At 37.9% G+C, this 41,385-nt stretch carries 38 protein-coding genes (1 of these 38 cut by a window edge); 17 read left to right on the plus strand and 21 right to left on the minus strand.

The window, feature by feature from the left end:
- The 8 genes from Arg41_RS00295 to Arg41_RS00330 form a co-directional block, all read left to right on the plus strand.
- Positions 1–613: the 3' portion of an RnfABCDGE type electron transport complex subunit D gene (locus Arg41_RS00295; protein ID WP_092342452.1), read on the plus strand. Its footprint begins 392 nt before the window's first position; the window shows 613 of its 1,005 coding nt (coding positions 393–1,005); its start codon lies off the left edge, out of view; the stop codon is at positions 611–613.
- Entirely contained in the window at positions 610–1,287 is a 678-nt protein-coding gene (locus tag Arg41_RS00300) for an RnfABCDGE type electron transport complex subunit G (RefSeq protein WP_242641356.1), read from the plus strand. The genes Arg41_RS00295 and Arg41_RS00300 overlap by 4 nt, the downstream gene beginning before the upstream one ends.
- The gene (rsxE, locus tag Arg41_RS00305; protein WP_092342455.1) at positions 1,256–1,888 is read left to right on the plus strand and encodes an electron transport complex subunit RsxE; all 633 of its coding nucleotides are present in this window, start codon (positions 1,256–1,258) and stop codon (positions 1,886–1,888) included. Before Arg41_RS00300 ends, rsxE begins: the two co-directional genes overlap by 32 nt.
- Complete coding sequence (gene nth, locus Arg41_RS00310; protein ID WP_092342457.1) at positions 1,885–2,520, plus strand: endonuclease III; 636 nt, start codon at positions 1,885–1,887, stop codon at positions 2,518–2,520. Before rsxE ends, nth begins: the two co-directional genes overlap by 4 nt.
- Positions 2,521–2,550: 30 nt before the next feature.
- Positions 2,551–3,318, plus strand: coding sequence for a peroxide stress protein YaaA (gene yaaA, locus Arg41_RS00315; protein ID WP_092342459.1), 768 nt, complete (start codon positions 2,551–2,553; stop codon positions 3,316–3,318).
- Positions 3,319–3,334: 16 nt separating this feature from the next.
- Positions 3,335–4,483 carry a M14 family metallopeptidase gene (locus Arg41_RS00320; protein ID WP_157722192.1) on the plus strand — a complete coding sequence of 383 codons (1,149 nt, stop codon included), beginning with the start codon at positions 3,335–3,337 and terminating at the stop codon, positions 4,481–4,483.
- A 155-nt stretch (positions 4,484–4,638) separates the two neighbouring features.
- Positions 4,639–5,184 carry a hypothetical protein gene (locus Arg41_RS00325; protein WP_092342463.1) on the plus strand — a complete coding sequence of 182 codons (546 nt, stop codon included), beginning with the start codon at positions 4,639–4,641 and terminating at the stop codon, positions 5,182–5,184.
- 137 nt (positions 5,185–5,321) lie between these two features.
- A complete protein-coding gene (locus tag Arg41_RS00330; protein WP_092342465.1) occupies positions 5,322–7,451 on the plus strand; it encodes a hypothetical protein in 2,130 nt (709 codons plus the stop codon).
- 52 nt (positions 7,452–7,503) lie between these two features.
- Here the strand turns inward: Arg41_RS00330 and Arg41_RS00335 are convergent, their stop codons facing one another.
- The 6 genes from Arg41_RS00335 to phaZ all read right to left on the minus strand — a co-directional run bounded on the left by Arg41_RS00335 (position 7,504) and on the right by phaZ (position 16,682).
- Positions 7,504–7,944 (minus strand): FKBP-type peptidyl-prolyl cis-trans isomerase, encoded by a 441-nt coding sequence (locus tag Arg41_RS00335; protein ID WP_092342467.1) that lies wholly within the window; start codon positions 7,942–7,944, stop codon positions 7,504–7,506.
- Positions 7,931–8,419, minus strand: coding sequence for a signal peptidase II (lspA, locus tag Arg41_RS00340; protein ID WP_092342469.1), 489 nt, complete (start codon positions 8,417–8,419; stop codon positions 7,931–7,933). Before lspA ends, Arg41_RS00335 begins: the two co-directional genes overlap by 14 nt.
- Positions 8,412–11,216: an isoleucine--tRNA ligase gene (ileS, locus tag Arg41_RS00345; RefSeq protein WP_092342471.1), complete on the minus strand. Its 2,805-nt coding sequence runs from the start codon at positions 11,214–11,216 to the stop codon at positions 8,412–8,414. The genes lspA and ileS overlap by 8 nt, the downstream gene beginning before the upstream one ends.
- 45 nt (positions 11,217–11,261) lie before the next feature.
- Positions 11,262–12,218 carry a bifunctional riboflavin kinase/FAD synthetase gene (locus Arg41_RS00350; protein ID WP_092342473.1) on the minus strand — a complete coding sequence of 319 codons (957 nt, stop codon included), beginning with the start codon at positions 12,216–12,218 and terminating at the stop codon, positions 11,262–11,264.
- Positions 12,219–12,347: 129 nt separating this feature from the next.
- Positions 12,348–14,957, minus strand: a complete 2,610-nt coding sequence (gene clpB, locus Arg41_RS00355) for an ATP-dependent chaperone ClpB (RefSeq protein WP_092342475.1) — start codon at positions 14,955–14,957, stop codon at positions 12,348–12,350.
- Between the two features lie 501 nt (positions 14,958–15,458).
- Positions 15,459–16,682, minus strand: coding sequence for a polyhydroxyalkanoate depolymerase (gene phaZ / locus Arg41_RS00360; RefSeq protein WP_092342477.1), 1,224 nt, complete (start codon positions 16,680–16,682; stop codon positions 15,459–15,461).
- Positions 16,683–16,927: 245 nt separating this feature from the next.
- Here phaZ and Arg41_RS00365 point away from each other — a divergent pair, with 245 nt between their 5' ends.
- Positions 16,928–17,551 (plus strand): c-type cytochrome, encoded by a 624-nt coding sequence (locus Arg41_RS00365; RefSeq protein WP_092342479.1) that lies wholly within the window; start codon positions 16,928–16,930, stop codon positions 17,549–17,551.
- A gap of 21 nt (positions 17,552–17,572) precedes the next feature.
- Positions 17,573–18,121, plus strand: coding sequence for a thioredoxin family protein (locus Arg41_RS00370; protein ID WP_092342481.1), 549 nt, complete (start codon positions 17,573–17,575; stop codon positions 18,119–18,121).
- Here the strand turns inward: Arg41_RS00370 and Arg41_RS00375 are convergent.
- Both Arg41_RS00375 and Arg41_RS00380 read right to left on the minus strand, forming a co-directional pair.
- A complete protein-coding gene (locus Arg41_RS00375) occupies positions 18,118–18,384 on the minus strand; it encodes a hypothetical protein (RefSeq protein ID WP_092342483.1) in 267 nt (88 codons plus the stop codon). The two genes, Arg41_RS00370 and Arg41_RS00375, sit on opposite strands and share 4 nt — an antisense overlap.
- A gap of 187 nt (positions 18,385–18,571) precedes the next feature.
- On the minus strand, positions 18,572–20,056 hold the full coding sequence (locus Arg41_RS00380; protein WP_092342486.1) for an FMN-binding glutamate synthase family protein: 1,485 nt from the start codon (positions 20,054–20,056) through the stop codon (positions 18,572–18,574).
- An 87-nt stretch (positions 20,057–20,143) separates the two neighbouring features.
- On the opposite strand from Arg41_RS00380, the gene Arg41_RS00385 reads away from it, so the two are divergent.
- The 3 genes from Arg41_RS00385 (at position 20,144) to ispH (ending at position 24,235) form a co-directional block, all read left to right on the plus strand.
- Positions 20,144–21,736, plus strand: a complete 1,593-nt coding sequence (locus Arg41_RS00385) for a right-handed parallel beta-helix repeat-containing protein (protein WP_157722193.1) — start codon at positions 20,144–20,146, stop codon at positions 21,734–21,736.
- An 80-nt stretch (positions 21,737–21,816) separates the two neighbouring features.
- A complete protein-coding gene (gene purB, locus Arg41_RS00390; RefSeq protein ID WP_242641357.1) occupies positions 21,817–23,214 on the plus strand; it encodes an adenylosuccinate lyase in 1,398 nt (465 codons plus the stop codon).
- Positions 23,215–23,314: 100 nt separating this feature from the next.
- Positions 23,315–24,235: a 4-hydroxy-3-methylbut-2-enyl diphosphate reductase gene (gene ispH, locus Arg41_RS00395; RefSeq protein ID WP_092342490.1), complete on the plus strand. Its 921-nt coding sequence runs from the start codon at positions 23,315–23,317 to the stop codon at positions 24,233–24,235.
- Positions 24,236–24,280: 45 nt separating this feature from the next.
- On the opposite strand, the gene Arg41_RS00400 is transcribed toward ispH, so the two are convergent.
- Positions 24,281–25,000, minus strand: coding sequence for a DsbC family protein (locus Arg41_RS00400; RefSeq protein ID WP_157722194.1), 720 nt, complete (start codon positions 24,998–25,000; stop codon positions 24,281–24,283).
- Between the two features lie 52 nt (positions 25,001–25,052).
- Positions 25,053–26,192 carry an FAD-dependent monooxygenase gene (locus Arg41_RS00405; RefSeq protein WP_092342494.1) on the minus strand — a complete coding sequence of 380 codons (1,140 nt, stop codon included), beginning with the start codon at positions 26,190–26,192 and terminating at the stop codon, positions 25,053–25,055.
- Between the two features lie 214 nt (positions 26,193–26,406).
- Between Arg41_RS00405 and Arg41_RS00410 the strand changes: the two genes are divergently transcribed.
- Positions 26,407–27,291 carry an NUDIX domain-containing protein gene (locus Arg41_RS00410; RefSeq protein ID WP_092342496.1) on the plus strand — a complete coding sequence of 295 codons (885 nt, stop codon included), beginning with the start codon at positions 26,407–26,409 and terminating at the stop codon, positions 27,289–27,291.
- Here the strand turns inward: Arg41_RS00410 and Arg41_RS00415 are convergent.
- From Arg41_RS00415 to mnmA, 10 genes are all read right to left on the minus strand, one after another.
- Positions 27,272–27,469, minus strand: coding sequence for a DNA gyrase inhibitor YacG (locus Arg41_RS00415; RefSeq protein ID WP_157722195.1), 198 nt, complete (start codon positions 27,467–27,469; stop codon positions 27,272–27,274). The genes Arg41_RS00410 and Arg41_RS00415 overlap by 20 nt on opposite strands.
- Positions 27,469–28,077 carry a dephospho-CoA kinase gene (gene coaE, locus Arg41_RS00420; protein WP_092342500.1) on the minus strand — a complete coding sequence of 203 codons (609 nt, stop codon included), beginning with the start codon at positions 28,075–28,077 and terminating at the stop codon, positions 27,469–27,471. The genes Arg41_RS00415 and coaE overlap by 1 nt, the downstream gene beginning before the upstream one ends.
- A 7-nt stretch (positions 28,078–28,084) precedes the next feature.
- Positions 28,085–28,903, minus strand: coding sequence for a type III pantothenate kinase (locus Arg41_RS00425; protein ID WP_092342502.1), 819 nt, complete (start codon positions 28,901–28,903; stop codon positions 28,085–28,087).
- Positions 28,904–28,921: 18 nt separating this feature from the next.
- Positions 28,922–29,362 (minus strand): hypothetical protein, encoded by a 441-nt coding sequence (locus tag Arg41_RS00430; protein WP_092342504.1) that lies wholly within the window; start codon positions 29,360–29,362, stop codon positions 28,922–28,924.
- Between the two features lie 173 nt (positions 29,363–29,535).
- Positions 29,536–29,784: a hypothetical protein gene (locus Arg41_RS00435; protein WP_092342506.1), complete on the minus strand. Its 249-nt coding sequence runs from the start codon at positions 29,782–29,784 to the stop codon at positions 29,536–29,538.
- Between the two features lie 689 nt (positions 29,785–30,473).
- Positions 30,474–31,445, minus strand: coding sequence for a biotin--[acetyl-CoA-carboxylase] ligase (locus Arg41_RS00440; RefSeq protein WP_157722196.1), 972 nt, complete (start codon positions 31,443–31,445; stop codon positions 30,474–30,476).
- Entirely contained in the window at positions 31,435–31,902 is a 468-nt protein-coding gene (gene rimI / locus Arg41_RS00445; RefSeq protein ID WP_092342510.1) for a ribosomal protein S18-alanine N-acetyltransferase, read from the minus strand. Before rimI ends, Arg41_RS00440 begins: the two co-directional genes overlap by 11 nt.
- Positions 31,903–32,145: 243 nt before the next feature.
- On the minus strand, positions 32,146–32,604 hold the full coding sequence (locus tag Arg41_RS00450) for a pilin (RefSeq protein ID WP_092342512.1): 459 nt from the start codon (positions 32,602–32,604) through the stop codon (positions 32,146–32,148).
- A gap of 296 nt (positions 32,605–32,900) precedes the next feature.
- Positions 32,901–33,365 carry a pilin gene (locus tag Arg41_RS00455; protein ID WP_092342514.1) on the minus strand — a complete coding sequence of 155 codons (465 nt, stop codon included), beginning with the start codon at positions 33,363–33,365 and terminating at the stop codon, positions 32,901–32,903.
- 109 nt (positions 33,366–33,474) lie between these two features.
- Positions 33,475–34,578 (minus strand): tRNA 2-thiouridine(34) synthase MnmA, encoded by a 1,104-nt coding sequence (gene mnmA / locus Arg41_RS00460; protein WP_092342516.1) that lies wholly within the window; start codon positions 34,576–34,578, stop codon positions 33,475–33,477.
- Positions 34,579–34,683: 105 nt separating this feature from the next.
- Here mnmA and Arg41_RS00465 point away from each other — a divergent pair, with 105 nt between their 5' ends.
- Positions 34,684–34,872: a zinc-finger domain-containing protein gene (locus Arg41_RS00465; RefSeq protein ID WP_092342518.1), complete on the plus strand. Its 189-nt coding sequence runs from the start codon at positions 34,684–34,686 to the stop codon at positions 34,870–34,872.
- Here the strand turns inward: Arg41_RS00465 and trhO are convergent.
- Positions 34,856–35,590 (minus strand): oxygen-dependent tRNA uridine(34) hydroxylase TrhO, encoded by a 735-nt coding sequence (gene trhO, locus Arg41_RS00470; RefSeq protein ID WP_092342520.1) that lies wholly within the window; start codon positions 35,588–35,590, stop codon positions 34,856–34,858. The genes Arg41_RS00465 and trhO overlap by 17 nt on opposite strands.
- Before the next feature lie 726 nt (positions 35,591–36,316).
- Here trhO and Arg41_RS00475 point away from each other — a divergent pair.
- Positions 36,317–38,950 (plus strand): hypothetical protein, encoded by a 2,634-nt coding sequence (locus Arg41_RS00475; RefSeq protein ID WP_092342522.1) that lies wholly within the window; start codon positions 36,317–36,319, stop codon positions 38,948–38,950.
- 334 nt (positions 38,951–39,284) lie between these two features.
- Positions 39,285–40,718 (plus strand): BAR domain-containing protein, encoded by a 1,434-nt coding sequence (locus Arg41_RS00480; RefSeq protein ID WP_092490401.1) that lies wholly within the window; start codon positions 39,285–39,287, stop codon positions 40,716–40,718.
- Positions 40,719–41,385: the final 667 nt, after the last annotated feature.

The following is a 41,385-nucleotide window of genomic DNA, read 5'->3' on the forward strand; positions in this document are numbered from 1 at the left end:
TCAATTCATGAGTCAGTGGCAATCCATTGACGCAAAACTATCGTGGTCGGAGGCTTGGTCACTTATTATTTATCAAAAACTCCCCCTAGCTGGAATCACTCAAAGCACAGTACTAGACACCATAAGAACCGGATTAACATCGAAAATGATAGCTATTGACAAGATGATAAGTCTATCGCCACATAATTTCGGCAAATGGGGAACCCCGGGATACGAATGGGTTTCTCTTTCATATCTTGTCGGCGGATCACTGCTTTTATTCCGACGTATAATAACATGGCACTCGCCAGTCACATTTCTGGCAACTATGTCGCTGTTAAGTCTCATCGGACATACTGTATTACCAAACAAATTTATAGGAATAACATCGGAACTATTGGCTGGAGGAACCATGTTAACAGCCTGGTTTATCATTACAGACCCAGTTTCAGGAGCCACAACACCGCGGGGAAAAATTTTATTCTCTATTGGAACAGCACTACTTACTTTCTTGATTCGCCATTTTGGTGGTTACCCAGATGGTATTGCTTTCGCGGTAATTTTGATGAACTCATGCGTTCCAATTATCGACAAATACACTCAACCTCCTGTTTTTGGCAGAAATACCAAATGAGTAGACTGCACAACACTATCTCAACTGTGACCAAAATGGTTGGATTCAGTATTGTATTCACCTTGATAATGGCAAGCGTGTATGAACATACAAAATCCAAAATACATAGCAACGCACAATACGAGACTAGAACTCTCCTACATGATCTAACACAAGGCATAGCCAGTGATGGCGACCCTATTCGAAACTCCTACCAAAAACCAGCAACTGAAGAGCTAGGAACGAAAATACCCCAAACTGTCTACCCCATATTTTATCATAACAAGCCTAATGCCGTTGTGTTCTCAATCAGGGCTCCTGACGGATACGGTGGCCCTATAAACGCAATGATAGCAATTGAGTACTCGGGAAAAATCATTGGAATACGAGTATTATCACATAAGGAAACACCTGGCCTGGGAGATTATATAGATGGGAAACACGGGGCTTTTTCATACCAGTGGATTCGTCAGTTTCAACAACGATCGTTTTCATCATCATCGCAACAAAATTGGAAAGTAAAAAAAGATGGTGGAACATTTGGATACATGGCAGGTGCCACCATAAGCCCAAGAGCACTCATCAAAGCAGTATCAAAGGCATTGAAATACTACAATAGTAACCGTGATAACTTCTTTTACCCTAAAAAAGGAATGCAGCACAGTGGAACCAAAACTATCAGAGATAGCTTATAAGGGATTATGGTCACATAACCCAGCAATAGTACAGCTTTTGGGAATGTGCCCCCTTTTAGCAGTATCAACAACCATTATCAATGGAGCCAGTCTTGGAATTGCAACCGTGATAGTGATGACTATATCCAGTGGCGCGGTATCAGCATTACGCGGGTTGATACCTAAGAATGTCAGAATTCCTATGTTTATGCTGATTGTTGCATCTTTAGTTACAGCCGTAGATCTGTCTTGGAACGCCTATTATCATCGCCTTTACGGCATTATAGGAATTTACGTCCCTCTTATCGTAACAAATTGCATCGTACTTGCAAGAATAGAAGGATTTGCCTACCGAAACTCCTTTTTAAAAGGAGCATTTGATGGATTCATGATGGGAATAGGAGGCGCATTAGGACTAACAATCCTAGGTGGAATAAGAGAAATTATAGGGAACGGTACCCTGGGACAGGGAATAGAATGGATAATTCCCAACTGTCATCCCCTGTCAGTACTACCTGCTAACTACCCTGGATTTATACTGGCCAAACTACCCTCCGGAGCATTTTTAGGTCTTAGTTTAATGGTAGCAGCGTACAAATGGCTTCGCCGAGAACAATCATGAATCCCACCCAAAGAACTAAAATTTTCGATCGTTTCCAAAAGTCCAACCCTAATCCCACAACAGAATTATCGTATAACGGTGCCTACCAACTCATGGTAGCAGTAATTTTGTCCGCTCAAGCAACAGACAAAAGTGTAAATAAAGCCACAACAAAGCTTTTCGAAATAGCTCCTTCTCCTCATGACATGGTGGCTCTTGGGGAAGAAGCACTGTCGGAACTTATTCACTCCATTGGACTCTACAAGAACAAAGCGAAAAATATTATTAAAACTTCGGAAAAAATTATCGAATACTACGGAGAAAATGTACCAGACAAATACGATGACCTGATAAATCTTCCTGGAATAGGAAGAAAAACAGCATTAGTAATTCTAAATACCCTCTTTGACCATCCTGTTATCCCTGTAGATACCCACGTGTTTAGGGTATCTACAAGAACCGGAATAGCTTCTGGAAAAACGGTTATGGAGGTTGATCGAAATTTGCACAAACTAGTACCGCAAAGGTACAGAAAAAATGCCCATCACTGGCTCGTACTTCATGGAAGATACACTTGTATGGCCAAAAAACCCTTGTGCCGGGAGTGCATCATACAAGATTTATGTGAACACCAGTGTAAAAACTTCGGTTAATATACCTCTATAGATTCAACGGATTTTCTTATGTTAATTATTCTGTCTACGTCCAAAACATTAAATTTGGATGAACCATACAATAAAGTAGAAGAATCACTGCCGCGCCATTTAGATGCCTCGCTCAAGCTAGTAAAGATGATATCGACCCTATCCGTAAATAAATTTCAGGAAATAATGTCGCTATCTGAAAAATTGACCGACCTCAACTATAAACGATACAAAGAGTGGGATATTAATCATTCAGTTGAAAATAGCCGCCCTGCAATTTTCACGTATTCTGGAGACGTGTATGAAGGATTTGATGTATACGGCATTCCGCATGAAAACTACGACTGGATGCAAAAAAGTGTTCGTCTTTTGTCTGGGCTTTACGGAGTTTTAAGGCCACTGGATTGTATCCGTCCATATCGCCTCGAAATGAAAACCAAATTTCCGCAACCACCGTATGATCTGTATAGTTTCTGGGGAGATCTAGCTGAATCTGACATTAAGGATGATTTATCCGCAATATCATCAAAAGTTGTGATAAACCTTGCCTCAAATGAGTATTCACGCTTAATTAGCTCTCGTAACATAAAAATGATTAGCCCCATTTTTCAGGATTGGTCAAAAGGAACATACAAAGTAATTAGTTTTTATGCTAAAAAAGCACGGGGGATGATGGCCAGTTACGCGGTAAAAAATAGGATCACACGTCCATGTACCCTAAAACTGTTCAATGAGGATGGCTACCAATTCTGTCCTGATGAATCAGACGATACAAGATGGATATTTCGCAGACACATATCAGTTTAGACTAAGGGATACATTAATGATAAAAGTTGAAAGTAATTTTGATTCAGGAGCAATTGAAGTTCTTGAAATTTCTGAACCACTTAATATGAGATTAAATATTCGTTGCGACACAGCATCGGAATTTCGTCAGTGGTTTTGTTTCAAGGTTGTAGGAAAAAGAAATCAAAACTATCTAATTCGATTATGCAATTATCTGGAAACTACTTATACCGATGGCTTTCATGATTACAATGTTTTTGTATCAACAGACTTCAAAAATTGGACAAGAGTAAAATGTCACACTGATGAAGATGATTTTTGCATTCCATACACTTCACAAACAGATTTCTTTTACGTAAGTTACTTCGAACCTTACACCTGGGACAGACACTTAGAGCTTATTAATCTAGCCTCTACCTCTGGAATTGCTCGTGTTGAAACATGGGGAACTACTAAAGAAAATAGGCCTATTTCTGCCATAATTGTAGATGATACAAATAACAGCGGGAAAAAAAAGATGTGGTTAATAGCACGCCAGCATCCAGGAGAAACCATGGCAGAATTCTTCATGGAGGGATTTATTCAGAGACTATTAGATCCAACTGATGGATCATCTTCCGAGTTGTGTAAGTTATGTTCTTTTTATCTAGTACCTAATATGAACCCAGATGGAAGCGTTAATGGAAATCTTCGCACTAATTCAGCAGGTAAAAATCTTAACCGTGAGTGGCTAAATCCCAGTTCTGATGGTTCTCCAGAAGTACTGTGCGTAAGAAATCACATGCATGAAATAGGCGTAGACTGTTTTTTTGATGTACACGGTGATGAATCCATTCCCTATGTATTCACTGATCCTTGCTTAGAAAATTCAGAAGGAAACAATGCAACAGAAATAATGACTGAAAGGGAACATCATCTACTGAAGAGCTTGGAAAAACAATGTACTGATTTTCAGTATAGTGTTGGTTATGCTCCAGGACACTATCCTAAAGAAGAGATAATGTCTATGGCTCGTGGCTACGTACAAGAAACATTTTCTTGCCCGGCAATAACTCTTGAAATGCCGTTTAAGTATCACACCCCTAATAGAAATGATCAAACTGGATGGACTGCGAAAAAAAGCATTGGTCTGGGTAAAGAGTGGATTGATGGGCTACTAGCCTACTTAAAAAATCCACTTAAATAATGATAAACCTGCTGGAATAAGTTTTACTTGTTGGTGTTAACATATGTACTGTACTTGATAGTTATTATATTGGAAATACTTTTTAACCAACGCACTATGAAAAATGACCTGTAATCACATGCTACCGAACTTATAGGATACGGTAAAACAAATTTATGTGTTTAATTCCTAAAACCATCTGTGTAGACCTTGATGGCACACTGATAGCCGAAGATTTAGGCAAAATTGCACTTTCCAGGTTGATGTATCTACCATGGAAAGAACAGGCTCTCATCTCACTTAACATTATTCATGGATATACTTCATTTAAGTATAAATTATCCAATTCAGTGACCATAGATCCTTCAGGTTTAAGGTATAACGAGGAATTGATTAGCTGGCTAGTAAAAAAAAAAATTGATGGACATAAGCTAATTTTAGCCAGTGCATCACAAAGCAACTACGTAGAAAAAATTTTTAATCACATAAAAATATTTGATGATTACCACGCCTCCAATGAAAAAATACACTTAATCGGATCAAAAAAAGGAAAATATTTGGCCGAAAAATATGGCAACAACCAATTTATATATTGCGGCAATAGCTGGTTTGACTTAGGTGTTTGGAAATACTCCAGATATGCAGTAGCGGTAAATGTACCGCCAGTTCTGAAAATAATTATTAAAAAAAAATTTAACATCATTAAAACATTCGACATGTGATAAATATAGAGATATGCTCACGCAGTGTATCTAAGTTAACGTGTCATAAAAAAATTATATTTTTGCAAAAAAAATTATCAAAAATATAGCTTACATATAATGTAACATCACAAGAATATGGGTTTTGGGAGCGGCATATGAGTCATAGTAATATCTACCTAGGACTAGGAAATCAGATATTTAACGCGCAACTATTAAATGAAGAATTGCAAATAGATAATCAGCAAAACTGTGACCAAAATTATGCAAATCAAGATATTATATCAGAGGACGTTAGTGCGCTAAAAAATATAGATGAGACTTATTTGTGGGGAAATGTAACATATGATGACGAATGCTCACATGACAAAGAAACAGGGCCATGCCAATTAGAACAACAAAAACAACAGGAACCATGTGCTGGTACACTTGAAAACAGCGCTCGTATCAAAGATCTCAGTGAAATCTTCAATGATGATAATGGAGGATCAGCAGAATTTATCAGTACAGAAAAATATACAGATTTTGATACAGATCAAACTAACAACCACCCATGGGAAAACATGCTTTGTGAAAGTTACGAACTACAAGAACAAGGAGTTGCAATAAAACAGCATAAACAAGATCAACAAAAAATAAATTGCGATATTTGTATAATAAAAAATAAAGCAAAACCAGATTCATCTCCTCAGGAAGATAAACTGAACTATAATAAAATTAGTAATACTATTAGTGTCGTAAATTTTCCAGAAATACAATACGATGAAATAACCTCTGAAGATAGTTCAACAAATTCTGAAGTCACTTTTCATACCTACTACGGTGCTAAAATTGATAGCAATACTGCAGAAAAAATCAATTTTTTTAGAAAAAAATTGCTTACAGAATTACAAGAAAGCATAAAAGAGGCTACATATAGATTAAAAAATCACTTCTCAAAAAATTGTACGAAATCTTCCCCTACAAAAAACATGCTCTCTATGGTAGACCTAGGATCAGATGAGGTTTTTTTAGATCATCTATCAAATTTTTCAAATAATTATTCCAATAATATCAAGGAAACACTGGGAAAAGCTAAAATTTTCGATGGCAAATCAGAAAGATCAATGCTGCCAGAGGAAAAGTATTTGATTTTTTGTTGTTTCAGGAGAGAAAATGCCATAAACACAAAAAAAGAAATAAAAAGAAAGATGGCATCTGGGTTTCCTGAGTTATCAGAGCATGCCAATGAGAGTACATCTTCAACAATTAGTTCAAAAAAAAGATCGCATGAAAAATATTTATGCACAAATGTACCTAGCAATACAACTGAAACCGATTCAAATTTACAACCATCGGTACCCAAAGAGGACTACATCTTTTCTAACGAGATGTTATCAACTTCCTGTATCAATGCAGTAATAAATATTACTGACAATATAGAAAAATATGAAATTGATTACTCGATCATTAGCTCTTCTACTAATGTACTAACAGAAGAAGAAATGGTAACAGTTGTTGGAAAATGTATTAGTGCTTCCCTAGAATCGTATTTAGATGACATAAACGTGTCTATAAACACCAATGCATTATGTAAAATAGATAAAGCAGATTCCTTCTTGATAAAAATGCTAAGTACATATAAAAAATCAAAGTTAATAAAACAAAATGGAATATGGGGCAAAATTTTTACCCCTCAGGTATATGATCAACTAGAAGCAATTTTATGCTCATCTCTAGAAAAGTACGATATATTCACTAATAATGATGTTTGCAACAAAATCATAAAATTGTATGTAGAAATATTAACTAAAAATCCTAAAATAATTGTTGAAGAGTTAGTCGATGTAGTAAAGCAAAACATACACACAGTAAGAAAATTATTCTTTACTGAGTTATGTGATGATTTTTTCATATCCAGAATATCTGCACATAAAGTAAAAATTGCCAAGGATAAGATAGGAGAGATGGTCCTTAGTGATAAAAATTTGAATTATTTATTCGAAGTAATGCTAGACGAAGTAACGCTAGAATCCTGCTGCGGTGAGGATAACATCGAAGCTGCCATCAATAAATTCAGTAAGGACTTTTTTTATCTTCTTGAGATAATATGCTCTCAATACACCGGCAGAATATATTTAATTCTGAGAGACTCACCCGTAATTGCTGGAAACAACTTAGTCTGGCTTGACTCCAAACAGTGTATGGATACATCCAAAAAGTTCATTGCAAACATCATCAACCTCAGGTGGTTGAAAATAAAAGAACTGTGCAAAAAACAACTACTGAAAACCCAACTAAGCCAGTAAATACTGTGGTAATACACATACCCTCGACCAGGGTACCACCAACCAAGTTAGCTTAGGTGCTGATTTTTCCCATAACCTCTACTATGTGAACCGAGAACCTAATATCTTCCCCCGCCAAGGGATGATTAAAGTCAACCAAAACACTATCATCAGACACAGATCTAACAATACCAGCAAACGACATTCCATTATTCTCAAAATGCACACATTGTCCGTTACAAATATTACCATTATCAATTAAGTTTCTATTTATAGTTTTCAGCAAATCATCCCGGCGATGCCCAAATGATTCAGCGGGAGAAAGCAAAAATTCCCTCTTATCTCCAGCAAAAAGACCAAATAAGCAATTCTCAAAAAAATAATTCAATGTACCTCCACCGACCAGCAATGTAGCCGGAGTCAAAGAAAAAGTATCAAAAATCACCTCTGATGTTCTGTCAACCCTAATTTGATAAAAAAGAGTAACAAAACTTCCTTCCTCAATTGCGATCACAAGATCCCCACTGATTGTAGGAAATTAGCAAAATAACCCCAAGCGTAATAGCAGCATCAGCTAAGTTGAAAGAGGGCCATGCCCACTGATGAAAATGCCACTGCACGAAATCTAATACAGCTCCTCTATACATGCGATCAACAGCATTACTTAAACCACCAGCGATAATTAAAAAAGCAGCATCAGCCCCCCAACTACGCAAATAACCACGGTAGATAAGAATGCAAAAAAACGTGCTTATTAAAAATGTAATAGCAACAAACAGATAGCTTTGCCACCCATTCTGATGATTCATGAAACCAAATGCAGCACCATAGTTAAACACCAAATTCCAATTCATATATTTATTAACATAAATAGGGTGATAAAACATAAGAGATCTGATAGCCCAAAGCTTAGACAACTGATCTAAGCTAATAACGGAAGAAAAAATCAACACCCAACGAATATATGCATTAATTCTTAATCTATGCATAACTACGTCCCTCTTCCTTGCCCTTTATATTACCCAAACATCGTTCGCAAATACCCGGAAACTCCTCAGAAACATTAACTTCTTCACATACATGCCAACACCGAATACACTTCTCACCAACAGCAGATTCAACCTCAATATTACTAATGCCATCAACCTCTGATTGAAAAATCTTCACTGAAGCCACCATCAGCACAAAACGAAGATCATTACCTATCAATAATAGTTGATCATAGCTATACCCACCTGCAGTAATGACAACACTAGATTCCCAAGATGATCCAAGCTTATCCCGTTCACGCACAACTTCTAGTGCTCTCATAATTTCGGCGCGAATATCTCTAACCATATCCCACCTCATACGGAGTACATCCGCATCGGGTACAGAAGGAACATCGCACCAACCATGTAAAAGAACATAGTCCGAATCATCATTGTTAAGATACTGCCAAGCCTCATCAGCCGTAAAACAAATAATCGGAGCACAAACGGACAACAAAGAACGAATAATATGATGCAATACCGTTTGTGCAGACCGACGAGCAGATGAAGTCAAAGCAGATGAATATAGCCTATCTTTCAAGACATCAAGATAAAACGCACCCAAATCCTCGCTACATAATTGATAAATCGCCCTTACTACAGCAGAAAAATCATAGCGTTCATAAGAATCACGGATACCGCAAACGGCATCCCTTAGTACAAGCAGCATATACCGGTCCAACTCTAACAACTGACCAATAGGAAGTACATCTTTGCTGTAATCACAATCTCTAGTATTTGCTAACAAAAATCTTACGGTATTCCTAATACGACGATACACATCAACAACATTGCCAATAATAGTTTCTGATAGAGACATCTCTCGAGTATAGTCAGTAGAGGCAATCCATAAGCGCAAAATATCAGCTCCCTTGTCCTCTACAATAGAATGCGGAGAAATAACGTTACCACGAGATTTAGACATTTTGTAACCAGAAGCATCTACTACGAAACCGTGTGTAATCAACTGACGATATGGACTTTTTCCGTCCAAAGCACAGGATGTCAAAAGAGCAGAATGAAACCAACCCCTGTGCTGATCCGATCCTTCCAAATATACATCAGCTGGATATCTCAATAAATCACGATGAGATCCCCTGAGCACAGTGCTATGGGTAACACCAGAATCGAACCAAACATCAACAGTATCTGTCAATTTGTAGTAAAACTGCACCTCATCACCATCCAGCCACTCATCTGGAGAAATGCTGGACCAAGCTTCAATACCATTTTTTTCTATGATATCGGCAATTCTCTCAATAAATTCTTTAGTACGAGGATGTGGTTCTCCAGTGGCACGATGCAAAAAAAATGGCAGCGGTACACCCCAGCGCCTTTGGCGAGATAGACACCAATCTGGTCTGGTAGAAATCATGCTCCTCAATCGTGATCTTCCGCGGGCAGGAAAAAATTCAACCTTATCTATTTCACGTAGAGACAAGGAGCGAATAGTATCATCTGTACCCGGCAAAGAATCATCCAAGCATATAAACCACTGTGGAGTTGCCCTAAAAATAGTAGCAGTTCTATGGCGCCAACAATGTGGATAGCTGTGTTCAATTGAATGACAAGAAAGTAAAGCTTTACTTTTTTCAAGAACAGCCAAAACCAGCGGATCAGCATCGCGAACGTTCACACCAGAAAAAATTTCAACCGACGGGTCAAAACAACCATCATCATTAACTATAATCTGCGGATCTATTCCTTCATCAAGACAAATCTGATAATCGTGAAGACCATGCGCTGGAGCAGTATGAACCAACCCTGTACCAGAATCAGAAGTAACATGATTACCCATCAAAATTGGAACTTCACGTTCGTAAAATGGGTGTCTAAGTAGCATACCTTTCAAGTCTGAACCAGAAAACCTCATCTCAACCAAAACATCATCATCAGACCAACCACAACGCAAAACAAACTGACGGTACAACTCATCAGCTACGATCACAAATCCATCAGGTGCTCTCAATACCACGTAACACATATCTGGATGCACACAAACTGCCTGATTTGAAGGTAAGGTCCAAGGAGTAGTTGTCCAAATTACAACCCTAGCTTGATTGAATTTTGCACAAATATCCTTGATTGCATCTGGCCACACAGTAACATCAAAAGCAACATCTATCGATTGTGAGATCTTATCTTCATACTCAACCTCAGCCTCTGCCAAAGCAGACATACAATCCAAACACCAATGTACTGGTTTTAATCCCCTTTTTAATAAACCATTCTCGTATAACTCTCCAATAAGTCGAACTTCATTAGCCTCCACACGAGAATCCATAGTTAAGTACGGATTATCCCAATCAGCCAAAATGGCCAAGCGCATAAAACCATTTTTCTGAATATTGATCTGATCCTTAGCATAATCCCTACTCAACGAGAACAACTTATCCGTTGGCAAGTGCCGTCCATGAATCTTTTCAATTTGAACTTCTATGGGCATACCATGACAATCCCATCCCGGAGTTAAAACAGCATTGAACCCAGTCAAAACTTTGTACCGAACTATAATATCCTTCAGGATTTTGTTTACTGCGTGCCCCATGTGTATATCGCCATTGGCGTAGGGCGGACCATCATGCAAAACAAATGAAGGAAAATTCTTGGTTTTATCCCGTAATCGTGAAAAAAATTTGTTCTTTTTTTGAAGATCTATCCAGATAACCTCATTTTTTGCCAAATTGGCCCGCATAGGAAAAGGCGTATCGGGCAAATTCAGAGTGTGGCGATACTTATCAGTCTTCTTAGTCATACTAAAAACCTTAGAAAAAAATCTAACATCTAACTTTTAAAAAATCTAACTTTTGTTAAAATAAGACCTAGCAGCGGCACAGTCATCCCTAATTCCGAGAGCTAGCTCATTATGAGAAGCATAACGGCGTTCTTCATGCAAGTGTGCCAAAAATTCAACGAAAACACGTCGACCATATATATTTTCAGAAAAATCAAGCAGGTGAACCTCCAACCAATCAACATTGTCAGTAGATGACAAAGTTGGGCGTCTCCCGATGTTTCCCACTCCGGGAAAAGGAGAGTCTCCCAATCCATGAACTTTAACCACAAAAGTACCCTGTAAAACTGAATTAACTGAGGGGCGCAAATTTATCGTTGGAAAACCAAGCTGACGACCCAATTGGCGACCATATCGAACACGGTCGAAAATATGATAAGGAAACCCAAGTAAACTGTGTACTCGATCAAACTCATGAGCTGACAAAGCAGTCCTCAACATGGTACTAGAAAGACGCTTGCCATCATCAAAAATATCAGGGACAATCTCGAAATTGAATGATCCAAGGTCAGAATACTCGCGCAAGAGAGATGTTTCGCCACAACGATTAGCACCGAACAAGAAATCTTTACCTACTACTAAGTATTTCACATGAAGAGACTTAATCATAATCTCTTCAACAAAAAATCTGGCACTATAATTGGAAAACACCTCATTGAACCTGGCGATGTAGACGTGCTCTATTCCCAAACGGGCCAAGTTAATGATCTTATCACGCAGCGTCCACACCTCTCTAAAAGTAGTGGGCTGGAAAAAAAAACGCGGATGAGGGTAAAACAGCATAACTGCCGTCTGAAGTCCCTTTTCCCGCGATCGCTCCCTCAGCCTAGCTAGCATAGACTGATGACCTAAGTGAATTCCATCAAAATTACCAATAGTCAAGGCCAAAGGCTGAGATAGGTCGGAATTAAGACAGCGGTGAACCTTAATTTTGTGTCTGCCATCAACATAAACAAGCAACATATCCTCCAATTTCGTGAAAAATGTACGCCCAATGATTACTCCCACGAAAAGGAAGTATAAGTAAGGTTACCTCAAAAACCAACCTAATTAAACAGACCTACTTTAAGCAGCCTCAGCTAAACCTACCCCTTAAGCAACTTCAACTTCAGCCTCAGGTTTATTTTCGCAATCAAATTTAAACTCCTCATCATAGTAATCAATAGTCAATGAACTATTGGGAACAATCTCCCCTTTTATAAGTAGGAGAGACAATGGATTCTCTATCCACTGCTGGATAGCCCTCTTTAAGGGACGAGCACCATATACAGAATCAAATCCAAATTGCATTATCTTGGCTACTGCCCGATCAGTTATTTTAGCTAAAATCTGCTGACGTTCTAGCCTCTCTATAACCCGCCGCAACTGTAGTTGTGCAATTGGACGCATATCTTTTTCCGTCAAACCCTCAAAAAGTATAATTTCATCTATACGATTCAAAAACTCAGGACGAAAATTACTCCGCACCAAATCCATTACTTGACTGCGAATACCAGCCACGGAAGATCCTTGTTGATTCCAGAAATCACTGCCTATATTTGAAGTCATCACTATAACCGTATGCCTAAAATCAACAACCCTGCCCTGCCTATCTGTCAAATGACCCTCATCCAGAACTTGCAGCAATAAATTAAAAACATCAGAATGAGCTTTTTCTATTTCATCAAACAGAACCACAGAATAAGGCTTACGCCGAACAGCCTCTGTTAAATCTCCTCCATCTTCATAGCCAACGTACCCAGGTGGAGCACCAATGAGAAGAGACACGGCGTGCTTCTCCATAAACTCACTCATATCCAGCCTAATTAGCTGCTCTCGGTCGTCAAACAAAAATTCAGCTAACTGCTTGGTTAATTCGGTCTTTCCAACACCAGTTGGGCCTAAAAACAAGAAAGAACCATATGGTCTATTGGGATCAGATAAACCAGCACGTGACCGACGAATAGCAGAAGAAATCTTAGATACTGCCTCATCTTGACCTACAAACTGCCGATGAATAACATCCTCCATATGAGATAATTTTTCTCTTTCCCCCTTCATCATTCGTGATATAGGAATACCTGTCATACGGGAAACAACTTCAGCAATTTCCTCGGCACCGACCTGAGTTCTAACCAAAGTCAATGTATCATCAGCGTTAGATTGATTATCATCAAGAGTTTTTAGCTGACGCTCCAACTCTGGGAGACGTCCATATTGAATCTCAGAAGCCTTCTGCCACTGCCCTTGCCTCTTTGCTTGATCAATATCGGAACGCAGCTGCTCAATTTGCTCACGAATACTGTGAGCACCAGCCACAGTTAGTTTCTCTCTCTTCCAAATCTCTTCGTAATCAGCATACTCTAGCTCCAAACGTGATATCTCTTCCTCTATGTTATGGAACCGTTTCTGTGAAGCTTCGTCTTTTTCACGTCTCACCGATTCACGCTCAATTTTTAACTGAATTAGTCTACGGTCAAGTTTATCCATAACTTCTGGTTTAGAATCAATTTCCATCTTGATACGCGATGCTGCTTCATCAATTAAATCTATGGCCTTGTCAGGTAAAAAACGATCACCTATATACCGATGTGACAGCTCAGCAGCAGCAACAATTGCTGGATCTGTAATTTCAACTGCGTGGTGAACTTCGTATTTTTCTTGCAAACCACGTAAAATGGCAATGGTATCCTCAACACTGGGTTCTTGAACCAAAACTTTTTGGAAACGTCGTTCAAGAGCCGTATCTTTTTCAATATAGCGCCGATATTCCTCCAAAGTTGTTGCTCCAATACAATGAAGTTCTCCACGAGCCAACATGGGCTTCAAAATATTGCCGGCATCCATAGATCCTTCCGTTTTTCCTGCCCCAACCAGGGTATGAATCTCATCGATAAAAACAATAGTCTGCCCATTATCCTTCTTAATTTCATTAAGAACATTCTTTAACCGCTCTTCAAATTCACCACGGTATTTAGCCCCTGCTAAGAGAGAAGCCAAATCAAGGCACAACAATCTTTTATGCTTTAGTCCATCAGGAACCTCAGCATTAACAATACGCTGAGCAAGTCCCTCAACAATAGCTGTTTTACCAACACCAGGTTCACCTATCAAAACTGGATTATTTTTTGTTCGTCGCTGTAGAACTTGGATCGTACGCCTAATTTCATCATCACGACCAATAACCGGATCAAGTTTTCCTAAACGAGCAGACTCAGTTAAATCAATTGAATACTTTGATAATGCACCTCTCTGAGATTCTGCATCCTGAGTAGAAACAGAACCTGGTTGAGAAATCTCTTGAATAAACTTCTCTAATTTTTGTCTTGAAACACCATTCTTAGCGAGCAACTCACCCGTTGGACCTTTATCTTCGGTCAAAGCCAAAATAAACATCTCGGATGATATGTACTCATCACCTCTCTTATGTGCTTCCTTCTCACAAATATTAAGAAGACCTAATAAAGATTTTGATACATTAATTTGTCCCTGTAGTCCAGTTACTATAGGCAAATTATCCACCAACTTACATACTTGCTGCTGCCAGTCACTCAAAGATAAAGAAAAACGCTGCAACAAAACAGCAACAGAGCTTTGAGGATTAGATAAAAAAACACTAAGCAAATGCTGTGGTTCTATATAAGAATGATCCTTGCTAACAGCAAGACTCTCAGAAGCGGATAAAGCATCACGGAATTGTGAAGTTAAAAGTTCAGCTCGCATTTTATACCTCTCTAATCATATGGAAAATAATCTACACATCTATAGACATAATATTATTTTCCCAAAAATCAATTCTTTTTTATTAGCAAATCGAGTTGAATCACATTTTGTTTAAAATAAGTTAAATCGTCAACAACATGACCGTAATTTGAAACCACTAGAATCTGAAAAATTTAATCACAACTATTCCAAGTTTAAAAACCATCAATCTATTATTTACAAAGCTGGTCTTAAGTTACATGCAACTAAACATTTATTTGATGAAATTAATTATTAAAAATAGACTATTATAGATTTTCCTACAAATTAGGATCGTCCATATTATACATGAGACAAAAATAAGAAAAAGAAATATAAATATGACATAGAAATAGAATAATATGCCACAAAAAGAAAAATAGAGAATAAACTTGAGTAGAAAGTGCTAGAAAATAATATTAATATAAGGCAGAAAAACTACTTTACAACCTGGTTGAATTAATAATCATCGATAGTAACTAATTAATCAAATTTACTTGTAAAAGCTTTTAGCTTGTAGTAGGTATCATTTTCCCAACGTTTACCACTAAACACACCATAATGACCAGCTTTTTCAACAAATAAATACCCTTTGTATTTGTCAGGTAATTTTTTACAAAGATCAAAAGCAGCTTTCGTTTGACCAGGAGCACATATATCATCAAACTCCGCCTCAATAACCATAATAGGAACATCAGTAATAGCAGAAAAATCAATCTTATTACCCTTGAATACCACTTTACCAGTAGCCAAATGATGCTCTTTGAAAACTATTTGCAGAGTCTCCAAAAAAAATTTAGCTGTCATATCCATTACAGCATGATAGGTATCATAAAAATTTACATGCCGCTTAACAATTTCTTTATCATTATCAAGTAGTGCTTTATAAAAAGCAAAATGTTCACCCACGTGCTTGTCAGGATGCATGTTAATAAAGGCTTCATGCTGAATATACCCAGGATAAACTCGACGAAAAGCCCCAGGATAACGCGCAGGAACATACTCAATTACATTGGCATCAAACCACGACAACGAGTTACTGTCTGCAAACCTACAAACATCAGTAGGATTACATCTAACATCAACGGGACCGCCCATAAGAATTAGGCTCTTGGCTTGAGCTGCTGCACCAGACATTGCTAAGTGACAGACTGAAACCATAGCCGGGGCTGTAGGCTGACAAATGGCAACTACATGAGGAGGACGATCAATCGCATTAATTGTACTAATAAAGTCACAAATATATTGCACAAAATCATAAAATCCAAAATCACCCTTAGAAGAATCTATGTACCTAGGATTTAACCAATCCGTAATATAAACATCATATCCACGAAAAAACATCGCTATACTACGACGCAATAACGAAGCGTAATGACCGGACAATGGAGCTATAACCATAATAGGAGGAGCATCCTGTGAATGACTTTTTCTGAAGTGAAGCAACCTACAAAAGGTGTTCTCACAAACAACCTCTTCATTGATCTCCACATCACAACCATCAATGGACATTTCCTTAATACCAAAAGGGGCACGAGGGTAATGCTTAGCCAGCCTAGAAATAAAGCTCAAAGGCGCAGTAATACTTCTAAGGGGAGAAGATAAGTGCGACTCCATATCACCAAAAAAAGATGCCCAGTCGCGTGTACGCTCACTCAACTCATGGAGGACTGTTGCCTGATAATCACGCGTACTATAAAAGAACATAAACTACTCCATAAGAATACTACCCTAAAGCCGTCAGACCAACATCGAATGACGTTGGACAAAGATTGAAAGCACATAGTTCCGTGATAAAATCACTTGTCGATATCATAAAAATACTACAAGCAGGAGGGATTAAATAATAAAAACACATAAAAAGCAAAATCTAATATGATTATTAGCGCTATCATTAACATTACGGTAGAATCTGACCCTTATACGATACGTACCCTACAGGAGTGCTGTTCATGAAGTTTTGGAGATCGCTCGCAATGCTTGTTTTTTTCTGCGCCGCTCCCTTATTGTCACAATCGGCTGGCGATACCCGGGCAGGATACGTGAAAAGCCAGATGTGCCAAGGGTGCCATAACGTGACCGGCTATCACTATACATTCCCGCAAAGGTACAGTGTGCCTTATCTTGGGGGACAGTTTTCTAAGTACATTGAATCTGCACTAAAATCTTATGCCTCCAAACAGAGACCAACTAAATCAATGATTGCTGCTGCTGCTTCGTTAAGCGAGCAAGACATGGCAGACCTAGCCGCCTACTACCAGTCGCAGGAACGCATACGTATGATGCCAGCCGACCATGGAATTTCATCGAAAGATATTTCAAAAGGATATGAAATATATAAGAAAAAAGCTTGTGCAGCCTGCCATGGAGAATCTGGAATACCGGCAACAAACGATTACCCCATTTTGGCACACCAACACGAAGATTATCTCGAATCCGCCTTGAAAGATTATCGTTCAAAGGAGCGCAAAAATGTTATTATGCAGGCTTTGGTAACTGATCTAACAGACGATGATATACATTGCTTATCTCTATTTTTATCAAATGAGCCTGCTGGGGTATTTAACCCTAACTGAAGTGGAAAAGGAAATTACTAAATGGCAATGAAATCACCTGTTTGCGAATTTGGGTGGTCTGGTCCTGATTTCTCCTTACCGGGAACAGACGGTAAAGTTTGGTCTCGATCTGAGATTGTGGGTACCAATGGACAGCTAATCATGTTTATATGCAACCATTGCCCGTACGTTATGTCTATTTTAAACCAGTTGCTGGAAGATATATCAATAATAGAATCTCACGGCATAAAGGTAGTTGCCATTTGTTCCAATGACGCAAAATATTATCCTGAGGATTCGTTCGAAAATATGAAGAAAATGGCTATCGAAAAAAAGTTTTCTTTTCCCTATCTGCATGATGAATCCCAAGAGGTAGCACACGCCTACGATGCCGTGTGCACTCCTGATTTCTTTGGGTTTAATAAAAATAACGAACTTCAGTATCGAGGCCGTCACAGCTCAAGCGGTAAAAATGTCACCACAAACTCAAGGCGTGAACTCCAGGAAGCAATGATACTCATTGCTGAAACAGGTACCGGCCCCAAAGAACAAAACCCAAGCATGGGTTGTTCTATAAAGTGGAAAAATTAAATACGCCTAACCATCCGTCTGAAACGTTTGCGGTTAGTAACAAAGTCAGGGGAGGGCTCGTGTGCGATTTTGTTTTGGTTATGTGTGTACAGATAAAACTCCACAGACAAATTGCCTGCATTTGATCTTCCGTTATCATCACCATCACCTTGGTTACCACCTCCTCGGTTACCTCTTTCGTCTTCGTCATCAATTCCCGGCAACATTGGAGAAACGGGTATAAAATCAACCCTGCGAACTCTTTCAACGAGAATATCATCCACAGAAAACCTCTCATCCTAATTTATCAAAGGGCAAGAGAATTCTATTTATTTATACATAATTAATCTCGTTAAAAGTTGCTGTTTTTTATGGTTAAATTTTGCAATTAGTTATTAAAAATATTACAAAAATACCAAATAACCACTAGTTAATTACACTAATAGCTAACGTTTACCCTATAAGTACTCGTCAATTTTTTATCGATTCAGGAAACAAATCTGCATAGGATATGGATGACTGATTTCTTACTAACCGCACATGGTTTCTTCTCAACATCCGCGGATGAACAACACCGCAAGAATGAGCTATTTGTTCCACCTCCTTATTCAAATTCCTAACATACTGGGCAACACGCAGGTATTTTTCCTCGACCACTAATCCTCTCTGCAACCTAACATTATGAGTTGTAATTCCAGTAGGACAGCAATTAGTGTGACACCTCATAGCTTGTATACAACCTAAAGAGAACAAAAAACCTCTAGCACTATTCACAAAATCCGCACCCATACACAAAGCCCAAGCCACATCAGCGGGTGTGGCTAATTTACCAGAAGCTATCAATACTATCCGCTTCTTCAAATCAAATTTATTCATTAAATCAACAGTTATGGGCAAAATCTCCCGTATCGATAAACCCATGAAATCCATCAAAGATTGTGGAGCCGCACCAGTGCCACCTTCACCCCCATCAATGACCAAAAAATCAGGAGCATCTTGCAATCCTCGCCGTTGAATTGTGGTAAAAAGATCTTGCAAGAAACCATAACCACCTAATGCAGTTTTTATTCCAACTGGCTTCCGAGTTATCTCTCTGATCTTCACCACCCAATCAAGTAGAGTATCAACTGAATTAATCAAGCGATGACAATTTGGACTCACAGAATCTTTATAAGCTTGTATACAACGAATTTTTGCAATCTCATCTGTAACCTTTAGTGCCGGTAACAAACCACCTTTGCCTGGTTTAGCTCCTTGAGATAACTTGATTTCAAAGGCTTTTACCGAAGGATTACTAGATACTTCCTCCAACCTCGTCCAAGAAAAATTCCCCTCCTGATCCCTAAATCCATACAGAGCAGTGCCTATCTGAGCAATCAGGTCTGCATTTCCCTCCAAATGATAAGGACTAACTCCTCCCTCCCCAGTGTTAAGCCAACACCCTGATTCAGCCGCACCTCGCGATAAAGCTTGAACTGCCGGCTTTGATAATGCCCCATAACTCATGCCACTAATATTTATAAGGGATTTAGTCTCAAATGGTGAATCGCAATATCCCTCACCAATAGAAATAGACGGTACAGGGACGACATCTTGCATACGCACGGAAAAAACGGCATTTGAAAAAATAATAGCACCTTCTTTTTTAATGTCATACGTAGAGCCAAAAGCAATTACTTTATCCTCATCCTTTGCCATACGATATATCCATGAACGTGTTGATCTATCAAATGGCATTTCTTCTCTATCACCGGAAAAAAAATACTGTCTAAGATAGTCTCCTTGTTTCTCAAGTAGGTATCTAAAGTGACCAATAACGGGAAAATTTCTGAGAACAGTATGCTTTTTCTGCAATACATCATATAAATATACGATTAAAATCAACAATATAATAACAAAAAATGGTGCGCTAACGATGAAAGTAGCAATGTGCTCTAGGATGTCAATCAAACTCATGTCAAAATCACCTAAAATGTACCCTTGTTACGGTAGTAAGGTTGGTAATTACGATAACATCGTTGCCAAAATATAATGGAAATCTACATGACTACATCTCTCTTAGTCAGGCACAATAGCCATCTTAGTCAATACGATGAAGATCGCATGCGATCCATACTGGAACGTATCACAGAAACATTGAGGAAAAAAATTCATCATGATCTCATTATCCTTTTTGAATATGGAAAGGAGTGGAAAAACACCTGGGAAGATTCCATGAATCTCCATCACCAAAATTCTATGCTTATGGTTTTTATGACTTCAGAATTGGCATTCGACTCCAAGTTTAGAGAAGAAATATTATCTTTTATTAACTATCGCCCACAAGCCATAATTATGATCGAATATCAACACTACCATAGAAACTCATTTGCCAAACTATTCCCCGCTTCACCAAAATTTATTACTCTAGACTGGACAAAGCAACGATTCATATCTATAGATGATCCGTTTTTTAACGATCAGATAGAAAAGATAGGCTCCGCTATATTGGAAATAATGGAGTCAAGCAATATCAACTCACAACATAACACTTCCCCTAAGATAACTTTTTCCAAGAGCAAAAGTTCTCACTTTTCGAAACAAAAACCTGATCACAGAAAAGTAAAAAAACATTTGTCACCACTTGTAACTGATTTTTCGCGTAATAAAAAAAATAGCTATAGTTCAGTATTTGTCAAAAATTCAAGTAATGTAATAACAATGACCAATGATGGCACTGGAGATTTTCCAACTCTAGTAGATGCTGTAAAAAAATGTCCTGATAATGGAACAATAATATTAAAACCGGGAATATACCTGGAAAATATTATTATAAGTAGACCTATAAAAATAATTGGAGAAGGAGACGTTGACGACATTGAAATTCGTTCTTCTGGTTCATGCAATTTCTTGATAGATAGTGACTGCATACTAAAAAACTTTACTATCAGACAATTTGGAGGAATTGATTGGTATGCCATAGACATACGAGGCCCATACAATGTTGAGATTGATAGGTGCCATATTCAGAGTGACTGTAATTCATGCATAGCCATTCATAATGAAGCAAATCCTTACATACATCACTGCTTCATACATGACAGTGTTGATGGAAGTGGAATATTTATTTACGATCGAGGCAGAGGAAGAATAGAGAATAACAAAATAACCTGGAACAAACATGCTGGCATTGAAATTAAAACTCAGGGTGATCCCATTATTCGCTTCAACAAGATTAATGATAGCTATGGGGGAGGAATATTAGTATATGGAGGTGGAAGAGGAATAATTGAAGAAAATGAAATAATTGATAGCTCATTTGCTGGCATACAGATAGAGGAATACTCTGATCCCATAATAAGAAAGAATTTGATTCTTTCAGGAAAGCAAAGCGGTATCTACATAAAAGATAACGGAAGGGGATTAATAGAAGATAATGATATAAGCAGTAATTCATTTGCTGGAATCGCTGTAGAAACTGGTAGCTACCCTATAGTACAATCGAACAGAATACACTTAAATAATTACGGCATCTGGGTCTATAATAATGGCAGTGGATCCTATGAATGTAATGATTTACAAGGAAACAAAACCAGTAGTTGGCTGCTTCAAGGTAACGCTCATATAGACATGGTCAACAACATAGATGATTCCTGAAAACAGCATCGTTATTATTTTTTTATAACATCACAAAAGCATATAATTAAGATGTTACAATTTTACACTAGAGAGGTGATATGGGCATCGATGAACTTTTGTTACATCCTCTTATGACGATAAGTCCACTGGATGGACGCTATTTTAGCCATGTACACCAAATACCCGAAGTAATGAGCGAATATGCACTTAACAAAGCCAGGGTACATATAGAAATAGAGTGGATAATTTCTTTAGCAAACAACGAACAAATCAGCGACGTGCAACCATTTAACAGTGATGATGTATCGTTCCTTCGCCAAATCAGCAGTAACTTTTCTATTGCTAACGCTGAGGAAATAAAATCCATAGAGCAAATAATAAATCACGACGTAAAATCAGTAGAATATTGGATTAAAAAAAAATTGGAAGCCAGACCCTCTATGATAAATAACGTAGAGTTAGTTCATTTTGCTTGTACAAGCGAGGACATCAACAATCTGGCAGATGCAATAATGGTAACCGATATCAGAAAATTAATGTTACAAAAAATTAATGAGGTTAATGAATATCTTTGCCATATGGTTACAAAATATGCTGCCACTGCCATGATGTCTAGAACTCATGGTCAACCTGCCAGCCCCACCACTCTCGGAAAGGAAATTGGTGTTTTTGTGCACAGATTGGGAACATTTTACAAACGAATTAATGATCTGCCAATTACTGCAAAAATTAATGGTGCCGTTGGTAACTATCATGCACACGCCGTGTCCTATCCTGAAGTAGATTGGATAGAACACAGCAGAAATTTTGTTGAGTCACTCGGATTTTCATTTTGCCTCTACTCTACTCAGGTAGAATCTCACGATACAATGGCAACACTATTTTATTTTTTTTCCCAACTTAACAATATACTCATTAATTTATGCCGTGATTTTTGGGGGTATATTAGCCTAGGATACCTACGGCAGAAAGCGAATCCAAAAGAAGTTGGATCATCAACTATGCCTCATAAAATTAACCCGATTGACTTTGAAAATGCCGAAAGTAACCTAAATCTGGCAAATTCCCTACTTTGCCACCTCTCTAGCAATTTAACTACATCTAGATGGCAACGTGACCTAACAGACTCTACGCTAAAAAGAAATATAAGTGTTGCTTTTGGTCACTGTCTTCTCGGATATTCCATGCTGATGAGAGGATTACAGAAAATAGATATCAACAAAAAAATAATGATGGATGATCTCGACCAAAACTGGGAAGTACTAGCAGAAGCGGTTCAAAGCGTTATGCGCAGAAATCGAATTTCAAATTCCTACGAAAAAATGAAAGAACTAACTCGTGGACAAAAAATTACTCCCGATGAGCTCCATGCATTCATCAGATCGCTACCGTTACCAAGCGAACACATTGATAGGCTAATTAATCTATCTCCTGAAAAATACGTCGGTTACGCAGAAAAAATAGCAAAGCAAGTAGTAAGTGACTACAATCGGTAATAAATAAAATAGTAAGTTAAAACAGCTATATAAGATCTTATATAAAAAACGTCTTCCTCATGGTACGATTACATCCGCTGCTTTTATTGACTGAACTAACATGAAAATTATCCTTGCATCCCCTAGAGGATTTTGTGCAGGCGTTGAACGAGCTATAGCCATCGTCAACAACGCCATATCGTTACTGGGACCACCAGTATACGTAAGACATGAGGTAGTACATAACGGGCGCGTGGTCTGCGAACTGAAAAAGAAGGGAGTCATCTTTGTTGAAGAATTGGACGACGTTCCCGACGGCAGTGTATTAATTTTTTCTGCTCATGGAGTGTCTAGGTCTATAATAAATCAGGCAAGTAAAAAGAACTGCAGAGTATTCGACGCTACCTGTCCTCTGGTAACAAAAGTTCACGTAGAAGTCAAAAAACACTCAGAGAAAGGATTCCACATAATAATGATTGGCCACAACGGCCACCCTGAAGTAGAGGGAACGATGGGACAAGTAGAACATGGAAAAATATCGCTAATACAAACCATAGATGATATAGATAAGCTGAAGATAGAATCAGAAAAAATATTCTACGTGACCCAAACCACTCTCTCGGTTGATGATACCAAGCAAATCATAAAAGCACTACGAGAAAAGTACCCCCACATAATTGGACCCAAACGGGACGACATTTGCTATGCCACTCAGAACCGACAAGAATCCGTAAAAAAGCTAATCAAGCTAGTCGATTGCCTAATCGTCATCGGATCACCAAACAGCTCGAACTCAAGACAGCTTAAACACGTAGCACAAAACCACGGTTGTCTAACCTACATGATAGACTCCCACGAAGAACTGAACGCAAACCTACTAACTGAATGCAGCACCGTAGGAATAACTGCAGGAGCATCCGTACCAGAAGAACTTATAACGGAAGTACTACAAAAAATCAGATCAGTATTTCCACAAACTCAAGTAGAGACCATGGAGTCGGCGCCTGAAACCATCTCATTCCCCACTCCCAAAATGTCATAAAAAGAGCTCCGACTTAAATGAAGTACCCCCCGCAAACAATCCCTATTACCCAAGAACGCGATCTATCTCCTCAACACTCGGCGCACCAGACATACGCTGTCCAGTCATAATAAACATAGTTGGCGTACCAGTCACACTGTAGCGGTGACCAAGTTCAATATTCTGCTCCAAAGGAGTTTTACAAGAACCAGCATTACTCGGTGCCTTAGAGTTAACAATCCAATCATGCCAAGCCTTAGCACGATCAGGGGCACACCAAATCTTTGCCGCCATAGTAACAGAGCTTTGCTTCAAAACAGGGTAAAGAACCACGTTGATGGTAGCATTAGTTAGAGATGAAACTTCCTCTGTAAAAACACGACAATATTTGCAATATGGATCCTCAAAGACCAACAAATGCCTTGAGCCATTACCATTCACATAGGAAATAACGTTCTCAGGAGGAAAATTCTTAACAACATCAGCCATAATTAGCGACTTAACTTCATCTGTAAGATTGATACGATTTTTCTCATCTATAAGAATACCCCTAAAAACCAAACGCCTAGCAACATTAACGTAAACCAACTGATCACCAGAGGCCACAACAAACCAATTTGGATCAGGTGAAGGTAAAACTCTTTCTACAATCACCGATGGGAAAACACGTTTAACAATCTCAGTAGCTCTGCTTTTGGTATCTGCCCCCAATTCACTACTAATAGGAGATGATGTAGGTTTAACTGCAGCAACAGAACCTGCCGCATACAAAAACAAAATGAACACAAGCAGGCACCGCCTTACACCTATAATCATTACATATCCTTTTCATATCTATTTACTGAGCACAACGGGTCAACCAATTTTTCACAAATACTAGCCGATCTGTCATAGATAGTACACATGAGAACGCCGATAACGAAAAACGATTGGAAGAAGCATACCAAACAGACCGAGTTATAAGCGACCATTTCCTAACCTCTAACTCAGATTGACGAGCATAAGCCCTAAGAATTACTGGATCATAGAGAGGCCTAAATGAAGGTCGATTCTTCCACATCTCCGACAAACGTAACACACATCTAAATCCTGTGTTAAGTGCCTGTCCTGCTAAAGGATGAATAGAGCTCGCAGCATTACCGAGAAAAATAGACCTCTGTGATACCATTGGGGTCGTATATTCCTCTATATCGTAGCAACAAACATCCCCTGAAACAATCAGGGAGGAAGGATCAATGTTCAAAAAATGGCAGATATACTCTGACCAAGAAGGATTATCTTCCTGCCATATGAAATGATTAGCGGGCAATGACCAAACAACAGTAGCCTCTTCAGGAACAGCAGAGGGGAGAAAAGCAATAACTCCAAAATCGTCTCCAAACCATTGATTTGCAGTAAATAAATCCTGTCCTGCCCACTTTATAGAAAACACAGCCGTTTTTGCCGGTAGAAACTGATTGTTTCTCAAACAACACACACCCAAATATCTTCTTAACCAAGAGTAGGAACCATCCGCAGCCAAAGAAACATCGGCCTCAGCAGATAAACCGTAATCATCAACCAACTTAATGCTTTCGCGCGAGATAAAACAACGTGATGGTGAAAAAACACTCTGGGCTATTCTGTCGCTTGTTCTGACCTTGTTTAGTAAGGAAGTCCAAAGATCATCTGATTTAACTGTCCAAGCAAGGGGACGAAAACTACCATAATCCCCCCATGACAACGATGGAAAATTCTCAACTGTACCTACTCGCATAATCCTCACAGGAGATGCGGGAACATCCACTCCGTGCCTCAACAACGAAAGATAAACGCTATCAGTTAATGAGAAAACATTACTCGGACCACTAAAAGACATATCCTTCAAAGGATTTTTATCAACTATGGTAACCGATAGTCCTTGTTGGGACAAAACTACACTGGCCCAGAGACCGACAAATCCAGTGCCAATAATTATAACATCACTTTTTTTAGACATATTGCATGATACCTTGAAAAAATCAGTACTAGCTATATAGTATGGCAAGTGCAGCCGGAACAGCGGCTATCATTTTCCTACTAGGGAAGGAGAGTTTACCATGTGGCTTTTATACCTGGAGGGCGTTGGCGCCTGTTTGTTCATAGCGGCACTTGTTTGGTATACCTTGAGGAATAATCCAGAAGATAAAGACTAGATCAGTCTAGCATAGTCCATGGATAAAAAAATAAAACGGGAAAGCACTGCCAGAGGGAAGATTCCAACTGGAACTGTCTGTGTCTCTGCCGGCATAGTGGAAAGGGATGATGGCAGTTACCTGGTGACTCGCAGATCACAGTATCAATCTCATCCCGGTTTTTGGGAGTTTCCTGGTGGCAAACAAGAACCTCAGGAAAGTTATCTAGATGCGCTAGTTAGGGAGCTACGAGAAGAGATCGGTATAATTGTCAAAATAGCCTACCCGTTAATAACGAAACAACTATACCGCAACGAAATAGAGATGATGATCAGGTTCTGGCGAGTCACTGACTGGGAGAATGAGCCTCGTGGACTCGAAAACCAGGAATTGTTTTGGCAGTGTCGTACGGAACCCATTAAGGTTGGCCCATTGCTAGAAGCCAACAAGTCCATAGTAGCCGTACTATCTCGGCCACACGTAACTGTTATCCTCGATGAGGATGATGAAATAGGACACATCCAACAAGCACTATCAGCAGTGAGAATACCGCACCAGGTGTTGGTAACTAAAAAAACATCGCACAAAATAGAAGAATTACGCAGTAAGTTGAATTGCTTGGTAATAAGTGACACACAAAATGACACGGAAAAAAGCAACTACCACACCACCTACCACTGGCTAGATCCCAACACAGACATCACTATCATACCTAACATTTACAAAGTATGGCCAGAAAGTCCCAACCACGATCGCTGTTTTCTTTTTACAACAAGAACCACAAAAACACTAACCATACCCTTTGCATACTACTTGCCATCACCATCGCTAAGTACGAATGAACTAGAAAAAGCGTGGAAAATGGGAGCTTGGGGAATATATATCCCTATTTCTCAAATACCAATCAATCACAATCTACCGTAGGCACAACATTATCTGTTTCACGAACGGGATCATCAGCATCCATGACATATGACTCAGTCATCCAATGTGCCCAATCCTTTTTTCTGCAATCTTCCGAACAAAAAGGACGACACTCATTTCTGACATCGTATATAACCTTTTTCCTACAAATAGGACAAGATACCCAAATCTCACCCATCACTTCCTCTCCCATTCACTAGCTGCAATACAATATCTCCGATGATAGTGTTTCACGAGACTCTCCAAAGATTCGAGTTCACCATTGTTTTCGATCAGGTCATCACATTTATGATGCCATACCAATTTCTCTTGTATTTTCAAAATTGCACCTATCTCTCCCGATGACAATCCACGAGCACGCAAACGCTCGCGCTGCAGTAAAGGATCGCACCTAATAACTAAAATTCTCTGTACCGATATTGCCCAAAACGACTCCTCCAGCAAAACAGGAACAACAACCAAAGCGTAGGGAAACCCAGATAAATTACGAAATCTTTCCTGTGCCTTATCCATAATCAGGGGATGCAATAATCTCTCTAATCGCAAACGGGCTTCATCGTCGAAAAAAACAGCTGAACGCATCCTAGCACGATCCATGGAACCCATATCATCAATAAAGATGTCACCAAAACACGTTCTAATCAAAGGAATAGCTTCACCACCAGAGGCGGTTAGAGATCTTGATATTTCATCGCAATCTATAACAGCAGCACCTTGTTGTGAGAAAAAACGGGATGCCGCAGATTTACCAGAAGCAATGCCACCGGTTAAGGTAACGCAAAACATTAAATAATTATCCCGTCTTATGTTGCGTAATATAGACTAGCCCATCTAAAACCAATGTATCAATATAATGGGCTGGAATAGAGAAACTTTTGTTCCACAAACGGTACAGAAATTCCCCACTACCACCGGAAATTATAATCCTGGGTGTCATCTTAAACTTGTTGCTGGCCCTCTCTACCATACGCTGTGCCCATCCAATAGCCAAATCACAAGAACCTAACTTAACGGCAGTAGTTGTATCCTGAGGAAAATCATTCAACATATGTGGCAACTCAGAGAAATCAATATCTTCCAACGTAAGAGTAGTGCCCTCCAATAAGCTTTTCTCTAGCCAATAAAATCCGGGAGCAATAGTACCACCCCAATACAGGGAATCACCAACAACATCAGCAGTCAACGCCGTTCCACAATTAAGCACCACAACAAATTCTGCTGGAAATAAGGTGTACGCAGCCACAGCACTAGCCCAACGATCGGAACCTAGCTGACGGGGATTTTTATATAAACTCCTCAGTCCACGGTAGTCTGAAGCAGAAATGATATGATTAACAGGAAGCCCCCAATATTCTTCAAAAAGTGGAACCACAACATCCAAATTCATGCTTGAAACATTAGAAATAGAAACATAATCTGGTCTATATCGTAATGAAACTTTTTCCCAGCTAGATAGTAATTCAGATGATTTTCTTGTAGGAATAGATTCAGTTACGCGCCAACATCGCTGACCATCTTCATAAACAGAACAAATACCCCATTTCGTCAAAAAATTTCCCATATCAACAACTAAGTAATCCATTATCACTACTTCTCCGACAAAGAGATACATCTCCAGAAAAAAATCTACTTACCGCATTTCCCGTACAATAAACAACAATGTATCGTTACTTACTATAAATATTGGTAAAGCAACTACGGTAATAACTTCGCAATAAGTATGCACAATTTGATAGGAATTTTTAAAAATATGGTAGTGTACCAATGATGATTTAAAGCACTGGAATCCGTACTTACGGAAAAAACTTAAATAAGCTAGTAATTTGTCAGTTATGTCAATAGCAATAAGATATTTATACTGCTTAAATCTTAATCTCTTATTTCCTGAATCAACATTTAGTAAAACAGATGGGCTTAATCCAATTTTGGCAGTATCACAACTTTTAATAACCTCTACCAAAATCTTAGACGCCTTTTTCCTGGTTGATAAAAACAGCAAGTCATTTAACCATTCTAAAATAACCTGAGTATGCAAAGCATGCCTTGCCTCCAACGAAACCAAAGAAATCATAAGCGAAAAACCATTATGATACTTTCCATAACTAGTGCAGCAACAACCAACATACTAACCTTTGACCAATTGGGTATAGCAAATGGCAACCACTAAATTCAATCTCGTTAAACTATTACTCAGCACAAAAAACAATAAGCAATTCATTTTGCTCATGGGAAAAAGTCTAAATCTTAAACACAAGACACAATATTATCCAGCGTAACTGTATCACCACAAAAACCAACAACCTTACCCGAGGCCGCACAACGTTCAGAAATAAATCTGAGAAAAACACTAATCCTATGACAAATGAGATTAGTGTCCATCAACCCGTAGTAAATAATAAAAGTAAGAAAACAAAGAAAAATCAACAAAAGAAATAAGCCTAACATTACACCACAGCAGCCACCAATCAGGTAGGCAGGAAAAATTCCTATCAACCCAAGCCCTCAACCAATAGACATTTCTTCACCAAATAAGCATCATAATTACGGCACCAAGACGGACCAACATCATAGCAATATCGGGGATATAATCATCTATCAACTCAAAATATCCCGGTAAACGGTGTAATACAATACCTCAATTACTTTAAGCTCTCTAAAAATACATTTGCAGCACTACAATACTTAGTTAAGCCGTAAGGACCCAAAAAACGAACTAGAATTACCAACATCAGAATAAACGCTGTATTTAGCAAACTACACAATGGCATATAGGCATCTTAAACCTATTAGCATACCTAAGCATAGGACAACACAACAAAAACTAAACTCAAGTAACTGATGAATATGGCAGATTTTGCCAATCACAACAAGAAAGCGCTAACGTTATCCACGAATAAACATACAATAATCAACTTCTGATCAGTTTTAGCAAAGCGGAGACTATACCTTGGCTAAACAAGGCCTTCAACCCCAAAAAATGTAATTTTTGTGTTAAAACACTAAAAATAAGAGTACTACCATTGGGAAAATAACGACATTCTTCGATCAGAGCACCCAAATACGGCCTTAAACACTAGACCCAGGATGAGATAACTTTATTAATAAATTTCGTTACGGAACAACATCCCTAAACATGGGTAAAAATAGAATAAATACCTAATTTCAGAGAAAAATTTATCACATCAACAACCAGTAAATCCCTTGTTACTACCTCTCCGACAAATAAATACATCTCCGGAAAAGAACTTACTTACCTCATTCTCAGCTCCATGTAATAACAAAGCACCGCTACTATGAATACCTGCACACCAACCATAGCAATATTCTCGAGAAGTACGTATGGCCAAATAGGAATTTTTAAAAATGTGGTGACGTATCCATGAGGATTTAAAATAGCGGAATCCATACTCATGGAAAATACTTAAATAGGCTCGTAATTTATTAATTATAGCAATAGCAATACGTTCTCTATGCTGCTGAAATTGTGAGCTCTGATTTCCAGAATCAATACCCAGCAAAACTGAAAGGTTTATTCCAATTCCTGCAACAACGCGATTTTTGATCTTCTCTACCAAAATTCCAGAGACCTTCTGCATCGTTGATGAAATCAACAAATCATTTGGCCATTTTAGAACAACCTGAGTGTGCCCAAAAGCATGCATTACCTCCAAAACAACCAAAGAAATCATGAGCGAAATACCATCATGGGACTTATCAGAATAAGTACAGTACCAACCAACAGAAAAAGTCAATCCTTGACCAATCGGAGACACCCAAGAACGACCATTGCGACCACGACCATTAAATTGATACTCAGCCCAAAAAACAACGAACGGTTCTTTTTGATCATAAGAAAAAGCCACATCTTGAGTAGACGAGCAGGTAACACAGGAAACAACAGGAGAAGAAACTACACTAGCTAACCTAGCGGTATCAACCCAAAAACAACCTATCCTGTCCAATGTTACGTGGTGATCGGAAGTAAATCTAAGAGGAAGACCTATCTCACGCCAACTGAGGATGACATCCTTCAAATCCGATAACAAACAACCAGCAACGCGAGAAAACGAAGAAAGATCAAGGGAAGAAACAGAATTAACAGTACGCCACAACAACCACGACCAGTTGGGCACGAAAAAATCTTTATAAATCAAGATCCTCACCCAAAAGACATTTCATAACCAAAGCGTCCTCATAATTGCGAGGTCCTGATGGAGTAATATTGTAGTAATACCGGTAACGACGCCCCACCAGCTCAAATCCAGCCCACCGATAAAGTGAGAACGCATTGGTATTACTTATGCGAACTTCCAACATCACCTTGTAACACCCACAAGCCTTAGCTTGTGTCAAAAGTGCCAATAACAGCAGGATACCCAAACCAGAACGCCTAGCTGTAGGAGAAACAGCTATGTTTAACACATCCATATAGTCCACATTAACAGATGCAAGGGTATATCCCAAAATTTCACCATCCAAATCTATTAGTACACCCCAAACACCAGATCGCAATAAATCCTCAAACTGGGTTAGAGTACACGGATGCGGATGACAAACTTGGTCAATCTCAACAAGACGCGGCAAATCTTCCCGACGAATAAACCGGAGCACAAATCATCTCCTGATCAGTTTCACCAAAGTGGAGACTATACCTTGGCTGAATACAGCCTTCAACCAAAAAAAACATGTCTTTGGGGGTCTAAAAACTAAGAACAAAAAACAAAAATACCATTACTATATTTTTATATTAAGAAAAAACATTACCTGGTACTGCATTCTAATTCCCCAAAAACTAACAAAGCAAAGGCGCCACAAAGCGCCTTTGCCAAGTAAGGACCGGAGAAACGCCGTCTCCTATGGGAACGCAGGAGCGGTTGCAACGTTAGTACAAGAACGAGGCAAAACAGTCTCTTCGATATCAGCAACACAAGTCCAAGAGAACATTCCACCAGCAGTCTGGTCACCAGTTAGCTGAAGAACTTTATCAACAACTTTCGAACTCACACCACTAGACTTAAACTTAGCAACTATGATGCAAGAAGAAGTCGTAGCACCAGCTTTCAAAGAGTACCCAGCCAAAACCTTAGAGGCAGTCCAAGCACTATTATCTTCAACAGGACAAGCTCCCCTGGTAGAAATTTCTTCAACAACCCGCTGACGAAACACAGCCAACTCGGCCAAAGCAGCGCCAACATTTGCCTTAGCGGTGTAGTTTTGGTAGGCAGGAAGAGCAATAGCCGCCAAAATACCGATAATAGCAACAACTATCAACAACTCAATCAAGGTGAAACCTTTTCTTATTATCATTCCCATAGTCTGCCTCTTCTCTTTCGCGATAATATCAAGTCCCTAGTAAATAAAAAAACACACAAAACGTGATAGAAACGGTGCCGATTCTATCAAAAACTTACACATTACGAGTTATTACCCTCACATAGAACATGGGAAACACAACGCCATAAACCACCGGTAACACCTATCGTCAGTATCGAAAAATTTGCCGAAAGCACCAGCGAAAAACAAAGGCGACGTAAGTTCTATATTGATGACCACTACTAACACATAATGTAACAGCCAAACAAAAACCAATAACAATAGCTACTAAGTAATCATGGAAATGCTATCAGTGGAACTCTACCACATTCCACCGGCAAAAATAATCCATCAAAGGTAGTATTACAAGACCAAGTAAGCAAACCACCGGATGTTTGGGCACCTGACAACTCTATAAAATGACTGCGCAATAGCTTATGAGACAGAGACCCGAACCGAGCACGAATAAGACATCCATGAGAAAACCCAACTGGAGCAACAACAAGAGAATAAGCTGAAATCAAACGAGAGCCTGGAAACGAGTTTCCAATTTCATCAGGACAACTAGCATGATTGGAAACAAACTTCGAAGTCTTAGCTTTTAGAAAGGATAATTCGTTAATAGCGCTTTGAAAATCCCGGATTACAAGGTGCCGCTGATAAATTGGTGAAAAAATAAACCAACACCCTAGGATTATAACAATAACAGCCACAACCTCAACCTTAGAAATTCCCCATGTCAATTTTAGGCCCGATATCATCCCGAAAGCTCATCATATCTGATTCTTAGGAATAAAAATCTATCACATAGATAAAAATCAATTTACAATGCCCTTCATTGTCAGTTGGTTGTCTCTGTTTTACAACTTTCTAGGGACAAATAACACCACCCCCCAAGCAAATAGCACCATCGTATAACACCAGCGATTGCCCAGGTGCCACTGCACGTTGAGGAGCAACAAAAGCAACGCTACCGGTCCCGGATTTGTCACTACCATGATAAGTACACAATTGGTCAGGCTGGTGATACCTAATCTGCGATGAATAGCGACTGGGAAGGTTACTTGGCTCATCATTTATCCATGATAGGTCGACCAAATTCACCGATTCTCGGTACAAAGACGGGTGATGCTCACCCATACAAACAATCAAAGCATTGCGCTCTATATCTTTAGAAACAACATACCAAGCCTGGCTAGTATCGCATCCACGAACCCCACCGATTCCTAGTCCACGACGTTGGCCAATGGTATGAAACATAAGACCTTGATGTTGACCAAGGTACCGTCCATCCAAAGTATATATTGGCCCAGGCTGTGCTGGGATAAAATTCATCAAAAATTCACGAAATGGTCTCTCGCCAATAAAACAAATTCCAGTTGAATCTGGCTTGCCTGCATTTGGCAATCCAATCTTGAAGGCCAGCTTTCTAACAGTTGATTTATAAATGTCTCCAAGAGGAAAAAGAGCATGCTTAAGTTGATGCTGGTTAAGTCGGTAGAGAAAATAGCTCTGGTCTTTGGTAGAATCTATTCCCTTCAGTAGTCGACAAACACCACCCCCACCACACTCAATTCGAGCATAATGTCCAGTAGCAATACCATCTGCTCCCTGAGATAAAGCGTAGTTCAAAAAAGAATCAAACTTTATGTAAGAATTGCATAAAACATCAGGATTAGGGGTCCTACCTTTCCTATACTCATCAAGAAAATATGAAAATACACGTTCGTAGTACTGCTCAGAAAAATCCAACACCTCGAGCGAAATTGACAAATGCTCACACACGGCAATAGCATCATTCAAATCAGCATCCTGAGTACAATAAGACCCCCCACTACCAGATGGGAAAAAATCTTCTCGCCAATTCTTCATAAAAACAGCATGAACATCGTAGTTCTTGTTCTGCAACAACCAAGCCGAAAGCGCAGAGTCAACTCCACCGGAAATACCAACAAAAACCCTTTTCTTAGACACTACCGGTCCCCCAAAAACTACTACCACACGGCGATAATATCATCTTCAGCTCTAGAAAATAAAAAAGTAAAATGTTAGTATCCGGGTCAAATAAAGGAATGCACCATGTCTTCTCCAAAGCAACATCCAATTGAAGTACTATCATCCGATTTACCTCTACACTGCCCTCAGTCACAGGAGGTGTGGAATTTACATCCGCGGGTATTCCTGGATTTAGAAAAAACAGGCCAAGCAATCTGTCCCTACTGCGGACAAAGCTACATTTTGAACTCAACCACTAATGACACGGATTAGTAGAAACCAAGCACCCGTATGAAACTGAGATACGTTCATCAAACACAAAACATGAACCTTCGAAAAATCCTTGGCTAAAAACCTCCAAGTATCTGAGAATGCCGCCCTCTAGCTGATAGGCGGGTATACCCTCAGTTTGAAACCAATAGGAAGATTTTTCGCAACGAATACCTCCTGTACAAAAGGTCACAATAGTACTGTCTTTGTTTACCCAATCGTGTGCCATTTTGAGGTGAAATTCACTGAATGACCGCGTAGGAACGTTAATTGACCCACGAAAAGTGCCCATTTTATGCTCAAATTCATTGCGCACATCTACCAAACACAACCTACATCCACTATCATCACATCCATTACTCAACCATCTATGAAAATCCTCCACGGACAAATAAGAAAGTGGCTGGTAACTGGCATCAGAACATCTGTATGAAACAACCTCTGGTTTAATTTTGACCAAAAATTTTCGGAAACCAATTATATCAGCATAACTTTTGCGAAGTGCACAAGACAAATTAGCTCTTTTGAATAAAGCAGATAAATATTTTTCCAAAATCTCAACTGGGCCACACAAAGAGAAGTTAATTCCCTCACTGGCCAAAATAATGGTACCTTTTAAGTCATCACTAGCATTACATAAGCACCAATCACGCAACTCTTCTGTATTTTCCACAAACAAAAACTGATACCCAGATACATATAACACTGAGAGCTTACCCATCAAACCTCCATTACAAACGCGCAATAATATACTATAAAAACAAATATTTTAAACTACTGCTTCCTGACAAAATACACATATTATTATATACACCAATAGTACATCGAGAAATTATCAAAGTGAAGATAGAAAATTAAAAATAGCTTAAATATTTTTCAAGTACTTACACCAATAACCATCCTGACCATTGAGTTAAAAACTATAATTACTAAACTATAAACGTACAAAATCAAATAATATCCAAATTTATCAATCAATATTAAAAAAAACACGTCCAACTAGATTTTACAGATTACAACTAATGTCTGATCTTGAAAAATCGTACAATAATTAACTTAGAAATAAAAAACAAATCTAGTAATAACCTGCATAGTAAATACATACACTAATAACTAACTGAAAATAACACTCAGTATAAATAATTTGGTCTCAGTTTATTACTTATAAATCCAGACCATCTCATAACTTTGTGCTTTCCTCATTGGAGGATATACCTATTAATTACAAATTTTAGCACTTCCATACCAAATATTTTCACTTAATTATTAATTTAATTGTTCTGAATAAGAACTCTCACGAATTTATATTTTATTTTCATTCTATAGAATGTATAAGTATGGCAAGGATAAATATAAATAGGAAAACATTCCTGAAAAAATCTTGCCATTTTTTATTTTTATGAACTACAACTATTCCGATTATATTCATTACTAAGGAATAATTAAAATGATACCCGGAAATATAGTAGTCAGCAGCGGAGAATCACTAAGTAATGAAGAAGAAAACCCTTGCTGCAGTATAAATCCTAATATAGTAGAATGTGAATCAACTCCATCATATACTACATGCATTAATAAACTGTCCACAATCGTGGAAAGAATGACGGCACGTGAATGGTTAGAAACCAAATTATCAGAAATTAGCTCTTCATGGGGAAAATTGTCATCATTATTATCAACTGGTTATGAAAAAAGTAACGATATTGTGCAAGCTATTGAAGGAATGTGCCACCAATTATCATGCACATCAAATGATGGAGATAGCATAATATTTAAAACAAGCGCAATATCAGACGAAGAAATTATGTTATGTTGGGCAGACCAAGTAATAAAAGAAAATGAACCTAATGAGTTAGGATTATTCCAGGCAGACATTCTATTCACCCTAGAAAAAATATCGTTTCTCCTCCATGATCCCATAAGCGATGAAGTATCATCTTTAATACAAACATTACTATCTATTTTATTTAAATATAAGGATAAAACATGTAGCTGTAGTTCACTAGAAAAAATACTAGAAACATTGGTTGATAAAGAACTATTTAAGTCAGAAGTACTACTATCATGTCATCCAGATAATGGTAAAATTATAAAAGAAATAGTTAGTTGTTTTGTTTGTAAGTACCAAATTTCATATATATGCGAAAAAACAGATATTTCTAATCCCGAGTTAGTAATTGATTCTATTGCGGAATCAATTGGATTTACTAATTACTCCAATATTTTTGTTGATAATTTAGGAAAAACAAGTAGAAATTTACCGCTTTTATCAAAATATGATAGATTTTCTAATTTAAATTTACTTAAAATTATTAAACTAATATCATGCTCAGTAATTACGGATGACATTCTTAATTTTTTTCTATATTACCTAGAATATCAAGAACATAGTTATGATCTTTTGTCCATAAAAGAAATTAAATATTTGTTATGTGAAATACCATCAACCACAGATTATTTAGGAAAAATAATTAAAGAAAACGCATTAAAAAACCAAGAAAAATCTTTGCACTTAAATGAGATTTTTGCAAAAAAAATAATTTTATCAATTACAAAGAATTCACCAGTTATAGACAGTTCAGGAAATACTAATGCCAAATTGGATAAAAAATCAATAACATTATTATCAATGGCGAAAGAATTTTTTTCTATCAACCCCACTGTAGAAGAGAAATTACAAGTTTTTTTAGAATCAAAACTAAAAAGCATTTATTGGGATACTAGATATACATCTATATCTGTACTCGAATCATCAATTAGTGTATTTAGCTATTTTGACCTAGCTCAATATTCATCGATACGAACGGAATTTTTAAAAAAAGTTGATTTAAAAATTAATGAGCTAGCAAAAATTATTGTTAAGGGACTAGAAGAGCTTGTAGAATTGGGAGAAGCCTCAAAAAAAGACAGCATAACTAGTATAATAAAGCTGCTTTCGATATTAAAAACATTAAGGGTAGAACTAATACATCTACCTACAGGAATAACTTCTGAGCCAGCTGTAATTCAAAAAGCGATTTATATGATTTCATCCGAAAAAAGGATAAGTTTAATAACAAAAATTCTTTCTAGTGATAATATTTTAGCTACTGAAAAAATTCTAGAAAAAATGGCCAAAAAAACATCTTCATCAGCACCGATGGAAGTTTTAGAATCACTTTCGGCTTTGAAAAGATTATCATTTAGAATGACTAAATCAGAACACAAACTAACGAGATCTGTATCATATGTAAGTAAAGACAAGAAAAGTAAAATTGAAACTTTAATTACCCAATTAATGGGATTCAATTATCATCCTGAATTTAAATACTATTACCAAACGTGTGGGGAATTACCTATAGATTACTTAGAACATATAAAAACTCTTTCTATACCGGCAACTAGATCAGATATGGGACAATCATTCACTGTTGAATCTCAAACATTTTCATTTTCAGAAACTTTATATAAAGATCTTAATAGATGTAGTTACTTGATAGGAGGAATAAAGGTATCAACCTCTTGTGAAGATAAATCACTCACACAAATATCTGATGATCTAATGATTAATTTTATTTCTATGGCTGCTGATATAGGACTCTCAAATGATATTATCGAACAATCTGGAGCCGTTATGAATCAGAGTATTGCTGCTATTATGTTAGATGCTGGATATCGCGCATCAAACCACATGTTCCCTCCGGGTTCAGGAATAGGACTAGCTCCAACATTAAGCGGAAACACTGAATTCACACTGGACAGATTAACTTCTGGAAATGCTACTATCACTTGCTGTGTTTCAGCAACTGCAAAAGCGATAGTTGCACAAGAACCAGGAAAAAATATAGACATTGAAAAAGACACGAAAGCTCATCGTCTTAACTCTGCTACCATCATTCCATCAGATGACGAGACTATAACCTGCCTTGAAGGAATAAAATTATCATCTTCAATATGTTTAGAAATATCACCAGATGGCAACATAAAAGTTACTAAGTTCTCCTACGAAGCTGATGGACTATCACCAGAAAAAATATCAACAATTTGCAAATGTCCTGATCTTGCCGATTACTTGCCTAAAAATATATCAAATGCTCAATAAGATACAGTAGTACATTTAGTTTATCTCATACCTTTTAAATACCACCGGTAAATACATCTTCTAACATTTTTAATATATGATTGCCTGCATAACACTCAATATTTTTCATTATTAATAAGTACAATTAGTTTTTCTTTCATAATTTATATTATTTAGTATATATTGCATAGATAAATAATTTTATTGAACTAATACACATAAAATTCATCCAACTGCCCGCACAGATGGAAATTATAGTAAATAATAAAATTTGCTTTACTGCTACAAGTAATTTTCTGGTGTCTATTTTTTGGCAATCACTATAAGTTCACGACTACTTTTATAAGAGGATAAGATGAACAGGATAAACCCTAATAAATCGGGTAGCCCAGGAAGCAGTCAAGGGGTGTCTGGTGCTGAAGGAAGCAATTCCAATGTTGAAGAAAAAAGTAAAGTTAGTGTTTCCAATGCCCCTACTACCGCCAAAGCAAGCTCCAGTTCACCACAACACCAAGCCGAAGAAACATCATCAACGTCACTGGATAAACTAGACCTACCAAAAGGAAATGAGGGTGCTAGAAGCAGATCATCTAGCTCCTCTTCTTCTGGTTCTAGCCATGGTAGTGAATCATCCCTATCTTCTCATGTTAGTGGTTCAGATGAATCTTCTTCCTATTCTGATTCTTCTAGCTCTTATTCTGATTCTTCTAGCTCTTCTTCATCTTCTAGCGGCATTAGACCAATTAAATCTAAAGTTTACAAAAAAGCATTGCTAGATGCCAATAAAAAATTATTAGCCTATGAATCGAAAATGCGAGAAGAATTAGAATCTTCTCGAAGCAGTAACCCAACTAAATCCCAAATTTATCAAAAAGAATTATTGGCTGCTAAAAAAAGAGCATTATCCCATGAGGTACAAAGCGCTCTCATGAGCGAAGACTCAAATTTTGAATCCTCTAGATCTGACTCCGACCTATTATTTGGTCATCCAGGATTGGGAGGTAAAAAGGAGATGGCAGAACTTTCTCTTCAGATTGCTGCTGCCAAACTAAAAGAAAAAATTAAAAAGTCGGATCGTACTAAAAAACAAATAAAACACGTGGAAATATCAGAACCAAAGCTAATTAGTGCTACAGGATTAGATGTAAATTTGAAATCGGTAGAGCTAGAATCAAAACCAGAACCCATAGATACAGATTTGGAGCCAAAATTAGAAAAGGCAAAATCACCTCAAACCCCACTACCCAAGTCATTTTTTGACAAAAGTGGAAAACTTAATATTACGCGTGAAAACAAAGATGAGATTCTAAAAGAACTTCAACGTCGGTCTGAGCAAAAAATTGAGATGGAAAAAGAAAAAAGGGATAAGGATCCAGAAAGATACTTCCAAGCAAGATTTGCTTCGATTAGAGGTCCACTTATTCCTTCTCATGAAAAAAGCATGGAAATGGGTAAAAAGATAAGAGCAGAAGGTGCACTTCTTCCTTCTCATGAAAAAAGCATAGCAATGGGTAAAAAGATAAGAGCAGAAAGAGGTGCACTTCTTCCTCCAACTAAAAAACAACAACGTTATCTAGGAACACCTCCTCCTCTTCCAGTTAGGATTCAAGCCGAAGACTTCAAAGGTGCAGCAACAGCTGATGGAGCAAGATCAAAAACACCACCTCCAACTCCGCCTAAGCCTACCGAAGGTATCAAAAAAGGTGAAGCTGATGGAGCAAGGTCAAAAACACCTCCTCCAACTCCGCCTAAGCCGACTGAAGGCATCAAAAGAACTACGGAGTTGTAGTATCACCTACTCTAGATCCAATTATGAAACGTATAAGGATAGTAGTACGTAGTATTTAAATACTACGTACTACTAATAATCTCTCAAATTATGATGATCACTCACACCCAATATAATATTTTCAACTGCAATATTAAAAATATCTTAGCAGAATAATTTTGTCATTTTATATAAAAATACAGCATCTATCTAATACTTCAACAATATAATATATATTCTAATACAAAATAATGCGTAAATTATGATATTTATTGTTACTCTTCAGTGTGCTAACTATATTGTATAAAACAACATCTCTAATATAGTAGGTCATGCATAGTGTTTTTTAATTAATAAGAACAATTACTTTTTCCTAATAATTTTATATAGAGAAAATAATTTCATTACATTAACAAACTCAAACCTTATTAGAGCTCAAATCAGAAATTAAAATTATAACTTAATAAACTAGGAAACTTTTTAAGTTGCTATTCAGTCTAAGTCCCGGTGTTCGTTATGATTATTGTTAATCACTGGCATGATGGAACTGTTTTTAATAGGACAAAATAATATGAATTCGGTAAATCCTAGAAGCACAGGGGTAGGAAATGAAGGAGTATCAGGTGCCAACGGAGATAATTCTAATGTCGAAGAAAATTCTGGTGGTCGTAATATGTCCATTTCCGAC

The organism is Candidatus Ichthyocystis hellenicum (assembly GCF_001460935.1).
In the GTDB taxonomy this organism is placed as follows: domain Bacteria; phylum Pseudomonadota; class Gammaproteobacteria; order Burkholderiales; family 2013Ark19i; genus Ichthyocystis; species Ichthyocystis hellenicum.

Bases quoted from the DNA above. Each gene is read 5' to 3' on its own strand.
- ileS (WP_092342471.1), bottom strand. From the start codon at position 11,216: ATGACTAAGAAGACTGATAAGTATCGCCACACTCTGAATTTGCCCGAT.
- phaZ (WP_092342477.1), bottom strand. From the start codon at position 16,682: ATGTTCTTTTATAGTACGCGTGATTATCAGGCAACAGTCCTCCATGAG.
- Arg41_RS00455 (WP_092342514.1), bottom strand. From the start codon at position 33,365: ATGATATCGGGCCTAAAATTGACATGGGGAATTTCTAAGGTTGAGGTT.
- Arg41_RS00385 (WP_157722193.1), top strand. From the start codon at position 20,144: ATGACTACATCTCTCTTAGTCAGGCACAATAGCCATCTTAGTCAATAC.
- Arg41_RS00405 (WP_092342494.1), bottom strand. From the start codon at position 26,192: ATGTCTAAAAAAAGTGATGTTATAATTATTGGCACTGGATTTGTCGGT.
- Arg41_RS00480 (WP_092490401.1), top strand. From the start codon at position 39,285: ATGAACAGGATAAACCCTAATAAATCGGGTAGCCCAGGAAGCAGTCAA.
- Arg41_RS00430 (WP_092342504.1), bottom strand. From the start codon at position 29,362: ATGATTTCTTTGGTTTCGTTGGAGGCAAGGCATGCTTTGCATACTCAG.
- Arg41_RS00350 (WP_092342473.1), bottom strand. From the start codon at position 12,218: ATGTTGCTTGTTTATGTTGATGGCAGACACAAAATTAAGGTTCACCGC.
- Arg41_RS00370 (WP_092342481.1), top strand. From the start codon at position 17,573: ATGGCAATGAAATCACCTGTTTGCGAATTTGGGTGGTCTGGTCCTGAT.
- Arg41_RS00410 (WP_092342496.1), top strand. From the start codon at position 26,407: ATGGATAAAAAAATAAAACGGGAAAGCACTGCCAGAGGGAAGATTCCA.
- Arg41_RS00450 (WP_092342512.1), bottom strand. From the start codon at position 32,604: ATGGGAATGATAATAAGAAAAGGTTTCACCTTGATTGAGTTGTTGATA.
- Arg41_RS00380 (WP_092342486.1), bottom strand. From the start codon at position 20,056: ATGAGTTTGATTGACATCCTAGAGCACATTGCTACTTTCATCGTTAGC.
- Arg41_RS00320 (WP_157722192.1), top strand. From the start codon at position 3,335: ATGATAAAAGTTGAAAGTAATTTTGATTCAGGAGCAATTGAAGTTCTT.
- purB (WP_242641357.1), top strand. From the start codon at position 21,817: ATGGGCATCGATGAACTTTTGTTACATCCTCTTATGACGATAAGTCCA.
- ispH (WP_092342490.1), top strand. From the start codon at position 23,315: ATGAAAATTATCCTTGCATCCCCTAGAGGATTTTGTGCAGGCGTTGAA.
- clpB (WP_092342475.1), bottom strand. From the start codon at position 14,957: ATGCGAGCTGAACTTTTAACTTCACAATTCCGTGATGCTTTATCCGCT.
- Arg41_RS00465 (WP_092342518.1), top strand. From the start codon at position 34,684: ATGTCTTCTCCAAAGCAACATCCAATTGAAGTACTATCATCCGATTTA.
- trhO (WP_092342520.1), bottom strand. From the start codon at position 35,590: ATGGGTAAGCTCTCAGTGTTATATGTATCTGGGTATCAGTTTTTGTTT.
- nth (WP_092342457.1), top strand. From the start codon at position 1,885: ATGAATCCCACCCAAAGAACTAAAATTTTCGATCGTTTCCAAAAGTCC.
- Arg41_RS00365 (WP_092342479.1), top strand. From the start codon at position 16,928: ATGAAGTTTTGGAGATCGCTCGCAATGCTTGTTTTTTTCTGCGCCGCT.
- Arg41_RS00330 (WP_092342465.1), top strand. From the start codon at position 5,322: ATGAGTCATAGTAATATCTACCTAGGACTAGGAAATCAGATATTTAAC.
- Arg41_RS00415 (WP_157722195.1), bottom strand. From the start codon at position 27,469: ATGGGTGAGATTTGGGTATCTTGTCCTATTTGTAGGAAAAAGGTTATA.
- Arg41_RS00475 (WP_092342522.1), top strand. From the start codon at position 36,317: ATGATACCCGGAAATATAGTAGTCAGCAGCGGAGAATCACTAAGTAAT.
- yaaA (WP_092342459.1), top strand. From the start codon at position 2,551: ATGTTAATTATTCTGTCTACGTCCAAAACATTAAATTTGGATGAACCA.
- Arg41_RS00325 (WP_092342463.1), top strand. From the start codon at position 4,639: ATGTGTTTAATTCCTAAAACCATCTGTGTAGACCTTGATGGCACACTG.
- coaE (WP_092342500.1), bottom strand. From the start codon at position 28,077: ATGTTTTGCGTTACCTTAACCGGTGGCATTGCTTCTGGTAAATCTGCG.
- Arg41_RS00425 (WP_092342502.1), bottom strand. From the start codon at position 28,903: ATGTATCTCTTTGTCGGAGAAGTAGTGATAATGGATTACTTAGTTGTT.
- Arg41_RS00300 (WP_242641356.1), top strand. From the start codon at position 610: ATGAGTAGACTGCACAACACTATCTCAACTGTGACCAAAATGGTTGGA.
- lspA (WP_092342469.1), bottom strand. From the start codon at position 8,419: ATGCATAGATTAAGAATTAATGCATATATTCGTTGGGTGTTGATTTTT.